Annotated in this window: 58 protein-coding genes (1 of these 58 only partly in view); 26 read left to right on the top strand and 32 right to left on the bottom strand. The window is 56.4% G+C overall.

Annotated elements, in window-relative coordinates; translation table 11 throughout:
• Positions 1 to 145 precede the first annotated feature (145 nt).
• The 3 genes from rplS to rimM all read right to left on the bottom strand — a co-directional run bounded on the left by rplS (position 146) and on the right by rimM (position 2,085).
• The gene (gene rplS, locus ACSQ3H_RS04350; protein WP_436115910.1) at positions 146 to 598 is read right to left on the bottom strand and encodes a 50S ribosomal protein L19; all 453 of its coding nucleotides are present in this window, start codon (positions 596 to 598) and stop codon (positions 146 to 148) included.
• Between the two features lie 198 nt (positions 599 to 796).
• Positions 797 to 1,507, bottom strand: a complete 711-nt coding sequence (gene trmD, locus ACSQ3H_RS04345) for a tRNA (guanosine(37)-N1)-methyltransferase TrmD (protein ID WP_436115909.1) — start codon at positions 1,505 to 1,507, stop codon at positions 797 to 799.
• Positions 1,504 to 2,085 (bottom strand): ribosome maturation factor RimM, encoded by a 582-nt coding sequence (gene rimM, locus ACSQ3H_RS04340; RefSeq protein WP_436115908.1) that lies wholly within the window; start codon positions 2,083 to 2,085, stop codon positions 1,504 to 1,506. The genes trmD and rimM overlap by 4 nt, the downstream gene beginning before the upstream one ends.
• A gap of 123 nt (positions 2,086 to 2,208) precedes the next feature.
• On the opposite strand from rimM, the gene ACSQ3H_RS04335 reads away from it, so the two are divergent.
• The 3 genes from ACSQ3H_RS04335 (at position 2,209) to ACSQ3H_RS04325 (ending at position 4,778) form a co-directional block, all read left to right on the top strand.
• Positions 2,209 to 3,165 (top strand): tyrosine recombinase XerC, encoded by a 957-nt coding sequence (locus ACSQ3H_RS04335; RefSeq protein ID WP_436115907.1) that lies wholly within the window; start codon positions 2,209 to 2,211, stop codon positions 3,163 to 3,165.
• A gap of 63 nt (positions 3,166 to 3,228) precedes the next feature.
• Positions 3,229 to 4,296, top strand: coding sequence for a TraB/GumN family protein (locus tag ACSQ3H_RS04330; RefSeq protein WP_436115906.1), 1,068 nt, complete (start codon positions 3,229 to 3,231; stop codon positions 4,294 to 4,296).
• Positions 4,297 to 4,445: 149 nt separating this feature from the next.
• On the top strand, positions 4,446 to 4,778 hold the full coding sequence (locus ACSQ3H_RS04325) for a hypothetical protein (protein WP_436115905.1): 333 nt from the start codon (positions 4,446 to 4,448) through the stop codon (positions 4,776 to 4,778).
• A 65-nt stretch (positions 4,779 to 4,843) separates the two neighbouring features.
• On the opposite strand, the gene lpdA is transcribed toward ACSQ3H_RS04325, so the two are convergent.
• The 9 genes from lpdA to ACSQ3H_RS04280 form a co-directional block, all read right to left on the bottom strand.
• A complete protein-coding gene (gene lpdA / locus ACSQ3H_RS04320; protein ID WP_436115904.1) occupies positions 4,844 to 6,304 on the bottom strand; it encodes a dihydrolipoyl dehydrogenase in 1,461 nt (486 codons plus the stop codon).
• Complete coding sequence (locus ACSQ3H_RS04315) at positions 6,286 to 6,750, bottom strand: hypothetical protein (protein WP_436115903.1); 465 nt, start codon at positions 6,748 to 6,750, stop codon at positions 6,286 to 6,288. The genes lpdA and ACSQ3H_RS04315 overlap by 19 nt, the downstream gene beginning before the upstream one ends.
• A gap of 257 nt (positions 6,751 to 7,007) precedes the next feature.
• Entirely contained in the window at positions 7,008 to 8,300 is a 1,293-nt protein-coding gene (odhB, locus tag ACSQ3H_RS04310; protein WP_436115902.1) for a 2-oxoglutarate dehydrogenase complex dihydrolipoyllysine-residue succinyltransferase, read from the bottom strand.
• Between the two features lie 34 nt (positions 8,301 to 8,334).
• Positions 8,335 to 11,352, bottom strand: a complete 3,018-nt coding sequence (locus tag ACSQ3H_RS04305; protein WP_436115901.1) for a 2-oxoglutarate dehydrogenase E1 component — start codon at positions 11,350 to 11,352, stop codon at positions 8,335 to 8,337.
• Positions 11,353 to 11,442: 90 nt separating this feature from the next.
• Entirely contained in the window at positions 11,443 to 12,357 is a 915-nt protein-coding gene (gene sucD / locus ACSQ3H_RS04300) for a succinate--CoA ligase subunit alpha (protein ID WP_436115900.1), read from the bottom strand.
• A gap of 3 nt (positions 12,358 to 12,360) precedes the next feature.
• Positions 12,361 to 13,557 carry an ADP-forming succinate--CoA ligase subunit beta gene (gene sucC / locus ACSQ3H_RS04295; protein ID WP_436115899.1) on the bottom strand — a complete coding sequence of 399 codons (1,197 nt, stop codon included), beginning with the start codon at positions 13,555 to 13,557 and terminating at the stop codon, positions 12,361 to 12,363.
• A 72-nt stretch (positions 13,558 to 13,629) separates the two neighbouring features.
• On the bottom strand, positions 13,630 to 14,592 hold the full coding sequence (gene mdh / locus ACSQ3H_RS04290) for a malate dehydrogenase (RefSeq protein WP_436115898.1): 963 nt from the start codon (positions 14,590 to 14,592) through the stop codon (positions 13,630 to 13,632).
• A gap of 301 nt (positions 14,593 to 14,893) precedes the next feature.
• The gene (gene zapE / locus ACSQ3H_RS04285; protein ID WP_436115897.1) at positions 14,894 to 16,081 is read right to left on the bottom strand and encodes a cell division protein ZapE; all 1,188 of its coding nucleotides are present in this window, start codon (positions 16,079 to 16,081) and stop codon (positions 14,894 to 14,896) included.
• Positions 16,082 to 16,127: 46 nt separating this feature from the next.
• On the bottom strand, positions 16,128 to 16,664 hold the full coding sequence (locus ACSQ3H_RS04280; RefSeq protein ID WP_436115896.1) for a protease inhibitor Inh/omp19 family protein: 537 nt from the start codon (positions 16,662 to 16,664) through the stop codon (positions 16,128 to 16,130).
• Positions 16,665 to 16,997: 333 nt separating this feature from the next.
• Between ACSQ3H_RS04280 and ACSQ3H_RS04275 the strand changes: the two genes are divergently transcribed.
• The 6 genes from ACSQ3H_RS04275 (at position 16,998) to ACSQ3H_RS04250 (ending at position 22,751) form a co-directional block, all read left to right on the top strand.
• Positions 16,998 to 17,804, top strand: a complete 807-nt coding sequence (locus ACSQ3H_RS04275) for a siderophore-interacting protein (RefSeq protein WP_436115895.1) — start codon at positions 16,998 to 17,000, stop codon at positions 17,802 to 17,804.
• 131 nt (positions 17,805 to 17,935) lie between these two features.
• The gene (dapF, locus tag ACSQ3H_RS04270) at positions 17,936 to 18,826 is read left to right on the top strand and encodes a diaminopimelate epimerase (protein ID WP_436115894.1); all 891 of its coding nucleotides are present in this window, start codon (positions 17,936 to 17,938) and stop codon (positions 18,824 to 18,826) included.
• Entirely contained in the window at positions 18,826 to 20,100 is a 1,275-nt protein-coding gene (mtaB, locus tag ACSQ3H_RS04265) for a tRNA (N(6)-L-threonylcarbamoyladenosine(37)-C(2))-methylthiotransferase MtaB (protein ID WP_436115893.1), read from the top strand. Before dapF ends, mtaB begins: the two co-directional genes overlap by 1 nt.
• A 23-nt stretch (positions 20,101 to 20,123) precedes the next feature.
• A complete protein-coding gene (ftsY, locus tag ACSQ3H_RS04260) occupies positions 20,124 to 21,536 on the top strand; it encodes a signal recognition particle-docking protein FtsY (RefSeq protein WP_436115892.1) in 1,413 nt (470 codons plus the stop codon).
• Positions 21,536 to 22,222, top strand: a complete 687-nt coding sequence (locus ACSQ3H_RS04255; protein WP_436119345.1) for a septation protein A — start codon at positions 21,536 to 21,538, stop codon at positions 22,220 to 22,222. The genes ftsY and ACSQ3H_RS04255 overlap by 1 nt, the downstream gene beginning before the upstream one ends.
• Positions 22,223 to 22,325: 103 nt before the next feature.
• On the top strand, positions 22,326 to 22,751 hold the full coding sequence (locus tag ACSQ3H_RS04250) for a hypothetical protein (RefSeq protein ID WP_436115891.1): 426 nt from the start codon (positions 22,326 to 22,328) through the stop codon (positions 22,749 to 22,751).
• Positions 22,752 to 22,759: 8 nt separating this feature from the next.
• On the opposite strand, the gene ACSQ3H_RS04245 is transcribed toward ACSQ3H_RS04250, so the two are convergent.
• The 5 genes from ACSQ3H_RS04245 to ccmA are packed head-to-tail and all read right to left on the bottom strand — an operon-like array spanning position 22,760 to position 25,614.
• Positions 22,760 to 23,359, bottom strand: a complete 600-nt coding sequence (locus tag ACSQ3H_RS04245; RefSeq protein ID WP_436115890.1) for a DsbE family thiol:disulfide interchange protein — start codon at positions 23,357 to 23,359, stop codon at positions 22,760 to 22,762.
• Positions 23,356 to 23,529, bottom strand: coding sequence for a heme exporter protein CcmD (gene ccmD / locus ACSQ3H_RS04240; protein WP_436115889.1), 174 nt, complete (start codon positions 23,527 to 23,529; stop codon positions 23,356 to 23,358). The genes ACSQ3H_RS04245 and ccmD overlap by 4 nt, the downstream gene beginning before the upstream one ends.
• A complete protein-coding gene (locus ACSQ3H_RS04235) occupies positions 23,526 to 24,293 on the bottom strand; it encodes a heme ABC transporter permease (RefSeq protein WP_436115888.1) in 768 nt (255 codons plus the stop codon). The genes ccmD and ACSQ3H_RS04235 overlap by 4 nt, the downstream gene beginning before the upstream one ends.
• Positions 24,294 to 24,340: 47 nt before the next feature.
• Complete coding sequence (gene ccmB / locus ACSQ3H_RS04230) at positions 24,341 to 25,006, bottom strand: heme exporter protein CcmB (protein WP_436115887.1); 666 nt, start codon at positions 25,004 to 25,006, stop codon at positions 24,341 to 24,343.
• Positions 25,006 to 25,614 carry a heme ABC exporter ATP-binding protein CcmA gene (ccmA, locus tag ACSQ3H_RS04225; protein WP_436115886.1) on the bottom strand — a complete coding sequence of 203 codons (609 nt, stop codon included), beginning with the start codon at positions 25,612 to 25,614 and terminating at the stop codon, positions 25,006 to 25,008. The genes ccmB and ccmA overlap by 1 nt, the downstream gene beginning before the upstream one ends.
• 290 nt (positions 25,615 to 25,904) lie before the next feature.
• On the opposite strand from ccmA, the gene acnA reads away from it, so the two are divergent.
• The 3 genes from acnA to ACSQ3H_RS04210 all read left to right on the top strand — a co-directional run bounded on the left by acnA (position 25,905) and on the right by ACSQ3H_RS04210 (position 30,305).
• The gene (gene acnA / locus ACSQ3H_RS04220; RefSeq protein WP_436115885.1) at positions 25,905 to 28,592 is read left to right on the top strand and encodes an aconitate hydratase AcnA; all 2,688 of its coding nucleotides are present in this window, start codon (positions 25,905 to 25,907) and stop codon (positions 28,590 to 28,592) included.
• 185 nt (positions 28,593 to 28,777) lie between these two features.
• Complete coding sequence (locus ACSQ3H_RS04215; protein ID WP_436115884.1) at positions 28,778 to 29,551, top strand: DUF1223 domain-containing protein; 774 nt, start codon at positions 28,778 to 28,780, stop codon at positions 29,549 to 29,551.
• Positions 29,552 to 29,933: 382 nt separating this feature from the next.
• Positions 29,934 to 30,305: a DUF2794 domain-containing protein gene (locus ACSQ3H_RS04210; protein ID WP_436115883.1), complete on the top strand. Its 372-nt coding sequence runs from the start codon at positions 29,934 to 29,936 to the stop codon at positions 30,303 to 30,305.
• Here ACSQ3H_RS04210 and ACSQ3H_RS04205 read toward each other — a convergent pair.
• The 4 genes from ACSQ3H_RS04205 to ACSQ3H_RS04190 form a co-directional block, all read right to left on the bottom strand.
• The gene (locus ACSQ3H_RS04205) at positions 30,302 to 30,850 is read right to left on the bottom strand and encodes an N-acetyltransferase family protein (RefSeq protein ID WP_436115882.1); all 549 of its coding nucleotides are present in this window, start codon (positions 30,848 to 30,850) and stop codon (positions 30,302 to 30,304) included. The genes ACSQ3H_RS04210 and ACSQ3H_RS04205 overlap by 4 nt on opposite strands.
• A 164-nt stretch (positions 30,851 to 31,014) precedes the next feature.
• Entirely contained in the window at positions 31,015 to 31,791 is a 777-nt protein-coding gene (locus tag ACSQ3H_RS04200) for a Bax inhibitor-1/YccA family protein (protein WP_436115881.1), read from the bottom strand.
• A 191-nt stretch (positions 31,792 to 31,982) separates the two neighbouring features.
• Positions 31,983 to 34,550 (bottom strand): ABC transporter permease, encoded by a 2,568-nt coding sequence (locus ACSQ3H_RS04195; protein ID WP_436115880.1) that lies wholly within the window; start codon positions 34,548 to 34,550, stop codon positions 31,983 to 31,985.
• The gene (locus tag ACSQ3H_RS04190; RefSeq protein WP_436115879.1) at positions 34,547 to 35,251 is read right to left on the bottom strand and encodes an ABC transporter ATP-binding protein; all 705 of its coding nucleotides are present in this window, start codon (positions 35,249 to 35,251) and stop codon (positions 34,547 to 34,549) included. Before ACSQ3H_RS04190 ends, ACSQ3H_RS04195 begins: the two co-directional genes overlap by 4 nt.
• Positions 35,252 to 35,319: 68 nt before the next feature.
• Between ACSQ3H_RS04190 and ACSQ3H_RS04185 the strand changes: the two genes are divergently transcribed.
• Entirely contained in the window at positions 35,320 to 35,979 is a 660-nt protein-coding gene (locus tag ACSQ3H_RS04185) for an arylesterase (RefSeq protein WP_436115878.1), read from the top strand.
• Between the two features lie 162 nt (positions 35,980 to 36,141).
• The gene (gene thpR / locus ACSQ3H_RS04180) at positions 36,142 to 36,738 is read left to right on the top strand and encodes an RNA 2',3'-cyclic phosphodiesterase (protein WP_436115877.1); all 597 of its coding nucleotides are present in this window, start codon (positions 36,142 to 36,144) and stop codon (positions 36,736 to 36,738) included.
• On the opposite strand, the gene ACSQ3H_RS04175 is transcribed toward thpR, so the two are convergent.
• Entirely contained in the window at positions 36,690 to 37,160 is a 471-nt protein-coding gene (locus ACSQ3H_RS04175; RefSeq protein WP_436115876.1) for a low molecular weight protein-tyrosine-phosphatase, read from the bottom strand. The two genes, thpR and ACSQ3H_RS04175, sit on opposite strands and share 49 nt — an antisense overlap.
• Before the next feature lie 122 nt (positions 37,161 to 37,282).
• On the opposite strand from ACSQ3H_RS04175, the gene ACSQ3H_RS04170 reads away from it, so the two are divergent.
• The 4 genes from ACSQ3H_RS04170 to ACSQ3H_RS04155 all read left to right on the top strand — a co-directional run bounded on the left by ACSQ3H_RS04170 (position 37,283) and on the right by ACSQ3H_RS04155 (position 40,185).
• On the top strand, positions 37,283 to 37,675 hold the full coding sequence (locus tag ACSQ3H_RS04170) for a YkvA family protein (protein ID WP_436115875.1): 393 nt from the start codon (positions 37,283 to 37,285) through the stop codon (positions 37,673 to 37,675).
• Between the two features lie 255 nt (positions 37,676 to 37,930).
• Entirely contained in the window at positions 37,931 to 38,434 is a 504-nt protein-coding gene (locus tag ACSQ3H_RS04165; protein WP_436115874.1) for an invasion associated locus B family protein, read from the top strand.
• Positions 38,435 to 38,557: 123 nt separating this feature from the next.
• On the top strand, positions 38,558 to 39,796 hold the full coding sequence (gene rlmN / locus ACSQ3H_RS04160; RefSeq protein ID WP_436115873.1) for a 23S rRNA (adenine(2503)-C(2))-methyltransferase RlmN: 1,239 nt from the start codon (positions 38,558 to 38,560) through the stop codon (positions 39,794 to 39,796).
• Positions 39,793 to 40,185: a hypothetical protein gene (locus ACSQ3H_RS04155; protein ID WP_436115872.1), complete on the top strand. Its 393-nt coding sequence runs from the start codon at positions 39,793 to 39,795 to the stop codon at positions 40,183 to 40,185. The genes rlmN and ACSQ3H_RS04155 overlap by 4 nt, the downstream gene beginning before the upstream one ends.
• A 45-nt stretch (positions 40,186 to 40,230) precedes the next feature.
• Here ACSQ3H_RS04155 and ACSQ3H_RS04150 read toward each other — a convergent pair whose 3' ends face one another.
• Entirely contained in the window at positions 40,231 to 40,872 is a 642-nt protein-coding gene (locus ACSQ3H_RS04150; protein ID WP_436115871.1) for a LysE family translocator, read from the bottom strand.
• Positions 40,873 to 41,006: 134 nt separating this feature from the next.
• On the opposite strand from ACSQ3H_RS04150, the gene ACSQ3H_RS04145 reads away from it, so the two are divergent.
• The 4 genes from ACSQ3H_RS04145 (at position 41,007) to ACSQ3H_RS04130 (ending at position 45,169) form a co-directional block, all read left to right on the top strand.
• Complete coding sequence (locus ACSQ3H_RS04145) at positions 41,007 to 41,327, top strand: ArnT family glycosyltransferase (protein WP_436115870.1); 321 nt, start codon at positions 41,007 to 41,009, stop codon at positions 41,325 to 41,327.
• 47 nt (positions 41,328 to 41,374) lie between these two features.
• On the top strand, positions 41,375 to 41,638 hold the full coding sequence (locus ACSQ3H_RS04140; protein WP_436115869.1) for a hypothetical protein: 264 nt from the start codon (positions 41,375 to 41,377) through the stop codon (positions 41,636 to 41,638).
• Between the two features lie 109 nt (positions 41,639 to 41,747).
• Complete coding sequence (locus ACSQ3H_RS04135) at positions 41,748 to 42,971, top strand: argininosuccinate synthase (protein WP_436115868.1); 1,224 nt, start codon at positions 41,748 to 41,750, stop codon at positions 42,969 to 42,971.
• A 149-nt stretch (positions 42,972 to 43,120) separates the two neighbouring features.
• The gene (locus ACSQ3H_RS04130; protein WP_436115867.1) at positions 43,121 to 45,169 is read left to right on the top strand and encodes a M3 family metallopeptidase; all 2,049 of its coding nucleotides are present in this window, start codon (positions 43,121 to 43,123) and stop codon (positions 45,167 to 45,169) included.
• Positions 45,170 to 45,175: 6 nt separating this feature from the next.
• On the opposite strand, the gene ACSQ3H_RS04125 is transcribed toward ACSQ3H_RS04130, so the two are convergent.
• Positions 45,176 to 45,997: an alpha/beta fold hydrolase gene (locus ACSQ3H_RS04125; RefSeq protein ID WP_436119344.1), complete on the bottom strand. Its 822-nt coding sequence runs from the start codon at positions 45,995 to 45,997 to the stop codon at positions 45,176 to 45,178.
• A 198-nt stretch (positions 45,998 to 46,195) separates the two neighbouring features.
• Entirely contained in the window at positions 46,196 to 46,618 is a 423-nt protein-coding gene (locus tag ACSQ3H_RS04120) for an organic hydroperoxide resistance protein (protein WP_436115866.1), read from the bottom strand.
• Positions 46,619 to 46,780: 162 nt separating this feature from the next.
• On the opposite strand from ACSQ3H_RS04120, the gene ACSQ3H_RS04115 reads away from it, so the two are divergent.
• Positions 46,781 to 47,242, top strand: a complete 462-nt coding sequence (locus tag ACSQ3H_RS04115) for a MarR family winged helix-turn-helix transcriptional regulator (RefSeq protein ID WP_436119343.1) — start codon at positions 46,781 to 46,783, stop codon at positions 47,240 to 47,242.
• Positions 47,243 to 47,290: 48 nt separating this feature from the next.
• On the opposite strand, the gene ACSQ3H_RS04110 is transcribed toward ACSQ3H_RS04115, so the two are convergent.
• Positions 47,291 to 48,325, bottom strand: coding sequence for an aspartate-semialdehyde dehydrogenase (locus ACSQ3H_RS04110; protein ID WP_436115865.1), 1,035 nt, complete (start codon positions 48,323 to 48,325; stop codon positions 47,291 to 47,293).
• Positions 48,326 to 48,894: 569 nt separating this feature from the next.
• On the opposite strand from ACSQ3H_RS04110, the gene ACSQ3H_RS04105 reads away from it, so the two are divergent.
• Positions 48,895 to 50,781, top strand: coding sequence for an MFS transporter (locus ACSQ3H_RS04105; protein ID WP_436115864.1), 1,887 nt, complete (start codon positions 48,895 to 48,897; stop codon positions 50,779 to 50,781).
• Between the two features lie 64 nt (positions 50,782 to 50,845).
• On the opposite strand, the gene leuB is transcribed toward ACSQ3H_RS04105, so the two are convergent.
• On the bottom strand, positions 50,846 to 51,958 hold the full coding sequence (gene leuB / locus ACSQ3H_RS04100; RefSeq protein ID WP_436115863.1) for a 3-isopropylmalate dehydrogenase: 1,113 nt from the start codon (positions 51,956 to 51,958) through the stop codon (positions 50,846 to 50,848).
• A gap of 72 nt (positions 51,959 to 52,030) precedes the next feature.
• Positions 52,031 to 52,636, bottom strand: coding sequence for a 3-isopropylmalate dehydratase small subunit (leuD, locus tag ACSQ3H_RS04095; RefSeq protein ID WP_436115862.1), 606 nt, complete (start codon positions 52,634 to 52,636; stop codon positions 52,031 to 52,033).
• A 158-nt stretch (positions 52,637 to 52,794) separates the two neighbouring features.
• On the opposite strand from leuD, the gene ACSQ3H_RS04090 reads away from it, so the two are divergent.
• Positions 52,795 to 53,667 (top strand): HpcH/HpaI aldolase/citrate lyase family protein, encoded by an 873-nt coding sequence (locus ACSQ3H_RS04090; RefSeq protein ID WP_436115861.1) that lies wholly within the window; start codon positions 52,795 to 52,797, stop codon positions 53,665 to 53,667.
• Positions 53,668 to 53,709: 42 nt separating this feature from the next.
• Positions 53,710 to 53,916, top strand: a complete 207-nt coding sequence (locus tag ACSQ3H_RS04085; RefSeq protein WP_436115860.1) for a DUF1737 domain-containing protein — start codon at positions 53,710 to 53,712, stop codon at positions 53,914 to 53,916.
• A 14-nt stretch (positions 53,917 to 53,930) separates the two neighbouring features.
• Here the strand turns inward: ACSQ3H_RS04085 and ACSQ3H_RS04080 are convergent, their stop codons facing one another.
• The 4 genes from ACSQ3H_RS04080 to ACSQ3H_RS04065 all read right to left on the bottom strand — a co-directional run.
• On the bottom strand, positions 53,931 to 54,353 hold the full coding sequence (locus tag ACSQ3H_RS04080; protein ID WP_436115859.1) for a metallopeptidase family protein: 423 nt from the start codon (positions 54,351 to 54,353) through the stop codon (positions 53,931 to 53,933).
• Between the two features lie 72 nt (positions 54,354 to 54,425).
• The gene (locus tag ACSQ3H_RS04075) at positions 54,426 to 55,004 is read right to left on the bottom strand and encodes a TetR/AcrR family transcriptional regulator (RefSeq protein WP_436115858.1); all 579 of its coding nucleotides are present in this window, start codon (positions 55,002 to 55,004) and stop codon (positions 54,426 to 54,428) included.
• A gap of 74 nt (positions 55,005 to 55,078) precedes the next feature.
• On the bottom strand, positions 55,079 to 55,273 hold the full coding sequence (locus tag ACSQ3H_RS04070; protein ID WP_436115857.1) for a Trm112 family protein: 195 nt from the start codon (positions 55,271 to 55,273) through the stop codon (positions 55,079 to 55,081).
• A gap of 19 nt (positions 55,274 to 55,292) precedes the next feature.
• Positions 55,293 to 55,609, bottom strand: partial view of an LON peptidase substrate-binding domain-containing protein gene (locus tag ACSQ3H_RS04065; protein WP_436115856.1) — the end only. 346 nt of this gene lie beyond the right edge of the window; only the last 317 of its 663 coding nucleotides appear in the window; its start codon lies beyond the right edge, outside the window; its stop codon occupies positions 55,293 to 55,295.

Below are 55,609 nucleotides of genomic sequence, written 5' to 3'. Positions count from 1 at the left end.
GAAACAGATTTCACCTTGTCACTGGTGCGTCAATCCCCGCAAGCATCTCTGTTCCTCCGATGCCCGTGCAGACAAATGAATTTTGCGCGAACAATAAAAAAGGCGGCCCAAAGACCGCCTTTTTTAAAACTGATGTGAACCGCGCTTATTCAGCGGCAGGTGCCTTGGCAACAGTCGCTTCCGAAACGGTCTCGGCTGCGCCAGTCACAGGAACGGTTGCCTTGTTCTTGCGGTTGTCTTTCTTCTCGACGATACGAGCTGCCTTGCCGGTAAGGCCGCGCAGATAGTACAGCTTCGCACGGCGCACCTTGCCGCGGCGGATAACATCAACGCCTTCGACAAGCGGAGAAATAACCGGGAATACGCGCTCGACGCCTTCACCATAGGAAATCTTGCGAACGGTGAAATTCTCATTGATGCCTGCGCCGTTACGGGCGATGCAAACGCCTTCATAGGCCTGAACGCGGGTACGGGTACCTTCCGTCACGCGGACGTTAACACGAACGGTGTCGCCTGGCCGGAAATCCGGGAGCACGCGCTTGGCTTCGATTTTTGCTCTCTGTTCGAGATCGAGCTGACGAATAATATCGACGGTCATCGTCTTCATCCTTGTTTTTCAAATAGTCAGAGCGCTCGACACTTGGAATGCAGCATCCTGGCAGCATTTCTATGCCTCCGACGAGGCAGGAGCGAATTCACCATTCATTGATTAATGGACCGGGTATTTCCCGAGTTGGCGGGCTGATACACCATAAAAGCCGGTTTGTCACCTACAGAGACGATTCTTTTTGCCTGCTTATTTCTTTAATGAAGCTCTATAGGCTTGCCAAAGATCAGGCCGGCGCTCCTCGGTCAACCGTTCCGCTTCTGCACGCCGCCATTTATCGATAGTGCCGTGATTGCCGGAGAGGAGCACATCCGGAATGCGCCGCCCTTCCCATTCCGGTGGTTTGGTATAGTGCGGATGTTCAAGCAGGCCGGTCTCGAAGCTTTCGGTCTCGCCGGACAGGGCATTGCCCATGACGCCGGGCAACAGCCGGACGATCGCATCCAGGACGACGATTGCAGCGGTTTCACCGCCGGACAGGATATAGTCGCCAATTGACACTTCCTCGAACTGTCGCGCTTCGATCAGCCGTTCGTCCACCCCTTCGAAACGTCCGCAAAGAAAAATCGCACCCGGGCCGGCAGCGAGTTCGCGCACCCGCACCTGACTCAATGGTTTGCCGCGCGGGCTCATGTACAGTTTTGGGCGCCCGTCCGCCACATGATCCACCGCCCGCGCCAAAACGTCAGCTTTCATGACCATGCCCGCGCCACCACCAGCAGGTGTGTCATCGACCATGCGGTGCCTGTCCGTGGCAAAATCGCGAATCTGCACTGTTTCAAGTGACCACGCGCCGTCCTGGAGGGCTTTTCCGGCAAGTGACACCCCGAGTGGCCCTGGAAACATTTCCGGGTAGAGCGTCAGCACAGTGGCGTGAAACCCGCCCTCAGTCGTGGTCATGGCTGCTTTTTCCCGCCGTCTTCACCGCCGAGTTGCCGGCGCCGTTCCTCGTCTTCGTTCTCATCGGGAATGAGGCCGGCCGCGGCGGGATCGATAACAATATGACCGGCTTTGAGGTCCACATGCGGCACCGCCAGCATCGTAAACGGGATCAGCATGGGACGCTTGCCCGGAATGGTAAGCTCAAGCAGATCTCCACCCCCGAAATCGAACATCGCCGATACCTTGCCGTGCTTGTTGCCTTCGGCATCGATGGCCTCAAGCCCGATCAGGTCTGAATGATAATATTCGTCCTCGTCCAGATCCTGCGGCAGTTGCGACCTGTCAATGAACAGGGTCGTGCCGTTGAGCGCCTCGGCCATATTGCGATCGTTCACGCCGCGAAAGCGCACGACGACCACCGTCTTCGCCGGACGGATATCAAGCACTTCGAAAGGCCTGCCGGTCACATCATACAGCGGACCGTAATCCGCCAGTGCCATTGGATCGCCGGTAAAGGTTTTCACCCTGAGCTCGCCCCGCGTTCCATGCGCCGCGCCGATCACTGCCAACTGTACTGGGTCGTTCAACTTCGCCATCAGTTCTTCCAATTTTTCGCATTCAGCCCGAATTAGAGCAAACGCCGAACAAAACCAAGACGAAACGACTCTGTAAGGAGTCCTGTGGCATTGTCCGGGGATAAAAACCTGAGGAGCGATGCCATGGGCGTCCAACCGCAAACCGAGCAGTTTCTCATCTCCGCTCGACCGGATCTGATCGATGCACGCGAAAATTGGATGAAATCGCTGAAGAATACGCGGCGGCTGGCAGCGAACACATTGGAAGCCTATGAGCGCGACACACGCCAGTTCTTTCAGTTTCTGACGGGCCATCTGGGTGAACCTCCGGCACTGAAAGATGTGGCAACGCTGCGGATCGCTGATCTTCGTTCATTTCTGGCACGGCGGCGCAATGACGGTGCTGGCGCACGCACGCTCGGCCGCGGGCTTGCCGGCATACGCTCGCTCCTGCGCTTTCTCGAAAAACAAGGCATGGCCAACGCCGCGGCCTCGATCGCCATGCGTGCCCCGCGCCAGCCGAAATCCCTGCCCAAGCCGCTGACGATGGTGGACGCACGGCGTGTGGTCGAAAAGGGCGAACAGCTCAACGAGGAACCATGGATCGCCGCGCGCAATGCTGCGGTTCTCACCCTGCTCTACGGTTGTGGGTTGCGCATTTCCGAGGCGCTGGGGCTGGATGGCAGTGCGCTGACTGATCCGGACGCGCGCTCGATCCTGATTACCGGCAAGGGCGGAAAAACCCGCATGGTGCCGTTGCTGCCGGTCGTGCACCGGGCCGTTGCTGAATATCGCGCGCTTTGCCCGTACGACCTTGAAGAGGGCAAGCCGCTGTTTCGTGGCGCGCGCGGCGGCGAACTGCATTCGGCAATCATCCAGCGCGATATGCAGAAAATGCGCGGCGCGCTTGGTCTGCCGGATACGGCGACACCGCATGCCTTGCGCCATTCGTTTGCCACGCATTTGCTGGGACGCGGTGGTGACCTGCGCACCATTCAGGAATTGCTCGGTCACGCCAGCCTGTCGACGACACAGGTCTATACGGGCGTCGATACGGAACGATTGATGGAAATTTACGCCAAAGCCCATCCTCGCGCCTGAATACGAACAATTTACCGGCCGAGTTTAACGCTTTCTCCGCAAGCTTACGGATAGATACCAGGCATGAACGACACGGATAATCTCACTTCACTTGATCGTACCGCAGATCGCCTCCTGCGATTGTGCCTGGTGCTGAGCTGGCTGCTGCTGGCTTCACTCTTCGTGGTGGCCTTCGGCGCGACGCGCGCCAGGGCCGAAGAGATCACCTGCGTCGGTCGTGATTTGCTCGCGGAGATGACAAAGACTGATCCAGCAAAGCTTGATGCTTTGCGCAAGGAGGCCGCGGACACCGTAAACGGCAAGGGGTTGCTGTGGAAGATCGAGAAGCCCGGCGTAAAACCATCCTTTCTCTACGGCACCATGCATCTGACCGATCCGCGCGTTCTCAAGCTTTCCGATGCAGCCGAGACGGCCTATCAGGGTGCCGACACGATCGTAATCGAAACCGACGAAGTGCTGGACCCGAAAGCGCCGATCAAAGTCATGGCCGAAACACCGGAACTGATGATGCTCGTGGACGGTACGACGCTGGACAAGCTCATTCCCAGGGACAAGCTCGATACTGTCGAAACTGCGCTTTCAGAGCGTGGTATCTCGCTCGCCGCCGTCAATCGCATGCAGCCGTGGATGCTGACCAGCATGCTCGCCATGCCGGCCTGCGAGTTTGCCCGCAAAAAGGAAGGCGCTGCCTTTCTCGATATCAAGCTGGCCGAAGACGCAAAGGCGCAAGGCAAGCGGGTCGCCGGGCTTGAGACCATCAAGGATCAACTCGGCGCCATGACGTCGCTGCCGGCACAGTTTCACATCGACGGATTGATCGAAACGCTGACCCTGGGGCCGAAATTGCCGGATGTTTTCGAGACTATGACCGTGCTTTATACGCAGGGCGATATCGGTATGATCTTCCCTCTAATGCGCTCGGTCTCGCCGGATGGCTCCAGCGGCGGGAATTATGCTGAGTTCGAGGAAAAAATGGTTAACGCCCGCAACCGGACCATGGCGGAACGCGCCGTGCCGATCATCGACAAGGGCAACGCCTTCATCGCGGTCGGCGCACTGCACCTGCCCGGCGAGCAAGGTCTTGTTTCCCTGCTGAAAAGCAGAGGCTATACAATCACCGCTGAGCAGTAATTTTACCAAGTATTGACGCCTTAAACCGGCATATATCCGGCATTGATCCAAGAGCATCCCCCGTCCATGATCTGACAATTCCGGAACTTTCTGGACAGATAGTCGTTGTTCTCTTCGGAATGGTGCTGAAAAGTCATGGAGGACACGAAATGACATACGATCCAAACCTGCAACAGCGACCGATGGAATCCGATCCAAACAATCCGAGATCAACCATCGTCAAGAGCGGTAGTGGCAGTGGTTTCCTGATCGCCGGTATTATTATTGCCGCATTGGTTATCGGCGGCTATTACTTCCTCAACCGTAGCGACACTGGTATGAGCCCCACCGCTCCGACACCGCCCGCTACGACTGACACGGCGCCAGCACCGGCCACACCTGAGCCGCCAGCAGCGACTGCACCTGCGCCGACAGCTCCGGCTCCTGCCGAACCTGCTCCGGCACCAGCTACGCCGGCCCCGGCTCCAGCTCCCGCTCAATAACTAGCGAGGAGAATACAAAAAAGGCCCGGATTTTCCGGGCCTTTTTGCTAGGGTTTTCAAGGAAATTACATGTGGATTGGCTTGAAGAAAGTCGCCAGCGCGGCCTCGCGCACGGCTTCCGACATGGTCGGGTGGGCGTGCGTCGTGCGCGCCAGATCTTCTGAAGAACCGCCGAATTCCATGAGCACAGTTGCTTCGTGAATCATTTCACCGGCGCCGTAACCGACGATATGGACACCGAGTACACGGTCGCTGGCCTTGTCTGCCAGGATTTTGACGAAGCCGTCCGTGTGCAGCATGGCGCGAGCACGGCCATTGGCAGTGAACGGAAATTTGCCGGCTTTGTAGTCGATACCGGCCGCTTTCAGCTCTTCCTCGGTCTTTCCGACAGAAGCCACTTCCGGCTGCGTATAGACAACGCTCGGAATCGCATCATAATTGACATGACCGACCTGTCCGGCAAGGATTTCGGCAACGGCAATACCCTCGTCTTCGGCCTTGTGCGCGAGCATGGCGCCCTCGACGACGTCGCCGATCGCGTAAATTCCGGGGATATTGGTCTGCCAATGATCATCGATGGCGACACGGCCGCGATCATCCACCGCAACACCAGCTTCCTTTAGTCCCGCGCCGTCCGTATAGGGCCTGCGGCCCGTGGAGATTAGCACCACATCGGCCTCGATCGCCTGCGCTTCGCCGCCCTTGACCGGTTCAAACGTGACCTTGGCGCTCTTGCCGGATTTTTCGACGTCCGTAACCTTGGCGCCCATCTTGAACACGATGCCTTGCTTTTCCAGCATGCGCTGGACTTGCCTGGAAACTTCGCCGTCCATTGGTCCAAGAATCTTGTCGAGATATTCCACGACGGTCACCCTCGAACCGAGGCGGCCCCAGACCGAACCGAGCTCAAGCCCGATGACACCACCGCCGACAACGACGAGGTGTTCCGGCACTTTTTCAAGTTCCAGCGCGCCGGTCGACGATATGATGACCTTCTCGTCGAACTCGACATCGACGCCGGGAATGCCAGCAACATCCGAACCGGTGGCGATGACGACGTTCTTCGTTTCGATTTCCTGAACGGTGCCATCTTCGGCGGTCACGGAAACCTTACCCGCGGCCAGAACCTTGCCCGTGCCCATGAACGTATCGATCTTGTTCTTTTTGAACAGGAAGGCGACACCATTGACGTTGGCTTCGACCGTCGCATCCTTATGGGCGAGCATTGCCGGAAGATTAAGTTTGGGCGTACCAACATCGACACCGAGCGTGGCATGGGAATGGCCGGCCTCATGGAACACTTCCGAAGCATGCAGCATCGCCTTTGACGGAATGCAGCCGATATTCAGGCACGTTCCGCCAAAAGTAGCGCGCTTCTCGATCACCGCAGTCTTGAGGCCAAGCTGCGCGGCCTTGATCGCGCACACATAGCCACCGGGACCTGTTCCGATGACGACGACATCATATGCCATGATTGATTCCTTCTCTTGCGACGTTACCCAATAAATTATTGTTCGGGCACGCATTCTTTAAAGCGGAAGACTTCCCAGGGAAAAGTCTCGATGGGTTTTTCAAGTTTGAAATTGAAGCTGCTCATGGATCTGGAAAAATCCGGCAGCAGCAAAGCCTGCGCTGCTGGTTCCTTGGCTTTCGGCAGGAGGTCGGCGTCGGCTCCCTCGGTCAAGGAATAGATAACACCGCGCCACACGGTGCATGCCTGCAGTTCGTCGCCAGTAACATCGCCACTCGGGCACTTGTACATGATGATGCCGTTGGGCCTTGCAACGCCCTCACTCCACATGACCACACCATCGAGTTTCAGATCGCTGTCGTTCATCTCGATAGAGAATTCATTCGATGTCATCACCGGCTGATCTTCGGGAACATGTCTGAAGGTCAGGGTATAAGCGTCATCCCTATCCGCATAGACGGCACGATCCTGCGTACAGGCGGCAAAAGCGGGTACAGTCAAAATTGTGCTCATTGCCACGAAAGCGGCAATGACAGGTGCTGTGCAAGAAAGGCTGGGCGAATTTATCAAATATTCGGCTCACTCGTTTATTGCAATCGGCATAACCATTGTGCGTGGTTCGACAAGCTCACCATGAGGGAATTTAGTGGCCTGCAATGATAGTTGCCACTGTAGTAGCGTGACAATTCCTGGCTCCTGCAATCAACCTACATCCCTCATGGTGAGCCTGTCGAACCACGCGCCATGAGGTGCTGGCCCTATAGATCAAGGACGAGGCGTTCCGGATCCTCGAGGCTTTCCTTGACGCGGACGAGGAAGGTCACCGCTTCTTTGCCATCGACGAGGCGATGATCATAGCTCAGCGCCAGATACATCATCGGGCGAATGACAATCTGTCCACCAACGACAACCGGGCGATCCTGGATCTTGTGCATGCCAAGAATGCCGGACTGCGGTGCATTGAGAATCGGCGAGGACATCAGAGAACCGTAGACACCGCCATTGGAGATGGTGAACGTACCCCCCTGCATGTCGGCCATGGATAAGGCGCCATCGCGCGCAGCTTTGCCAAGGCGGCTGATTTCCTTTTCGATTTCGGCAATTGACATCGCGTCGGCGTTGCGGACGACGGGAACGACAAGGCCCCTATCCGTGCCGACAGCGACGCCGACATGAGCGAAGTTCTTGTAGATGATGTCGGTGCCGTCGATTTCGGCATTAACCGATGGAACTTCCTTCAGCGCGTGCGTTACGGCCTTGGTGAAAAAGCCCATGAAGCCAAGTTTGACGCCATGCTTCTTCTCGAAGATTTCCTTGTAGCGGTTGCGCAGATCCATGACAGCCGACATGTCCACCTCATTATAGGTGGTCAGCATGGCGGCTGAGTTCTGCGCATCCTTCAGACGGCGCGCAATCGTCTGACGCAGTCGTGTCATCTTCACCCGCTCTTCGCGCGATGCGTCATCGACAGGCGACGCAGGACGAGCCACAACAGGCTTTGGTGCTTCCGTTGCAGCGGGCGCAGTAATGCCCTTGGCAACTGCGTCAAGCACATCACCCTTCAGAACCTGTCCACGTTTGCCCGAACCTTCGACCTGTGAGGCAGAGACGCCCTTTTCGGCCAATATCTTGGACGCAGCGGGCGAAGCCGGCATCTCGCTTGGTTTGCGTTCGATGATAGCCGGCTCACCGGCGACTTCAGCAGTCTTTGTCGACGCTTCGGCGGTCGAAGCTGCAGCAGCGGGACCGGTGGCCTGCGCAGTAGCTTCCGGCTTTGCCTCCGCCTTCTTGGCGGGAGCTGTCGCTGTGCCATCGGCCGAACCGATCATGCCGAGCAAGGCGCCAACCTCGACCGTATCGCCTTCCTTTGCGGTGATCTCGGCGAGCGAGCCCGCAGAAGATGCCGGCACCTCGATCGTCACCTTGTCGGTTTCGAGTTCAACCAAAGGTTCGTCAACGGCAATCGCATCGCCGACATTTTTGAACCATTTGCCAATTGTCGCTTCGGAAACGGATTCGCCCAGCGTTGGGACGCGGATTTCGGTTGCCATGTTCTCGTTCTTCCGTTGATCGTCTAATGTTCAATTACGAACCCAAAGCATCTTCAAGGAATGCTTCAAGCTGTGCAAGGTGTTTGGACATCAGGCCCGTTGCGGTCGATGCGGCGGCAGGACGTCCGGTGTAACGGACGCGCTGATGCTTGGCGTCGATATGTGCGAGGACCCATTCCAGATAGGGATCGATAAAGGCCCAGGCGCCCATATTTTTGGGCTCTTCCTGACACCAGACCATTTCCGCATTGCGGAAGCGGGAGAGTTCAGTGATCAGGGCCTTTGCCGGGAACGGATAGAGCTGCTCGACGCGCAGGAGATAGACATCGTCGATACCACGCTTTTCGCGCTCTTCGTAAAGGTCGTAGTAGACCTTGCCGGAGCAGAGGACCACGCGGCGGATCTTCGAATCCTTCTGCAGCTTGATCGCCTGATCCTTCAGGAGTTGAGCATCGTCCCATAACAGGCGGTGGAACGATGAATCGCCCGTAAAATCGCCGATCGAAGAAACGGCACGCTTGTGGCGCAGCAGAGACTTCGGTGTCATCAGGATCAGCGGCTTGCGGAAGTCGCGCTTCATCTGACGGCGCAGGATGTGGAAGTAGTTAGCCGGCGTCGTGCAATTTGCCACCTGCATATTGTCTTCCGCGCAAAGCTGTAGATAGCGCTCGAGCCGGGCTGAGGAATGTTCCGGCCCCTGGCCTTCATAGCCATGCGGCAGAAGGCAGACAAGGCCCGACATGCGCAGCCATTTACGCTCACCCGAGGAGATGAACTGATCGAAGATGACCTGGGCGCCGTTGGCGAAATCGCCGAACTGCGCTTCCCATAGGGTCAGGGCACGCGGGTCGGACAGCGAATAGCCATATTCGAAACCGAGCACAGCCTCTTCCGAAAGCATCGAATTGATGACTTCGTAGATCGCCTGGCCTTTCTGCAGATTGTTGAGAGGGATATAGCGTTGCTCTGTATCCTGATCATAGAGCACCGAATGACGCTGGCTGAATGTGCCGCGCTCGACATCCTGACCCGACAGGCGGACCGGATGACCTTCTGTGACGAGCGAGCCAAACGCCAGGGCTTCCGCAGTCGCCCAGTCAAAGCCTTCGCCAGTCTCGATCATCTTGGCGCGGTTGTCCTGGAAGCGCTGGATGGTCCGATGAACATTGAGACCAGCCGGAACTTCGGCGAGCTTCTTGCCCATCTCTTTCAAGGTCTTCACCGGCAGTCCGGTCTTGCCGCGACGCTGTTCGTCGGCATTGTCCGCCGTGCGCAAACCGCTCCAGGCACCGTCAAGCCAGTCAGCTTTGTTCGGCTTGTAGGACTGACCTGCCTCGAATTCCTGTTCGAGATTTTCGCGCCATGCGGCACGCATCTTGTCGGCGTCGGCCTCGGTGATGAGGCCTTGCTCGATCAGTTTGGCGGAATAGAGCTGGACCGTCGTTTTCTGACTGCGAATGGTCTTGTACATCAACGGCTGTGTGAATGCTGGTTCGTCACCTTCATTGTGGCCAAACCGGCGATAGCAGAACATGTCGATGACGACCGGCTTGTGGAACGTCATGCGATATTCGGTAGCGATCTTCGACACATACACCACGGCTTCCGGATCGTCGCCATTAACGTGGAAGATCGGCGCTTCGATCATCTTGGCCACATCGGACGGATAGGGCGAGGAACGCGAGAACCGCGGATTGGTGGTGAAACCGATCTGGTTGTTGATGATGAAATGCACGGTGCCGGCGACGCGGTGGCCACGCAGACCTGATAAGCCGAAACATTCCGCAACCACGCCCTGTCCGGCGAAGGCTGCATCGCCATGCAAAAGCAGCGGCATGATCTTTGCACGCTCGGACAGCGGCACAATTTCGTCACGGTCGCGGCCAGCCAGGAGATCCTGCTTGGCACGCGCCTTGCCCATCACTACCGGATTGACGATCTCAAGATGAGACGGATTGGCCGTCAGCGACAGGTGAACTTTATTGCCGTCGAACTCGCGGTCCGACGAGGCACCAAGGTGATACTTCACGTCACCGGAACCTTCGACATCGTCCGGCGTATAGGAACCGCCCTTGAACTCATGGAAAATCGCGCGGTGCGGCTTGCGCATGAACTGGCTGAGCACGTTGAGACGGCCGCGATGCGCCATGCCGAGAACGATTTCCTTAAGGCCCATGGAACCGCCACGCTTGACGATCTGTTCCAGCGCCGGAATGAGCGACTCGGCACCATCAAGACCGAAACGCTTTGTGCCCTTGTACTTGACGTCGATGAACTGCTCGAAGCCTTCAGCCTCGATCAGCTTCGACAGAATGGCCTTCTTGCCTTCCGCTGTGAAAGCAACGCCCTTGTCCGGACCCTCGATGCGTTCCTGAATCCAGGCTTTTTCCACCGGGTCTGAAATATGCATGAACTCGACGCCGATGGTCGAACAGTATGTGCGCTGAAGGATGTCGAGCATCTGCGGGATCGTCGCATATTCGAGACCCAGCACATTGTCGATGAAGATCTTGCGATCGTAGTCTGCCGGCGAGAAGCCGTAGCTCTCCGGCGACAGTTCATTATAGTCTTCCTTGACTTCAGCAAGGCCGAGCGGGTCAAGCTTGGCGTGCAGATGACCGCGCATCCGATAGGCACGAATCATCATGATCGCGCGCACGGAATCGCGGGCGGCGTGAATGATTTCCGAATCCGACGACGGTGCCAGAGGAGCGGTAACGCCATTTGTTGCGGCGGCGCCATTAGCGCCCTTGGCCTTCAGCTTGTCGGTGATGTGTTTTTCGACTTCGCCCCAATTGCCGTCCAGCGCCGAGACGAGTTCGCCATTGCCGGCGATCGGCCAGTTCGGCTTCTCCCAGGAGGCGCCTTTGGCATTGGCTATCACATCAGCCTTGCTGTCATTGAGGTTGGCGAAGAATTCCTGCCATTCGGCATCCACCGATGCCGGGTCTTTCTCATAACTCGCGTGCAGTTCCTCGATATAGTGGGCATTGCCGCCATAGAGAAACGAGGTGAGAGCAAAAAGATCGTTGGCCTGTTCTTGACGTGCCATGTTCGTGACCGGAGCCGCGCTCCGTCTCCTTTGATGGTGGTTTGATCGGGGCGACAACCGCCCCGATTCATTCTTGCTTCAACTACGGTCTCAGCCCTTGAGGACGTCGACCAATGTCTTGCCAAGCTGCGCAGGCGACGGCGAAACGCGGATACCCGCGGCTTCCATCGCTGCGATCTTGTCTTCCGCGCCGCCCTTGCCGCCGGAGATAACCGCGCCGGCATGACCCATCGTGCGTCCGGGAGGGGCCGTACGTCCGGCGATGAAACCAGCCATCGGCTTCTTGCGGCCACGCTTTGCTTCGTCGGCGATGAACTGCGCTGCATCTTCTTCGGCCGAGCCACCGATTTCACCGATCATGATGATTGATTTGGTCGCTTCGTCGGCAAGGAACATTTCCAGGATATCGATGAACTCCGTGCCCTTCACCGGATCGCCGCCGATACCGACAGCAGTCGTCTGGCCGAGGCCTTCATTCGTCGTCTGGAACACTGCTTCATAGGTAAGTGTCCCGGAGCGGGATACAACACCTACCGAACCCTTCTTGAAGATGTTGCCCGGCATGATGCCGATCTTGCATTCCTCCGGCGTCAGGACGCCAGGGCAGTTCGGTCCGATCAGGCGCGATGCGGAGCGATCGAGGCGCGCCTTGACCCGAACCATGTCCATGACCGGAATGCCTTCGGTGATACAGATGATCAGTGGGATTTCCGCGTCGATCGCTTCGATGATGGCTTCAGCGGCGCCTGCCGGCGGAACGTATATCACCGACGCATTGGCACCGGTGCGATCCCTGCCTTCGGCAACCGTCGCGAAAATCGGCAGCTGCGCGCTCGAACCCGTCGGCAGATTGCCTTCCCAGGTCTCGCCACCCTTTTTTGGATGAATGCCGCCGACCATCTTCGTACCGTAATAGGCAAGGGCCTGTTCGGTGTGGAAGGTACCGGTCTTGCCGGTGAGGCCCTGAACGAGAACCTTGGTGTCTTTGTTGACAAGAATAGACATGCCTTAGTTTCCCTTCACAGCCTTGACGATTTTCTGCGCAGCATCATCGAGATCATCTGCAGAAACGACATTGAGACCGCTCTCATTGATGATTTTCTTGCCAAGTTCGGCATTGGTGCCTTCGAGGCGAACGACCAGTGGAACCTTGAGGCCAACTTCCTTGACCGCAGCGATGACACCTTCGGCAATGATATCGCACTTCATGATACCGCCGAAGATGTTGATCAGGATGCCTTTGACCGCAGGATCGGCAGTGATGATCTTGAACGCAGCCGTTACTTTCTCCTTGCTGGCGCCGCCGCCAACATCAAGGAAGTTCGCTGGCTCAGCACCGTAAAGCTTGATGATATCCATCGTTGCCATGGCAAGGCCGGCACCGTTGACCATGCAGCCGATATTGCCGTCGAGCGCGACATAAGCGAGGTCATATTTCGAAGCTTCGATTTCCTTGGCGTCCTCCTCGGAGGTGTCCCGGAGTTCAACCACATCCGGGTGGCGGAACAGGGCATTGCCGTCGAAAGATACCTTGGCGTCGAGAACACGCAGCCGGCCATCCTTCATGACGATCAATGGGTTCACCTCGAGCAGGCTCATGTCCTTTTCGGTAAAGGCCTTGTAGAGGATCGGGAACAGCGTCTCGCCGTCCGTCCTGGCTTGGCCGGTCAGGCCATAAGCATCATTGATCTTCGCTGCATCTTCTGCGGTCACGCCTTTTTCCGGATCGATCGAAACAGTGATGATCTTTTCCGGCGTATCATGGGCAACACCTTCGATATCCATGCCGCCTTCCGTGGAAACCACGAAAGCCGGCCGGCCAACCGCGCGATCGACGAGGATCGACAGATAAAGCTCGCGCTCGATGTCGGCGCCATCTTCGATATAGAGGCGGTTTACCTGCTTGCCGGCCGGACCTGTCTGGTTGGTAACGAGCGTATTGCCGAGCATTTCCTTCGCATTGGCAACGACTTCCTCGACCGACCGCGAAAGGCGGACGCCGCCCTTCGCATCAGGGCCGAGTTCCTTGAACTTGCCCTTGCCTCGCCCACCCGCATGTATCTGGCTCTTCACCACATAGAGCGGTCCGGGTAGCGTCTTCGCCCATTCTTCCGCCTGTTCGACGGAGTAGACGGCGACGCCATTGGCGATCGGTGCACCGAACGAGTGCAGCAGCCGCTTGGCCTGATATTCGTGAATGTTCATATGGTATTTTCCTCTACGAATAATCCGGACGCGACAAGCGCAGGATCGTTTCAGAATGGGTTCGAGGCGAGATTACTTGAGGTTCGGTGCGATATTGATGCAAGCCTCACAAAGACCGGCAACGGAAGCGACCGAAGCTTCGAACTGTTTCTGTTCGGTCTTGTTGAGATCGATTTCGATAACGCGTTCGACACCGCCAGCGCCGATCACGACGGGGACGCCGACATACATGTCCTTGACGCCATACTGGCCGGAAAGATGAGCCGCGACCGGCAAAACCCGCTTCTTGTCCTTGAGGAACGCTTCGGCCATCTGGATCGCGGAAGATGCAGGCGCGTAGAAAGCGGAACCGGTTTTCAGCAAGCCGACGATCTCAGCGCCGCCATCACGGGTGCGCTGGATGATCTGATCGAGCTTTTCCTGGCTGGTCCAGCCCATCTTGACCAGGTCCGGCAGAGGGATACCGGCAACGGTCGAATAACGCGCGAGCGGCACCATGCTGTCGCCGTGCCCGCCGAGAACGAAGGCGGTGACGTCTTCAACCGAAACCTTGAACTCGTCAGCGAGGAAATAGCGAAAGCGCGCGCTGTCCAGAATACCGGCCATGCCGACGACCATGTTCTTCGGCAGACCAGAGAACTTCTGCAGCGCCCAGACCATCGCATCGAGCGGATTGGTGATGCAGATCACGAAAGCACCGGGGGAGTACTTCTTGATGCCCGCGCCGACCTGTTCCATGACCTTGAGGTTGATGCCGAGGAGATCGTCGCGGCTCATGCCCGGCTTGCGCGGCACGCCGGCGGTGACGATCACCACATCCGCACCTTCGATTGCCGAATAGTCATTGGCGCCGACAAGATTGGCGTCGAAATCGTCAACTGGCGACGACTGGGCGATGTCCAGTCCCTTGCCCTGCGGTATGCCTTCTGCGATGTCGAAAAGCACGATATCACCGAGCTCCTTGAGCCCGATCAGATGTGCAAGCGTTCCACCGATCATGCCTGAACCGATGAGGGCGATTTTATTACGTGCCATGCTGGTTACTTCCCTGATCTGAAGTCTTGACGGACGCCAAAGGACACATCGCGATATTCAGGCAGCCCAAGGGCAACCTTTTACCACATGTCTTTGCGCTGGGACGTTCGAATATTCCTCTTTCAAAAATAACTCAACCGAAAATTTTCACCTCAATAAATTCAATCGGTTAGAATTGATGGGATTTACGTAAACGTCAACACAAATCATCCTACCAAAGTCGAAGCCGGTCATTTTTAACACAGGCAACGTATCAAAATGATGAAAGAATGACGAGCCGCATCACGCTCAATTGATGGGGTCAAATCTCTGCAGATCGTGTTTCCCTAGGTGGCTCATCCCTGCCTGCCGCCGCAAGATAGTCTTCGCTCTGCATCTCAAACAAACGCGATGCCGTGCGACCGAATTCAAAGGCCTCGGTCCCTTTTTTAGCTATATAAAGTTTGTCTGGCGAGGCGGCAGCCGAAATCACCACGTGCACATGGTAATCATAGAGAAGGTCGATCAAGATGATGAATCGCTTGGCTTCATTGCGTCTCGGTTGATCGAGCACCGGCACTGCGTCGATGAAGATTGTCTGATAGTGCCGGATGATTGCGGTATAGTCTGCTGCCCCGAGCGGCTTCGAGCAAAGATCGGCAAAGGTAAAACGCGCTACGTGCCGCGCTGCCTGGGGAATGATGACCGTGCGGCCTTTGACCTTGACGCTATCTTGCGCGATAGTCGCGCCATCGGTTGCCGCATGCCAGGCGTCGTCCATCAGCCGGTTCGTTTCGTCGTTCAACGGCGAAAGATAGACCGGCATGTGGTTCAACTTTTCGAGCCGATAGTCTGTACGGGCATCGAGGTTGATGACGTCCACGTGGGTTTTCATAAGATCAATGAACGGCAGGAAAAGCTGGCGGTTGAGACCGTCGCGATAAAGATTGTCCGGTGCAACGTTCGATGTGGCGACGAGCACCACGCCGCGTTCGAAGAGCGCGCGAAACAGCCGCGACAGGATCATGGCATCGGCAATATCGGCCACCGTGAATTCATCGAAACACAGAACCCAGGCTTGCTCCGCCAAGGCATCGGCGACAGGCGGGATAGGATCTTCCTGTTTCGTCTCGCCCTTTTTCAAAGCCTGGCGATGGGCGTTGATGCGTTCGTGCACATCCGCCATGAAATCGATGAAGTGCGCCCGGCGTTTGCGTTTGACCGGCACGAGCTGGTGGAACATGTCCATCAGCATCGTCTTGCCGCGTCCGACTTCTCCGTGGATGTAGAGACCCTTGACGATTTCGTGCCGCGGTGCCTTTCGGCTGAACAGCCAACCCAGCGCGCTGGATTTTATTGCAAGTCGCTTTGTTGCAAGGTCGTGGATCAGGCGATCAAAACGGTCTGCAAGACGCTGTTGCGAGGGATCGGCATCCAAATCTCCAGCCTGCACGAGCGAATCATAGCGCTCGCGTACGGAGGGAAATATCTTCAGATTATCATGCGACATGCGAAATGCAGTCTCCGGGCGCGCCTGTGGCGCGCTCCAAGTTTAGCTAACGCGACAGGCTGAGGTTCTGCCCGCCCGATGTCTGACCGTCGAATTTCGACTGACCCGACGAATAGAGCCGCGCCACCGTACCACCAGCTGCATCATAAAGCGTGAGCTGCTTGCCGCTCACAGCCCACGAAGAGAGGTTGGCAAGCTCGCCTGGGCAGCGGAGCGGACCAGCCCGATAGCCCTGACCGAACTTGGTCTGTGGCGTAGCGATCTTGCAGCTCTGCCCGCCCATCGAGGCGTTCCACACACCGGCTACATTGCTGGCAGTGAGGTCGGGAGCATTTTCCGGCGGCAAGGCGGCAACCTGCGTATTGCCCTGTGTACCTGGCGTATTGGTCGCGGTGGTTGGAGCAGTCGGAAATTGGTTGGAGCCGCCCGGAGGTGGCAACTGGCTCTGGCTTACAGCACCAGATGGCGCCGCCTGAAGCGGAGCGGGCGCGGACGAGACGGGGTCCATTCGCGAACTCTGGCATCCCGCCAGCACCATGCCGACCGCGGCAACGGCCAGCAAATTGACTTTCAAAGTCCCCATAACTTCAATTCTCCATCTGCGCATTTGAATTCAGAATGCGATTCCATTTAGCGCTCGTGACCATGATACAATGGTGATCCTGGCGAAATTTCAACCCGCACTCCGGAAAAACCGATGTTTTTCGGGCCGGGTTGCGCGTCAAAACCATCAAAAAATGGTGGAACTGACAATATCGCCACACTCTCCAAAGCTGCCCGTGATCAATCAAACCGGCGGCATTAACCAATTCAATCATTTCAAAGTGAATAAAGTCTTATGTATTGCATCAGGCTATGACGGAAATGTGTAGCGGAACCCGTTGAACTTACCCGCATCGTAAGATATTTCCTGACTATGACACTCATAAATAAATCTCCCAAAAGAATCCGCCACGAAACCCGCCTCCGCCTCGTTGAGGTCCGGGCCGTCAAACATATCACCCCGTTGATGCTGCGCGTGACCCTTGCAGGCGATCAGCTTGCGGGCTTCAGCAGCCCCGGCTACGCAGATCATATCAAGATATTCTTCCCCTCTGCCGGCAGCGAACCCGTTATGCCGGTGCCAGGGCCTGATGGCCTTGCCTTCCCATCGGATAAGCCCCGCCCGGAAATGCGCGATTACACGCCCCGCGCCTTTCACCCTGAGACCAATACTCTCGACGTTGATTTCGTTTTGCATGGCGACGGCCCTGCCTCAAGCTGGGCGGCACAGGCGAAAGTTGGACAAAAGATCGTGATCGGCGGCCCGCGCGGCTCGATGATCATCCCCGATGCTTTCGACTGGTATTTGCTCGCCGGTGACGAGACAGCCTTACCTGCGATCAGCCGTCGCCTGGAAGAACTACCCTCCTCCACGCGTGCTATTGCTTTGATCGAGGTCGCCAGCAGGGAAGAAGAGCAGTCGCTCGAAACCGAGGCCGGAGCAGAAATCATCTGGGTACATCGCAATGGCGCGGAAGCCGGCAATAATGAGCTACTATTGCGCAGGATCGAGCAGCTCGACCTGCCCGAGGGTGACTGTTACGCCTTCATCGCCGCTGAAAGCAGCATTTCAAAGGCCGTACGCAATCATCTCGTTGACCAGCGCAGTTTTAATACCGAGTGGGTCAAAGCGGCCGGTTATTGGCTGCGCGGCGTCGCCGATGCGCACGAGCCGCACTAAACGCCAGCTGGATAGAGTGCCAGTATCGTTGGAGCGCAGCATTGATGCGCGCTGCCACTGGCATTTCTTCCCCTTTTCCGCCATATAAGCCCTCTATCGACAGAAGACGGCAATTATAGGCTAGCGAAGGCATGGCAGCACACGCGCAATTTGCGAAGATGAACGGGCTCGGCAACGAAATCATCGTTGCCGATATGCGCGGGCGTGCGGACCGGATTACGCCGGAAGCAGCCATTGCGCTCGACCATGATCCCGCAACGAAGTTCGACCAGATCATGGCCATTCACGCGCCGAAGACCAGCGGCACGGAAGCCTATATCGAGATTATCAATTCCGATGGAACACAGGCACAGACCTGCGGCAATGGCATGCGCTGCGTGGTGCAAGCGCTGAGCACCGAAACCGGCAAGCGCGAATTCGCGTTCGAGACGATCGCCGGAATCCTGACGGCGCACGAGCACCCGGACGGGCAGATTTCCGTCGATATGGGCATGCCGCGCTTCGATTGGCAGGATATTCCACTTACCGAACCATTTCACGACACGCGCAGGATCGAACTGCAGATCGGTCCCATCGATGCGCCGGTCCTGCATTCGCCATCGGTTGTCAGCATGGGCAATCCACATGCGATCTTCTGGGTCGATCAGGATGTCTGGACTTACGAGCTGGAGCGGTTTGGCCCGCTGCTCGAAAACCATCCTATCTTTCCGGAACGCGCCAACATCTCCATCGCCCATGTGACCAGCCGTCACGCTATCACCTTGCGTACCTGGGAACGCGGGGCGGGTTTGACCCGCGCATGCGGCTCCGCCGCCTGTGCAGCCGCCGTTTCGGCAGCTCGTACTGGACGTACGGATCGTACTGTGACGGTAACCGTTCCTGGCGGTCCGCTTTTGATCGAATGGCTCGAAAACGATCACGTGATGATGACCGGGCCTGCCGAGTGGGAGTTTTCAGGCTTGCTCGATCCGCAGACCGGTGCGTGGCAACGTGACGAAACGCCATCGCAGGGAGCCGCCTGATGGCTGTTGACGTCGTCACTTTCGGCTGCCGGCTCAACACGTACGAGTCGGAAGTAATGAAGCGCGAGGCCGATGCGGCGGGTCTCGGCGGGCTGGAAAACGGTGCGATCATCTTCAATACCTGCGCTGTCACCAGCGAAGCAGTACGGCAAGCACGGCAGGCCATCCGCAAGGCGCGCCGGGATAACCCGGAAGCGCGTATCATCGTCACCGGTTGCGCCGCACAGACGGGCGCGGATGAATTTGCCGCCATGGACGAAGTCGATCTCGTTCTCGGCAACGAGGAGAAGCTGAAATCCAATTCCTATCGCATGCTGCCAGATTTCGGTGTCAACCAGTTCGAAAAGGTGCGCGTTAACGACATCATGGAGGTGCGCGAAACTGCATCGCATATGGTCGACGCTATCGAGGGTCGTGCCCGCGCCTTTGTACAAGTACAGAATGGCTGTGATCACCGCTGCACCTTCTGCATCATTCCCTATGGCCGGGGTAATTCCCGGTCGGTGCCGATGGGTGGCGTAGTCGAACAGGTCAAGCGCCTCGTTGGCAATGGCTATAACGAGGTGGTACTGACCGGCGTCGACATGACCAGCTACGGACCCGACCTCCCTGGAAATCTTCGCCTCGGCAAGTTGGTCAAAACTGTCCTCAAGGAGGTGCCGGATCTGCAGCGGCTGCGCCTCTCGTCCATCGACTCTATTGAAGCCGATGAAGACTTGATGGAAGCATTGGCGACTGAAAAGCGCATGATGCCGCATCTGCATCTGTCGCTACAGTCCGGCGACAATATGATCCTTAAGCGCATGAAGCGCCGTCATTTGCGTGAGAATTCCATCGAGTTTTGCGAGAATGTCCGCCGAATTCGTCCTGATATCGTCTTTGGTGCGGACATTATTGCCGGTTTCCCAACCGAAACGGACGAGATGTTCGAAAACTCGATCCGGATCGTCGAGGAATGCGGCCTGACACATCTGCATGTTTTTCCGTTCAGCCCGCGCGAAGGCACGCCCGCTGCGCGCATGCCGCAGGTAGATCGCAAGGTGGTCAAGGCTCGCGCGGCAAGATTACGTGCAGCGGGCGATGCATCCTATCGCAACCATCTGCGCCGCCTCGTCGGCACGACGCAGAGAATTCTCATCGAACGCGAAGGCCTTGGCCGGACGGAGGGTTTCACTCTCGTCGGCGTTGACGGCGGTATGCCGGGCCATATCATCGAGCGCACGATCAGCGGCCATGACAGCGACAAGCTGTTGGCCAATGATCGCGCGGCATAAACGTAATCAGCAAAGCAGTTTTCATGGCTCTGGGTTTCATCAAGAAGATATTTTCCTTCGGCAAAAAAGAGGTCGAAGAGGTTCCGGCTGACAAGCCCGTAGCCAAGCTTGAGCAGCCTCAAACAACCGAGCAGCTTTATGAGGATACGGCGGCACAGGAAGCGCTGTCTGAGCCTGGGTCTGCCGAAACTGAACCGGTTTTTGCGGAACAGGCAGTCATCGCCGAAGAGCCGGCGGCAGAGCCTGAAATTCTTCCGGAAGCCGAGCCTGTCATTGTCGAACAGACCGAAATCGAACCGACGCCGGTTGACGAACTCATCGTGTCCGCGGATGAGATTGAATCGCCAATGGGCGAGGCGGCGATCGAGCCGGTGTCTCTCCCCGTCCCCGAGGCTCCTGTCGCCGAGGTCGCGGAAACGCCGGAACCTGCGATTGCACTCAAGCCCTCAAAAGTAACGGTCAGCAAGACGGTCGAGGAAAAGCAGGCCGACGAACCGCTTCCGGTTGAGCCGCAAAAACGGCTTTCCTGGTTCGAGCGTCTGCGCAAAGGACTGTTCCGGTCTTCACAGCAACTCGGCGATTCCATTGGCAGCATCTTCACCCGGCGCAAGCTTGATGAAGATACGCTGCAGGACCTCGAAGATGTGCTGATCCAGGCCGATCTCGGTATGGAAACCGCCATCCGCATCACAGGCGCCTTGAGCGCCACACGCTACGGCAAGGATATCAGCACAGAGGAAGTCCGTGCCATCATGGCATCGGAAATCGAGAAGGTGCTAGGCCCAGTCGCCAAACCACTGGAGCTCGACCTTGCACATAAGCCGCATGTGATCCTGGTCGTCGGCGTCAATGGCACCGGCAAAACCACGACGATCGGCAAGCTTGCTGCCAAGCTTACCGCGGGTGGGCTGAGCGTGATGCTCGCAGCGGGTGACACCTTCCGTGCCGCGGCGATCGAACAATTGCACATCTGGGGCAAGCGCACCGGCGCACCGGTGGTGTCGTCCAAGCTCGGCGCCGATGCGGCGGGTCTCGCCTTCGATGCGTGGAAACAGGCGAAGGAGGCTGGAAGCGATGTACTGATCATCGACACAGCCGGCCGCCTGCAGAACCGGGCCGAACTGATGGACGAACTGGCGAAGATCGTTCGTGTGCTTGGCAAGAACGATCCCGAAGCGCCGCATACGGTATTGCAGACGCTCGATGCGACGACAGGCCAGAATGCGCTCAATCAGGTCGAAATCTTCAAGAATATCGCTGGTGTCAACGGTCTTGTGATGACCAAGCTTGACGGCACGGCGCGCGGCGGCATCCTTGTCGCCATCTCGGCACAACACAAATTGCCGGTCTATTTCATTGGCGTAGGCGAGCAGGTCGAAGACCTCGAACCTTTTGCCGCTGGCGATTTTGCCAAAGCCATCGCAGGAGTTGCATGATGGAAGAATCCATATTCGAACGCGATCCGTCCGATCCGGCGGTTAGAACCGATCCTGCACGCAAGGAAATCAATCCGCTGCTCAAGCTGGCTCTGGAACTGGGTCCGCTCATGGTCTTTTTCTTCGCCAATTCACGCGGCGAATGGCTGATGGAACGTTTTCCTGTGCTGGCCAATATCGGCGAGCCGATTTACATCGCTACCGCCCTGTTCATGGTGGCAACGGCGATTGCGCTTGCCGCATCGTGGATTCTGGTTCGCAGCCTGCCAATCATGCCGCTGGTCTCAGGAGTTTTCGTTCTTGTATTCGGCGGACTTACATTGTGGTTTCATGACGACACATTCATCAAGATAAAGCCCACCATCGTCAACGCGCTTTTCGGTGTCATATTGTTGGGCGGGCTCTGGTTTAGCAAATCGCTACTTAGCTACATATTTGACAGTGCTTTCAAGCTCAGCCCGGAGGGATGGCGCAAGCTGACTATGCGCTGGGGCGTATTCTTCTTGGTTCTGGCGGTTTTGAACGAGGTGGTTTGGCGCAATTTCTCGAATGAGACCTGGGCGGCTTTTAAAGTCTGGGGTACCATGCCTATCACTCTGCTCTTCACGTTCGCGCAGATGCCATTGGTGATGAAATATTCGATCGAACAAGCGGCACCCGAAAAATCAGCACGCAAAGACACGTAATTTTACAAACCGCCACAATTTTCACCGGTTCGAGACGAAATCCCGCCGCGATCCGCGCTCAAGAATTGCAGCATCCGCAACAGTTCTTCAAAAGGCGCAATCCATGAAAACGGTTCTCATCGTGATGACCCTGATGGGTTGCGACTGCGATGCGAAAATCTGCGAGTATATAAAGACCGCAGATGCAGGCTGGACCAGTATCGAGCGCTGCCGAGCAGACCAGGAGAGCCAGATTCGCCAGAATACCAAGGTCGACTATCCGCTGATTACCGCGACCTGTACCGTAAAATCCGCTCCCGGGCCCGTGGTTGCCAGCCGGTCTTTTACGGTTCCAGAGCCTGCTGCAGACCGGCCGATAGAAACGCTTGCCCTTGGCACGCCTATTGTTGCGCCGGTTACGGTCGCAACGAAAACGACGTTCGGTTATCGGATGATCACCGTCCCGCTCACTCACGCCTATGACAGCACTGCAACTGCTGCAACGAGGGCTGCAGGCTGGGTACGGCGCTATGCCATGCTGGAAAACTGAAAGACCTTTTACTGTGCCTTCAGCGCTGCCTCAATGGCAGGCATCAAATCGTCACGGATCGAGTCTTCAGTGAAAGGTCCAACATGCTTGTAGGCGACGATGCCGTCCTTGCCGACAAGAAATGTTTCCGGCACGCCGTAAACGCCCCACTCGATTGCGGCACGGCCGTTCGTGTCGGCTCCGATGGCTGCATAGGGGTTTCCTAGGTCGTCGAGGAAGCCGAGTACGTTCTCGTTTTTATCCTTGTAGTTCAACCCGGTCAGACGAAACCGCTTGTCCTGCGACAATTGCATGAGCAGCGGGTGTTCGACACGGCAGGGCACACACCAGGAACCAAACACATTGATGAGTGTGACTTGCCCCTTGAAGCTTGCTGGATCGAGCCCCGGAACCGGCAGGCCATCCTTCTGCAAGCCACTCACGGCCGGCAACGATACATTGGGTGCAGGCTTGCCAATCAACGCCGACGGAATGACCGATTCATCGCGGCCCGACGCCAGTTGGAATGCGAAAACGGCAGCCAAGGCTGCAAACAGGAGGAGCGGCAGGAAGATAAAAAACAGGCTGCGTTTTCGCGGAGACTTTTCGATTTGTTCCTGACCGGTCACGATTTGCCATCCGTCTTCGTCTCTGACCTGCGCCGTACGCCGCGCGATTCGAGCTCCTGTAGCGCCTGTCGCTGCGTGCGCTGATCGACGAAAATCCACCCGATCAAGGCAGCAAGTACAATGATGGCGGCTCCATAGGAGGCAAGCACGAATCCCATGTGGCTCATCATTGTGCGGTTCCCCGGTCAGCGCTGCGGGCAGCAACGCGGCGCATCGCTGTAACACGGCGACGCCAGATTTCATTGCGCATGGCCATGATATGCAAGGTGAAAAACAGAAGGGTAAAGCCGATAGCCATCACCAGCAGCGGCCAGAGCAATGACGGATCGATGGTTGAGCCACCCATGCGGAAAACCGATGCGGGCTGGTGCAGCGTGTTCCACCAGTCGACCGAAAACTTGATGATCGGAATATTGATGAAGCCGACAAGGGTCAGGATTGCAGTGGCTTTTGCCGATTTTGCCGGATCATCCATGGCGCGGGTCAGCGCGATGATCCCGAGATACATCAGGAACAACACAAAGACGGAGGTGAGGCGTGCATCCCAGACCCACCACGTGCCCCACATTGGCTTGCCCCAGAGTGAGCCGGTGATAAGGGCCAGGGCGGTGAACACGGCCCCGATCGGTGCAGCAGCCTTGGCGGAAACATCGGCCAGCGGATGGCGCCATACGAGTGTTCCAAGCGCCGCAATAGTCATGATCGTGTAGCACATCATCGAGAGCCAGGCGAAGGGCACATGGATGAACATGATCTTGACCGTCGAGCCCTGCTGGTAGTCGTCAGGTGCGTTCATCGACATCCAGAAGCCGATGCCGAGCACAAGCACCGTCAATCCGCCGAGCCATGGCAGAACGGTGCCAGCCAAGCTCAAAAACCGCGTGGGGTTGGCCAGGTCAATCCATCGTCCGGTCTTGGATACTGTGTCGCTCATACTAAACTCTTAGCTTTCTGATGCCCTTTTCGCAATTCACCACTCTGTCAATCGGCCGAAGACTTTAATGCTGCTGCGGCTGCTAGTGGTCCCAGCACTGCAAAAAACAGTGTAATCGCAGCCAGAATAAGGAAAGGTGCCAGAAATGGTGCGGGATCTTCAACTGCGCCATAGGACGCAGACACGCCGAAAATCAGGACCGGTATCGTCAGCGGTAGAATGATCACAGAAACCAAAAGACCTCCACGCGGCAACGAAACCGCAACCGCCGCGCCGACAGCACCGATGAGCGTGATCGCCGGTGTGCCAACCAGAAGGGTCAGGGCGGTCGCACCGATGGCTGCTGGTTCCATGTTCATGAAGAGCCCAAGCAGCGGTGAAGCGATAACCAGCGGCAAGACGCTGACTGTCCAATGAGCCAGACATTTGACGAGTACCGTCAGTGCAAGCATGTGCCGCTCCGACGCCATGATCAGCAGATCGAGCGAGCCATCATCGCGATCCGCCTGGAATAGGCGGTCAAGCCCAAGCAACGTTGCAAGCAGAGCGCCAATCCACAACATGGCCGCACCGATACGGGCAAGCAGCTTCAGGTCAGGACCCACGCCGAAGGGAACGACCGCAATCACCGCCAGAAAAAACAGGATGCCGACCAACGCGCCGCCACCGGCGCGTAATCCTAACCGGACGTCGCGGAGGAATAGTGAGCCCATTATGCGGCCGCTCCCAAAGCCAATTCCTTCGATCCCTCGAGCCCCAGTGGCAGATGGGTCGCGGCGACAATTATCCCGCCGCTTGTCAGATGGTGATGCATCAATCCGGCGAACTGCGTCTCAGACGCTTTGTCCAATCCGGCGGTTGGCTCATCCAGCAGCCACACCGGCCGGTCGCTGATCAGAAGCCGGGCGATGCTCACACGGCGCTTTTGCCCCGTCGAAAGATAGCCGAAAGGCAGGTGACCAATCTCGCCAAGACTGACGCGTTCGAGTGCCTCGGTGATCGAACACTGGCTTGTGCCGTTGAATGACTGCCAGAAACGCAGATTTTCATCGACGCTAAGGATCGGTTTCATGGCATTCAAATGGCCGAGGTAGTGAGTGGCTGCACTGAGCCCTTCAAACGCGGCTGGCGCGTCGTCAAGCCAAAGCCTCCCCTCCGCCTGAGCGAGCAGTCCTGCGATGATTCGCAGCAAGGTCGATTTGCCGGAGCCATTGGGGCCGGTGACCAGCAGCGCTTCACCGGCAGCGACGGCAAAACCGAGCCCGGAAAACAGCAGCTCGCCACCCCGCTCTCCACCCAAGTTTTCGGCAATTAACCGCATGAATGACCCGCTTTTTAACACCTTCGGATACCGCGTGATTATTTCGACGCAGCACGCAATTTTGACCAATTCCGGTCTGGCACAGATCGGCGAAAAACTCTATATAGCTGACAACCATACCAGCGGTCGGTGTGGAAACCATTTTGGCCGATCTCGAATACAGGCGCCGGTTTCGGGCCTGTAGCGGGACGGACAGCGGAAATGACTGCACCCGCACCTTAGCGCGTCCTTGAAACGCGGCAAAGGCGTTCGTCCCGGGTTTAGGCCTCAGCATAAGGACGAACGCAAAAATGTCTCAGATTGACAGTTTCAAATGTCGTAAAACCCTCACTGTGGGGGACAAGGAATACGTCTATTATAGTTTGACCGAAGCCGAAAAGAACGGCCTGGAAGGCATTTCCCGGCTTCCATTCTCGATGAAAGTTCTCCTAGAAAACCTGCTTCGCTTTGAAGATAACCGCTCGGTTTTCAAGAAAGACATAGAGGCTGTGGCCGCATGGCTCGTCGACCGCGGCAGCGCCGGTGCGGAAATCGCCTATCGTCCAGCTCGCGTCCTGATGCAGGACTTTACCGGTGTTCCAGCAGTCGTGGATCTTGCAGCAATGCGCGACGCCATGGTCAATCTCGGTGGCGATCCTGAAAAGATCAATCCGCTCGTGCCGGTCGACCTCGTCATCGATCACTCCGTTATCGTCGATGAGTTCGGCAATCCCCAGGCTTTCAAGCGCAATGTCGATCTCGAATATGAACGCAATGGCGAGCGCTACCGTTTCCTGAAATGGGGTCAGCAGGCGTTCAAGAATTTCCGCGTCGTTCCACCAGGCACCGGCATCTGCCATCAGGTCAATCTCGAATATCTCGCGCAAGGCGTGTGGACCAGGGAAGAGGATGGCGTGACCGTCGCTTATCCGGATACCTGCGTCGGCACCGACTCGCATACGACCATGGTCAATGGCCTCGGCGTTCTCGGCTGGGGTGTGGGCGGTATCGAGGCTGAGGCCTCCATGCTTGGCCAGCCCGTTTCGATGCTTCTGCCGGAAGTCATCGGCTTCCGCCTGACCGGCAAGGTCAAGGAAGGCGTAACGGCAACCGATCTTGTTCTCACTGTCGTGCAGATGCTGCGCAAGAAGGGCGTTGTCGGCAAGTTCGTCGAGTTCTTCGGGCCTGGCCTCGAAAGCATGACGCTGGCTGATCGTGCAACCATCGGCAATATGGGTCCGGAGTATGGCGCAACCTGCGGCTTCTTTCCGATCGATCGCGAAACCATCAATTACATGCACATGTCAGGACGCGACGAAGAGCGTCTGGCTCTCGTCGAAGCCTATTCGAAAGCGCAGGGCATGTGGCGCGAACCGAATTCAGCCGATCCGGTATTTACCGATACGCTGGAACTCGATCTCGGCACTGTTGTTCCTTCGATGGCTGGACCGAAGCGTCCGGAGGGCCGTATCGCACTCGAGGGAATCGCATCCGGTTTCCGCGAATCCCTGGAAAAGGAATACAAGAAGACCGCGCATCTCGACGCCCGCTATGCGGTTGAAGGCGAGAATTATGATCTCGGACACGGCGACGTTGCCATCGCCGCGATCACATCCTGCACCAACACCTCCAACCCGAGCGTACTGATCGCAGCGGGCCTTCTTGCCCGCAACGCGGTTGCCAAGGGCCTGAAGTCCAAGCCATGGGTCAAGACGTCGCTTGCACCGGGGTCCCAGGTCGTTGCTGCCTATCTCGAAAGTGCTGGTCTCCAGAGCGAGCTCGACAAGCTCGGTTTCAATCTGGTCGGTTTCGGTTGCACCACCTGTATCGGTAATTCCGGTCCGCTTCCCGCGCCGATCTCCAAAACCATCAATGACAAGGGTCTGATCGCTGCGGCCGTTCTATCCGGCAACCGCAACTTCGAAGGCCGCGTGTCACCGGACGTGCAGGCAAACTATCTGGCCTCACCACCCCTCGTCGTTGCCTACGCACTCGCTGGTACTGTAACCAAGGACCTGACCACCGAGCCACTGGGCGAGGACAGACAAGGCAATCCGGTATTCCTCAAGGATATCTGGCCGTCTTCACACGAAATTCAGGAATTCATCACCAAGAACGTCACCCGCAAACTGTTTTCAGCCAAATATGCGGATGTATTCAAGGGCGATGAAAACTGGCAGGCGGTAAAAGTTCCGGCTGGCCAGACCTACGCCTGGGACGATCAATCGACCTATGTGCAGAACCCGCCATACTTTGTCGGCATGGGCAAAACACCGGGCAAGGTCAACGACATCAAGGGCGCCCGCATCCTTGGTCTCTTCGGCGACAAGATCACGACTGACCACATTTCTCCGGCCGGTTCGATCAAGGCGGCTTCCCCTGCCGGGCAGTATTTGACCGAGCATGGCGTTGCTCCGCTGGACTTCAACCAGTACGGCACACGTCGCGGCAATCATGAAGTGATGATGCGCGGCACCTTCGCCAATATCCGCATCCGCAACCATATGCTTGGCGAAAATGGCCGTGAGGGTGGCTACACGATCCACTATCCTGCGAAGGAGGAGATGCCGATCTACGATGCGGCCATGCGATACCGTAGCGAGAACGTTCCGCTGGTGGTCTTTGCCGGTGTCGAGTACGGCAACGGCTCGTCGCGCGACTGGGCAGCCAAGGGGACCAGCCTGCTGGGCGTTCGCGCCGTGATTGCCCAGTCTTTCGAGCGTATCCACCGTTCGAACCTGGTTGGCATGGGCATCGTGCCGTTCGTTCTCGAAGACGGCACGAGTTGGCAATCGCTGGCGCTCAAAGGTGACGAAATCGTCTCGATTGAAGGCCTGGCCACGATCCAGCCACGCCAGAAGACATTTGCCACCGTGACCTACGCCGATGGCAGCGTCAAACAGGTGCCGCTGATTTGCCGTATCGATACGATCGACGAACTGGAATATTTGAAGAACGGCGGCATTCTGCAGTACGTTCTACGTGATCTAGCTGCCTGATTGCTCAAAAAATCGTGCAGATGGAAGGTCGCCGGGCAACCGGCGGCCTTTCGACTAAGGGCAAGACGAAACGTGATCGAATTCACCTCAAAGTGACTTCCTGTTGAAACAATCGGCTCCTATCAATCTTCTGGCAATTAATCTGACAGACAAGAACTAAGAACACTCGGGAAGAATTAGAAACATTGTCCCTGCGCACCCTATCCAGACGTATTGTGATCAGCGCACTGTTCGTGGCGGCAATGGCCTACGTGCTGCCCGTCCGCGCCGAGGATTCCGGCGAGAAGCCGGAGGGTGTCGTCGAGCTTTATACGTCTCAAGGATGCGTATCGTGCCCGCCAGCAGATGCAGTGCTGAAGGCGCTTGCGACGGAAGGAAAGGTTGTCGCATTGGCCTTCCACGTGGACTATTGGGACTACCGCGGCTGGACAGATAGCCTTGCTGTGCCCGAAAACACCGACCGTCAGAATGCCTATCGTACCGCTCTGGGCTTGAACGGCGTTTATACGCCTCAGGTGATTCTCAATGGCCGTGAGCATATGAACGGCCAGGATGGACAGAAGATTCGCAGACGTATTGCAGAAACGCGCAACACGCCTGCTGGACTTACCATTCCTGTATCCATCGAAAAGACTGCACGGGACCGGCTGATGATCGATATCGGTTCGGGCCCCGCCGCGACCAATCCGGTTCGGGTTCTGTTGGCCTATTTTAATCGCGAGAGCATCATCACCATTCCCGATGGCGAAAATGTCGGGCGCAAGGTCAGCTACGCCAATAGTGTGCGGGCGATGGAAACGGTCGGCATGTGGGATGGAGCGGCGCAGAAGATCGAAATCCCGCTAAGCGAGATTGCCAGCAAGAAAGCGTCCGGATGCGCAGTGCTGCTGCAGGAGATGCTGGGCGAAGGCAAGCCGGGACCGATTATCGGCGCGTCGATTATGGCTGCGAAACCTTGACCCGCACAGAAAAACAGGCCGGATAAATCCGGCCTGAGGTATTGGGGCATGCTGCCATAGAGAGACTTATTGGTTCAAAACCGAGCAACCCGTTGGGCGGGGGGCTTGGGGTATCGGACTGTCCGGAACGAACCAGTCTCAGGCAACATGCAACCAATGTTGGGTGCCGAATCCGGCGGGAATGCGTGCAGATAATGGCGGGAATGTGTCACGCCATCACCATTGGATTCACAACGTATTGCTTCGTGAGAAAATACACAAAACAGTTCGTAAGCCAGCGATGTTGCGCCTTCTCATCACTCCGGACTTGTAAAATGACGCGGATCAGGCCACCTTTATGTCATCCACGTGTCACACAACAGTTTTCAAAGGCGGTTGATTGATGGACAGCAATGCAGGTGGCGACGAATCGCAACAGCACGCTAAACTTATCTCCCTTATCCGCACCAACGATTTGCCCGTCACCTTCAATAGGCGCGAGCTTGACCAGATTCTGCGAATATATGGTTTCATGGTATCTGCCGGCGAGTGGCGGGACTATGCCATCGATCATTTGATGGACCGTGCCGTCTTCTCGATCTTCCGGCGAACCAGTGAAGTACCGATGTTCCGGATAGAGAAAAACCCCAGGCTCGCGCGCAAACAGGGCGCATACAGCGTCATTGCCGCCAGCGGTCTCATTCTCAAACGCGGCCAGGAACTGGATCGGGTGCTCAGGGTCTTCGACAAGAGCCTGAGCGTCGTACGGAGTTAAGATTTCAGCGGGGGCTTGCCCGGCAAGGTCTCTGAACCGCCATTCATGTCCAGCTGCATCAGCACCGTGTCGAGCCAACGGCCATGCTTGAAGCCCGATGCCTTGATAGTTCCCGAGTGTTTGAAGCCCGAGCTTAAATGCAAGCGTACCGACGCTGATGCATCGTGACCATCGCCGATGACCGCGATGAACTGGCGGAAGCCGAGAGAGGTACAATCCTTGATCAGCTGTTGCAGCAAGGTCTTGCCAAGCCCCTTCCCCTTGGCCTCGGGTGCAATGTAAATCGAATCCTCGACTGACCACCAATAGGCCGGACGCGTCCGGAAGTAGCTGGCATAGGCATAGCCGATCACTACGCTATCGAGTTCCGCAACAACGTAGGGAAACCCGTCTGATGTGATCGCGTGGAAACGCCGCATCATCTCTTCCGTATCGGGCGGGTCGATTTCGTAGGTCGCCGTTCCGTGCAGGACCGCGTCGCGATAGATTTCGGTTATGGCGGCAAGGTCGGCAGGACGTGCCGAACGGATTTGAATCTGGGACATGGTATTTCGCAATGAAGATGATCTTGCACGCTTCATGCACTTCTTTGCGCGGAATTTGAAGGGGCGCAGTTGCGAAAATTGTCACCGCATCGCCAGCGGCAATGGGCAAACGAAAAGGGCAGCGTTTCCGCTGCCCAGATCTTCAACTCTCGTGTTCGCAAGGCCTAGTTGCGGTTACCGAGGAACTGCAGAAGGAACATGAACATATTGATGAAGTCGAGATAGAGCCGGAGAGCACCCATGATCGCCTTGCGGCCATAAGTGTCCGACGTATCGCCTTCGTAGTACATTTCCTTGATGTTCTGCGTGTCATAGGCAGTCAGGCCAGCGAAGACCAGAACGCCGATAGCGGAGATTGCGAACTGCAAAGCGCTCGACTGCAGGAAGATATTGACCAGCGAGGCGAGAACGATGCCGATCACGCCCATGAACAGGAACGATCCCATCGCGGACAGATCACGCTTCGTGCTGTATCCATAGAGCGACAGAGCGCCGAAGGAAGCAGCCGTAATGAAGAACGTCTGAACGATGCTTCCGGACGTAAAGACCAAGAAGATCGAGGACAGCGAAATGCCAACGAGCGCGGCATAGACCCAGAATGTCGTCTGGGCTGCAGATACACTCATTTTCTCGATGCGGAAACTCAGAAAGAACACTGCGGCAAGCGGTGCCAGCATCACGACCCAACGCAGAGGCGAGCCGTAGATCGCAACGCCAAGATTTGTCAGCATCTTGCCGTTCGGCAATTGCGCGGCGGCAAGAGACGGATCATTGGTGGTTGCGAGATAAACAATTGCAAGGGCGGCGAAACCGGTCACTGCAAGACCGATACCCATCAGGTTATACACCTTCAGCATGTAGCTACGTAGACCTTGATCGATCCCCGCGTCCACACGCACTCCGGCCGATGTACGGGCCTGGATGTTGCGATAGTCAGCCATGGTTTTCCTCATTTGCTTCGTCCCGTCGGGTGTCGGGGACTATCCCCAGGCGCCGCTGGCGGGACCCCAGCATGCCTTAGTGGGAATTATGGTGATTTAAACGCCTTATAACAAGACCTGATTTACTCAAGATCGCGTGTTGTGATCCCAAATTACCCTGAATCGGCACAATATTACATCGTTTTAATCATTCAAAGGTTGCGCAATATTGGCGCCGCCTTCTGGCCGAGTATTCGCCAAGTGCCAGCAAGGCCAAACCCTATGGTCAACACCAGCGCGACTATCACGGTCATGACCGCCACTTCAGGTTGGAATGAGGCTGGCAATGTCATGACCCGCACGATCACATACCAGGCAGCCACACCACCGGCGAGCAACGCAAAAATGGCGGTCGAGAAGCCCAGCAGCATATATTCGAGCGTAAAAGCCTTAATCAGCGTGCGTCTGGTCGCCCCGAGCGTCTTTAACACGACCGCATCATGGACGCGTGCGCGGTTTCCCGCCGCGAGAGCACCGCCGAGCACCAGGATCGAAGCTATGAGTGCTACCGACGCTGCCGCGCGAATAGCGACTGCCAATTGTCCAACCAGCTCATTGGCGATGGTGATCGCATCCTTGACCCGAACCGTCGTCACCGCCGGAAAGGCACGAGTCACTTCGCGCATGACCGTGGCTTCTTGCTGCGAGCTGGCTGTGGGGTCGGTCAAGGTCGCCAGCCATGCATGCGGCGCGCCGGTGAAGGTGTTCGGCGAAAACACCATCACAAAGTTGATGGCAAGGGATTCCCATTGCAGCTGACGAAAATTGGCGATCCGCGCGGTGACGTTACGGCCAAGCACGTTGACCGTAACGGTATCGCCAATCTTCAGGCCAAGATTGGCGGCCTCTTCCGCGGAGAACGAGACGAGCGGTTCGCCGGAATAGTCTGCTGGCCACCACATGCCTTTTGTCAGTGTCGAGTTTTCCGGCACGTTCTTCGCATAAGTGATACCGCGGTCACCGCGCAACACCCATGCACCCTCGGGCGGAATGGTCAATTTGGTGATATCGGTGCCATTGAACGCGACGATGCGACCGCGCAGCATCGGCGCGCTGACGATCTTGCCATTCGGCGCCGCATTTTGCAGGAGGCTGGTGAACTGCTCGACCTGCGTGCTCTGAATGTCGACAAAGAAGAAATTCGGCGCCCGTTCGGGCAGGTTACCCGCCAGTTGTTGGCGCAGACTACCGTCGATAAGTGCAAGCGTAACGAGAAGCGTCAATCCCAGACCAAGAGACAGGACTACGGAGGGAGTGAGGGCACCGGGCCGGTGAATATTACCAAAAGCAAGTCGCAGCGCTGTCGATCGCACGCGCGGCGCACGCCGCGCAAGCCACTGAACCAGACCCGAAACAGCGCGCAAAACGACGAATGAGAACGCAACCGCGCCGATAAAGACCAGGGCAATTCGCCGGTCATAGGCGAAAACCACCGCGAGCAGGCAAAGGATGGCGATAAGAGCAATTGCAGCCGCGACGTAGATTGGCTTCGGCCAGCCCCGCTGTTCAAACCCCTGTTCGCGGAACAGCGCCGTTGCCGGAACATCCCTTGCCCGCCCCAAGGGTAATATGGCGAACGCAAGGGTCGTCAAAAGTCCAAACAGGGCGGCCCACAGCAATGCGCCGGGATAGAAGCCACCCTTCGAGGCGATGGGCAGAACGCTTTGCAACGCGTAGCCAGCAACATAAGGAATAGTGGCGGCAACCACGAGGCCGATGAGAATGCCCACCAGCGCTATGATGACGATCTGTATCAGATAGACCGCAATGACAAACCAGCCAGGGGCGCCAAGCGATTTGAACGTCGCAATGACCCCGCGCTTGCCATCAAGATACGATCGCACCGCGTTGGCCACGCCGACACCACCAACGATCAGGGAGGTCAGCCCAACCAATGTCAGGAATTGCGAAAACCGTTCGATATTGGCGCTGAGCGAGGGCGCCGCATTGGTCCGGCTGCGTATAGTCCAGCCGGCCTGTGGAAATTGTTTCTGCGCTTCGTCGCGTATGGCTGTGATCGCCGCTTCCGTCGTGCCCACGGGCAAGGCGATCTTGTAGCTGTGATCGACAAGGCTGCCCGGCTGGGCAAGGCCGGCAGCCCCCAGCCCTTCAAGCGAAACCATAAAACGGGGTGCAAAGCCAAAACCATCGGAGAGCAGATCCGGCTCATTGGTGATGACGGAGCGCAATTCGAACGTTGCAGTACCGAGGAGAACCCGGTCACCAAGCTTCAGATTCAGCCGGTCGAGAAAGATCTGAGCCACGGCTGCGCCAAAAACCCCATCCCTTTCAGCGAACAGTGCCCCATGATCGAGCGCAGGCGCTGTCTCCAGCGCTCCATAGAGCGGATAGGCATCATCCACCGCCTTCACTTCCACCAGCGACTGATCAGACCCATCGCCGAGCCTTGCCATGGATCGCATATTGGCACTGACAGCGACACGGCCCTTACTGTCCAGAAAGGCCCGCTCGTCCGGGTTGACTTCGCGCTGATTGAGCTGGAAACGGATATCCCCGCCAAGGATGCTCTGGCCTTGAGTGGAAATACCCGCCGTAACGGAATTTGCGACCGAGTTGACACCGCCAATGGCAGCAACACCAAGCGCAATACAGGCGAGAAAGATATAGAACCCGGACAGACCGCTCCGCATTTCGCGCAGGGCGAAACGCAAAGCCAGTTTCAACGATGGTGAAGTGCGGGCTGGAGATATCTCACTCATGCGCTTTTCGCCAGCTCCGGCGCATCTTCATCCGCTTCAATCAGGCCGGATCGAACGCGGATTTCCCTGTCGCAGCGCGCGGCGAGCGTCGCGTCATGGGTGACAAGAACCAGCGTGACGCCAAGCTCCTTCTGCTTCTCGAACAGAAGATCAGCGATCTGGCGGCCTGTCGTCGCATCAAGGTTGCCCGTTGGCTCGTCGGCAATAAGGATCTTCGGCGATGGGGCAAGCGCGCGGGCAATCGCAACACGCTGCTGCTCGCCGCCCGACAGTTCGCCTGGATAATGCGTAACGCGGTCGGCAAGACCGACGGCTGCAAGAACCTTTTCCGCAACGCCAAAGGCATCCGGATTTCCCGCGAGCTCAAGCGGCACGGCAACATTTTCCAGTGCCGTCATGTTTGGAATAAGATGAAAGGATTGGAATACGATACCGATATTCCGGCCACGAAAGGCCGCGGTCTGATCCTCGCTCATGGTCTCGAGCTTCTCGCCGGCAATCTGGACCGAACCGGAATCCACGCGCTCAAGACCGGCGAGAACCATCAGCAAGGTTGATTTGCCCGAGCCGGACGGCCCGACAATGCCGACTGATTGGCCGGAGTTTATGTTTAAGGAAATGCCTTTCAGCACATGCACCGAGGAAGCGCCGCTGCCAAGTGTCAACTCAATGTGATCAAGCGCGATAACGGATTTAGTCACGAAGCACTTCCTTTACGGTATGGTCGGCACCAAGTTAACTGAAGCTGGTCTGATATGGGTACCCAAGAATGAGATTCAAACCATTGATACAGTTCTTCGTTTTATCTGGTCTTGTTGCCTCGCCATCCTTGGCCTTGGCCAATCAAAATGCCGTGTCTGACCGCCCGTTGGCGGTCGTGGGTTTCGGCGACAGCCTCATGTCCGGCTTCCAACTGCCGATCCAGGATTCCTTCACTGCTCAGTTGGAAAAAGCCCTCAAGGACAAGGGCATCAACGTGACAATCACCAATGCAGGTGTCGCAGGCGAAACGACCACTGACGGCGTTTCCAGGCTGGATTGGTCAGTGCCCGAAGGAACTGATCTGGTGATCCTCGAATTCGGCGCCAATGACGCGCTTCGAGGCATCTCTCCAGACATCAGCGAGAAGAACCTTTCCGATATCCTTGAGAAACTGAGGCAGCGCAATGTTCAGGTCATTCTCGCAGGCATGCTCGCGCCCCCGAATATGGGCAACGATTATGCGGAAAAATTCAACGCGATCTTTCCACGTCTGGCGGAGAAGTATGATGTGCCTCTCTACCCCTTCTTCCTGGACGGGGTGGCGACAGTAAAATCATTGCAACTCGCAGATGGAGAGCATCCAAACACCGAGGGTGTTGCCAGGATGGTTGAAGGTTTTCTGCCGCTCATGGAAAAGACCATAAGCCAACACACCGCATCACAATAGGCGTTCAACGAGCTCACACGACATACAGCGACCGAGGTCCGCCGTCTTTTGGATGAGCCGTGTCTAATTTGTCGCGCCGGAGGATAATCTGAACTTACGTCTTGCCCACGAGTTCATTCAATGATTCTCTAGAGTTGCAACTCGATTCGGGGAGGATGCCTTATGCCGCGTCTCTTTACTGCCCTCGAAATCCCGAGGGACGCCGCTCTCTCACTGTCGCTCTTGCGCGGTGGCCTGCCAGGTGCCCGATGGATTGATGTCGAAAACTATCACATCACATTGCGCTTTATCGGAGATGTCGAAGGCCATATCGCCGACGAGGTCGCCAATGCGCTCGACCGTATCCGGCGACCAGAATTCACGCTGCAGCTTTCGGGCGTCAATGCTTTCGGCTCCAGGAAACCGCACAGTCTTGTCGCAGGAGTCTCGCCCTCGCCGGACATTCAGGCACTGCATGCAGAGATCGAACGCATCTGCCAGCGGCTTATGCTGACGCCCGATCAACGCAAGTTCACCCCGCATGTGACACTGGCGCGGCTGCGCAATGTCCGTAACGAAGGAGTCGCGCACTATTTGTCCTCACGCGGAAACTTTTCCACCGCGCCGTTCACAATCGGACGGTTCGTGCTGATGTCTTCGCGCGATTCCATTGGTGGCGGTCCTTATATTGTCGAGGAAGCCTGGCCGCTAGAGGCGCCGCGCTCTTCCTATCAGAACCGTGTTGAAAGGCCTTTGGAGGCCGCCAGAATCATTCGGTAGACGCGTTCGAAATCGGCACTCGTGCCGTAGTAGGGATCCGGGATCTGTTTGGCCTCACCGAGTGCAAGCTCGTAGAACATTCCAACTTCGGCGGTAGCATTGCTCGGCCGACGCCCCCGAATGGTCGCGATGTTCTCCCGGTCCATACCGACAATCAGATCGAAGCGGGTGAAATCGTCCGCAATAAGTTGGCGACACCTTTGAGTTGAAATGTCGATGCCGTGGTGGCTGGCGATGGCCATCGAACGTTCGTCAGGCAACTCTCCCGTGTGATAGCCATTGGTGCCGGCGGAATCGACGAGCATGCCATCAACCTTTCCCTCCGCCGCGAGGACCGACCGGAACACGCCTTCCGCCAACGGTGAGCGGCAGATATTACCAAGGCAGACGAAGAGAACGGAATGAATCGGAAGAGATTTCATGGGAGCACTCTGATTAGACGTGAGATGTGCGGTGGCTGGATGCTGCAACAATTTCACCGAAACTCTTGCAGCTCGTTATAGTTCTTCCCATGTTGTCACGGAATAGTTTTGAAGGAAAAGGAATGGACGACGCGAAGATTGGTGAAATTCTTGAGCCCGGGAGCGAGCATCAGCAACGCTCTCGTGAGGAGCGCGTTCGCGCGCGCTTCTGGAAGACGGCGCGCAAAGCTGCGAAGTCCATTCCATTTCTCGACGAAGTGATTGCCGGCTATTTCTGTGCGCTCGATCCTGCTACACCGACCAAGGTACGCGGCATTCTTCTCGGCTCGCTCGCCTATTTCGTATTGCCGCTCGACTTCATTCCCGACTTCATATTTGGCCTCGGTTTCACCGACGATGTCGCCGTTCTCATGGCTGCGTTGAGCGCCATTCGTAATCATATCACACCAGCGCATCGCGCGGCCGCACAAAAGGCGATCGAGAATTTCGATCGTGACCCCTCGCCTGCCAATTGATTCGTTGATCATCACAAGGATGTGAAGTCTCGAAACGTCAAAGTCTCGCCGCTTTTGTTTGGCTGGAGTTCGTAGGTGGGACTTTAACGAGGACGCGATATTCGTAGCTCTGAAAATTTGCTCTATCTTCACCGTTTGGTAACCCAGATTAAGTCAAATTAAGAGAAGCGAACTGGACAATGCGGCATCCGGATAATCTTCCGAGCCATTGCCGGTTCACGAGTTATGAAGTGCCCGAGAAAACTGGTAGGTAAAATGTTTGGAAAATCAATCGTAGCGATCTCTGTGCTCATGTTTGGGCTGACAGGAACAGCGCTTGCCCAGACCCCAAGTCAGATCAGCCAGTTCAACGCGTGGGGTGCTTACAGCTACCAGCAAGGCAATGGTAAAGTCTGCTACGTCCTTTCTGTTCCGATCGACAAGCAGCCTGCCAAGATCGATCATGGCGATAACTTTTTCATGGTGAGCCAGAAGCCGGGTCAGAACGTCAGTTATGAGCCACAGTTCAAGGCCGGCTACGATTTACAGGAAAATTCGAAGGTAGTCGTGAGGATCGACGATCGCTCTTTCTCCATGTTTACCAGTGGCAGCCATGGCTGGATGGAAAACGCCGCTGAGGAGCCCCAACTCGTCGCGGCTTTGCGGGCCGGACATCAGATGTCCATCAACGCGGTCTCGAAGCGCGGGACCAAGACAAGCTATGCTTATTCGTTGAAGGGTGTCTCGGCTGCTCTGAAAGCTATCGCGACCTGCAAGTAACATACCGTAGAAATGTTGTTAAAGAGGGCCGAATGTAATTTTCGGCCCTTTTGCATGTAGAGGTGACGTGCGCGCCGGAACGTGGTATGAGCCCCGCTTCCGACAAGAACGTTAGAAAACTCCATGTCCGTATCGCTTGACCTGACACCTCCTGTTGCCCGGGACAAATCCCGTGACGCTCTTCGCGCCGCGATGGTTGAAAAGCCGTCTCTGATTGGCCTGTCGCGTGCGGAAATGGGTGAGGCGCTGGTTGCCATCGGCGTGCCGGAACGTCAGATAAAGATGCGCGTCGCCCAGCTTTGGCATTGGCTCTATGTGCGCGGCGTTTCCGATTTCGCCGATATGCTGAACATTTCCCGGGACATGCGTGATTTGCTGGACCGGCATTTCAATATTGCGCGTCCGGAAATCGTCGAAGAGCAAATCTCCAACGATGGGACACGTAAGTGGTTGTTCCGGTTCCCGCCACGCGGTGCCGGACGTCCTGTCGAGATCGAAACCGTCTATATTCCGGAAGAAGGCCGTGGCACGCTGTGCATTTCCAGCCAGGTTGGTTGCACCCTCACCTGCTCCTTCTGCCACACGGGCACGCAGAAACTCGTCCGCAATTTGACCGCCGAAGAAATTCTGGCTCAGCTGCTGATCGCCCGCGACCGTCTCGGCGATTTTCCCGATCGCAATACGCCGGATGGCGCCATTGTTCCGGCTGAGGGCCGCAAGGTTTCCAACATCGTCATGATGGGAATGGGAGAGCCGCTGTATAATTTCGAGAACGTCAAGAAAGCTCTGCTGATCGCCTCCGACGGCGATGGCTTGTCGTTGTCCAAGCGCCGGATAACATTGTCAACGTCCGGCGTCGTACCCGAGATTTATCGCGCAGGCGAAGAGATCGGCGTCATGCTGGCAATCTCGTTGCATGCGGTGAACGATGATCTGCGCGACATGCTCGTGCCGATCAACAAGAAATATCCGTTGAGGGAATTGCTCGACGCGTGCCGGGCCTATCCAAGCCTGTCCAATTCCAAGCGCATCACCTTTGAATATGTGATGCTCAAGGGCGTCAATGACTCGCTCGACGATGCCAAGCAGCTCGTAAAGCTGCTCAAGGGCATTCCGGCGAAGATCAATCTGATCCCGTTTAATCCTTGGCCCGGGGTGAATTACCAGTGTTCCGACTGGGAACAAATCGAAAAATTCGCCGATTACGTCAACAATGCCGGCTATGCCTCGCCGATCCGCACCCCGCGCGGACGTGATATTCTGGCAGCCTGCGGTCAGTTGAAATCAGAATCGGAACGCATGAAGAAGACCGACCGTCTGGCGTTTGAGGCGGCCATGATCGCCGGGCATGGCGAAGATTGAGCCACGTCCTGTTTTATCTGTTGCGATTTGCCCTGATTACATTCGGGTTCATCTGTGCGATTTTCTCCGCATCGCTATTCCTTAACCTGCTGCTGCTCGGCAGTTCCGAATTGATCGGGTCTGAGGGGCCATTTCTCTATCTGACCGTTCCGGCTTTCGCAGTGGTGATTGGCTACAGCATTTTCTTTCCGGCGGCGATTCTTATTCTTTATGCCGAGCTGACGGCCTGGCGCGATTGGCTGTTCTATGCGCTCGGCGGGGCTGGCATTGCCATTGTCATCATTGTCTGGAAATGGCGGCCGCAGACGGAAGACATCAGCACCTTCGCTGCAATCCTTGCCACCGGCGTCGTCGGGGGGGGTCGTCTACTGGCTGATCTCAGGACGTAGTGCGGGCTTGATCGCACAGCTTCCGAAGGATCTGTAGGCGAAGCGTTACTTCGCCTGCGCCATCAGGATCTTCGCTGCGAAGGCGGAGAATACGCCCGCAAACAGCCAATCGGTAATCCGCGTGACAGTCGGGTTTTTCTTGAGCAATCTTGAGAACCTGTCCGCCGCGATGATCATTGGCGCCACTACAGGCAGGGCGAGCGGGATGAACAGCACGCCCAGAAAGAACAGTTTCCCTGGTGCATGTGGATCTGAAGCCGAAACGAACTGCGGCAGGAAGGTCATGAAGAACAGGATGATCTTCGGATTGAGCAGATTGATTCCGAAGCCCGTCAACCAGTTTTGGAACAGTGTGTGAGATTGGCCGACCTGTTTTTCCGGCGAGAACGCCGATCCGTGGCGTATTGCCTGATAGGCAAGCCAAACAAGATAGCCCGCGCCGACAATCTTGAGCGCAAAGAACGCGCTTGGTGATGCAACAATCAACGCCGAAAGCCCTATAGCCACCATCGTCGTATGCACGACAATGCCGCTACTGGCACCTGCCAGACAGGCAAATCCGGCAGCCTTGCCTTCCGACAAAGCACGCCCGACGAAAAGTGTCATGTCAGGTCCGGGGGTGATGGACAAGACGAAAGTCGCAACTGCAAACTGCAGAATGATCGGCCATTCAGGAATGAAGTTCATTATAGGCTCCGCCGGAAAACTGGCGGAAACTACCGCGTAAAATAAGTTTTTGCTATCCGTTTCTCATGCCAAAAACTGGCTGCATGCAAATATCCCGTCTAACCTTCTGATCCCCGCATATACAATTGGAGGGTGTGGCCCTGACGACATTTCAGTTTACCCGTATTCTTACGGGTGATGATCGCACGGCGCTTCTTTCCTCGGCGATGCTGGCCAGCAATTTTGTTTTCCTGAGAGCAAGCATAAACGCTATTCCGGACATGCCGCTGACATTTTTCATGCTTGTCGGTTTCATCGGCTTTGCCGGCCTCCTCTTCCGTGAGGACCGGCAGAAGCTTTACGCCCTGCCGGCTTACTGCGGAACCGGGCTCGCGGTGCTCACCAAAGGCCTGTTGTCGCTTGCCATGGCGGCCTATGTCATCGCCTTTCTGCCAAAGCGAAGCCATCCCATCTGACGAGAAAACAAATCCTGTTTATCGGGTCGTCTCTGGATGCAGCGAAAGTGCGGCTGCATATGGATCGCGATCGATCCTTCATGCAAATGCACGACTACCCGCAAACAGGGATCGCACCGCAGGTCAAGATGGTGCTGACGAATGAGAAATCTGCGACCGACAGGATCCGCGCACAGGGATTCTCTACTGAAGAGGTTGTGGACGGCTGGCGCGACGTACAATTGCCACCGCTTATTGCGGCGCTCGAATCCAGCCAACTGATCGAGACGCGCAACAAATATGGCCATCGTGGCTGGGTCGCCTCACGGTAACAATGAAGACTTCGACGTTCTTACGCCAAAGCTGACCTTGCCAACATCGCGGCACCTGATAAAAGACCCGCAACGCGCCGCGACGGCGATCGAGCTTCAGGGAAATACAATGAACAAGTGGAAAGATGTCAAGAAAGTCGTGCTTGCCTATTCTGGCGGCCTCGACACATCCATCATCCTTAAGTGGCTGCAGACGGAACTCGGCGCTGAAGTCGTTACCTTTACGGCCGATCTGGGCCAGGGAGAAGAGCTTGAGCCGGCGCGCAAGAAGGCAGAGATGCTCGGCATCAAGGAAATCTATATCGAGGACGTCCGCGAGGAATTCGTTCGCGATTTCGTCTTCCCGATGTTCCGCGCCAATGCCGTCTATGAAGGCGTCTACCTTCTCGGCACCTCGATTGCCCGCCCGCTGATTTCGAAACATCTCGTCGAGATCGCAGCTCGCACGGGCGCTGATGCCATCGCACACGGCGCTACTGGCAAAGGCAACGACCAGGTGCGTTTCGAGCTTTCCGCCTATGCGCTCAATCCGGATATCAAGGTGATTGCGCCATGGCGCGACTGGACCTTCAAGTCGCGCACGGATCTCCTGGAGTTTGCACGCGAACACCAGATCCCTATCGCCAAGGACAAGCTTGGCGAAGCGCCGTTCTCCGTGGATGCGAACCTTTTGCACTCGTCATCGGAAGGCAAAGTGCTTGAGGATCCATGGGTGGAGGCGCCGGAGTATGTGCACCAGCGCACAATCTCGCCGATGGAAGCACCGGACAAGGTAACCGAAATCGAGATCGCCTTTGAAAAAGGCGATGCAGTCGCTATCGACGGCAAGCCGCTCTCGCCTGCAACGCTCTTGAAAGCGCTCAACGACCTTGGCCGCGACAATGGTATTGGACGTCTTGATCTAGTCGAAAACCGTTTCGTCGGCATGAAATCGCGCGGCGTTTATGAAACGCCCGGTGGCACCATTCTTCTTGCTGCGCACCGCGCCATGGAATCGATCACACTGGATCGCGGTGCGGCCCATCTTAAAGACGAGTTCATGCCGCGCTACGCCGAGCTCATCTACAATGGCTTCTGGTTCTCGCCAGAGCGCGAAATGCTGCAAGCGATGATCGACAAGAGCCAGGATGATGTCGAGGGCAGCGTTCGTCTGAAACTCTACAAGGGCAATGTCATGGTTTCCGGCCGGAAATCGAAGAAATCGCTCTATTCGGACGCCCTCGTGACTTTCGAGGACGACCGTGGCGCCTACGACCAGAAGGACGCTGCCGGATTTATCCGCCTCAACGCGTTGCGCCTGCGTACTCTGGCTGCGCGCAAGCGCAGCAGCTGATATTTCTGAACGTGAAACGAAGCGGGGCCCTGCCCCGCTTTTTTGTTTCGCGCCGGGGCCATACTTTATCGCCTATTCGGCTTGTGGCATTCGCTTCTCCGTCCTAGATGTTAGAACCATAGTGTTCCTGCCCCATGACGGAGTGCCCCATGTCCTCAACGAAACCGGCTATCAACCCCGCACTGACTGAATGGACCGGGCCTCTAGGGCTGCCGGACTTTACCGCTTTCAACGACGATGATTTCGCTGCCGCCTTTGATGCCGCGCTCGCGGGTGATCTCGCGGATATAGAGGCGATCGTCAACCACCATGACGTTCCGACAATCGACAACACACTGAAGCAGCTGCAACTCTCTGGCAAGGATCTCGATCGCGTGTCCGCGATCTTCTACCTGCGGGCCGGTGCCCACACCAATGACACGATCCAGGCACTTGAGCGGGTGATCGCACCGAAAATGTCCCGCCACTCTTCATCGATCATGATGAACCCATTGCTCTTCGCACGTATCGACTCGCTTTATGAGCAGCGCGATCTGCTCGGTCTTGATCCCGAAACCGATCGCGTTCTGGAAAAAACCTGGAAAGGTTTTGTGCGCAGCGGCGCCCGGCTCGACGAACAGGGCAAGGCGCGACTTGCAGACATCAACGAGACGCTCGCCAGCCTCGGCGCGCAATTCGGCCAGAACGTTCAGAAAGACGAAGCGAACTGGGCACTTTTCATCACCAATGAAGTGGAACTGGCTGGCCTTCCTGACTTCGTCCGCGACGCCATGCGCGGTGCCGCCGAGGAGCGTGATCGTCCCGATGCCTGGGCAGTCACATTATCCCGGTCCATTATCGAACCGTTCCTGTCCTTCTCCGAAAACCGCACCCTTCGTGAAAAGGCATTCCGTGCTTGGGCAGCGCGTGGCGAAAATGGCGGGGAGACCGACAATACAGGCATCGTCGCCGAAATGGTTCTGTTGCGCGCCGAGAAAGCCAAGCTGCTCGGCTACCAGAGCTTTGCTGCCTACAAGCTCGACAACACGATGGCCAAGACACCGAAAGCGGTCATGGACTTGCTGGAGCCGGTCTGGGACAAGGCCAAGGCGCGGGCTGCAGAAGAGGAAATCGATCTCCAGCGGCTGATCACCGGCGAAGGTCGTAATCACAAGGTTGAGCCTTGGGATTGGCGCTATTACGCCGAAAAGTTACGTAACGAGCGCTTCGCTTTCGATGAAACCGAGCTGAAACCCTATCTGCAACTAGAGAAAATCATCGAGGCCTGTTTCGATGTCGCGACCCGCCTGTTCGGTATTCGCTTCGAAGAGAAAACGGGTATCCCGACCTGGCATCCGGATGTACGCATCTGGGAGGTCATCAATCCCGATGGCAGCAAACGCGGTCTGTTCCTTGGCGATTATTTCAATCGTCAATCGAAACGCTCTGGTGCATGGATGAGCGCGCTGCAGTCACAGCACAAGCTTGATGGCGAACACAAGCCGATCATCTACAATGTCATGAATTTCGCCAAGCCGCCAAAAGGAGAAGTGGCCCTGCTGTCGCTCGACGGCGCACGCACACTCTTCCACGAATTTGGTCACGCTTTGCACGGACTTTTGTCAGATGTCACGTGGCCGGCGGTTTCCGGCACATCCGTGTCGCGGGACTTTGTTGAACTACCTTCGCAGCTTTACGAGCACTGGCTGACCGTACCGGCGATTCTCGAAAAATATGCCATCCACTACAAAACCGGCGAAGCGATGCCGAAGGCCTTGCTCGACAAAGTGCTGGCAGCAAATACCTTTAATGCCGGTTTCAACACCGTGGAATTCACCTCATCCGCGCTGGTGGATATGGCATTTCACGCCGATGGCATGCCGCCGACAGACCCGATCAAGTTCGAAGCCGATACGCTGAAACAATTGGAAATGCCCGACGCCATTATCATGCGTCACCGGACACCGCACTTTACCCATGTGTTTTCGGGAGATGGCTATTCGGCCGGCTATTATTCCTACATGTGGTCGGAGGTGCTGGATGCCGATGCGTTCAAGGCGTTCGAGGAGACCGGCGATGTGTTCAACGCCGATCTCGCCGCGAAACTGAAACAGTATATCTATTCGGCGGGGGGAAGTCGTGACCCTGAAGACCTTTACAAGGCCTTCCGGGGCAAGATGCCCACGCCCGATGCGATGATCGAAAAGCGTGGGCTTTGAACCTGATCAGGCCTTGGCGAATTCAAGGAGATCCTTGTTGAGCTGATCCTTGTGCGTCGTGGCAAGACCGTGAGGCGCGCCCGGATAGACTTTCAGCGTGGCATTCTTCACGAGTTTCACAGCTTTGCGAGCCGCGTCATCAATCGGCACGATCTGATCATCATCGCCATGGATGAACAGTGTCGGCACATCGAACTTCTTGAGGTCCTCAGTAAAGTCGGTCTCGGAAAAAGCCTTGATGCAGAAATAGGAGGCTGGCATGCCAGCCATCATACCCTGCAGCCAAAAGAACTCCCTGACCCCTTCGGAAACCTTTGCGCCGGTGCGGTTGTAACTATAGAACGGCAGCGACAAATCCTTGAAGAACTGCGAGCGATCGGCGGCAACACCATCCCGAATGCCGTTGAAGACATCAATGGGCAGGCCTTCGGGATTGGCGTCCGTCTTCAGCATCAGCGGCGGCACAGCGCCGACCAGAACGGCCTTGGCAACGCGTTTTGTGCCATGGCGACCGATATAGCGCGCGACTTCACCACCGCCGGTTGAATGGCCGATCATGATTGCGTCCTTCAGATCGAGCCTCTCGAACAACTCCGCCAGATCGTCTGCATATTGGTCCATATCATTGCCGTTCCATGGTTGACCGGACCGGCCATGACCGCGACGATCATGCGCTATGACGCGATAACCATTGGAAGCTAGAAAGAACATCTGGTCTTCCCAAGCGTCCGAGGTGAGCGGCCAGCCATGGCTGAAGACAACCGGCTGTCCTTTGCCCCAGTCCTTGTAATAGATCTCCGTTCCGTCCTTTGTCTTGATCGTGGTCATGGCGCTATGTCCTTTCGCTGGTTGGCTGGATTTTGGCTTCTTAGACGTGGTTACGGCTGTGGCGTCTCCAGCCGGGAGACTGGCGGCGGCTACAAGGCCAGCTCCGGCAGTCAGGAAAGCCCGGCGGGATGCCCGGTGAGATGGGGTATCACTCATTTATAGCTCTCGTTCATGACCCTAGTGCAACAACTTAGGGTGTCAATTAATTGAAATACGTACGTTAAGATTGCTGCGCGTCGCCTCGGAATAGGGGCAGACAATGTGGGCGGCATCCACGATCTCGCGAGCCTGCGCAGCTTCGACACCGGGCAATGTCACGGCGAGCGCAACGTCAAGACCGAAACCCTTGCCATCGTCGCGCGGTCCAATACCGACGGTTGCAGTCACAGCGCTCTCGTCAGAAAGTTTCACCTTCTTTTGGGAAGCCACATATTTGATCGCGCCGAGGAAGCAGGCGGAATAGCCGGCCCCGAAGAGCTGTTCCGGGTTGGTGCCTTCACCGCCATTGCCGCCAAGTTCCTTCGGCGTTGAAAGTGTGACGGCCAGACGGCCATCTTCGCTGGCCGCGCGGCCATCACGGCCGCCGGTTGCTGTCGCCTTCGTTGTGTAGAGAATGCTCATGGCTTTTTCCTTCAGGTTGGAATGTTCGACACCTATTAACTGCACACAATTAAATTGTGCACAATAGATATTTCTTATAAATGATGAAAAATTAAATGATGCGCAATTCAATTGGCTTTGCTATTTTGCGCTGTCCTGAAAGGGTGACGAACAATGAACGCAATATCGGGAAAGGCACCGGACTCGCTCCTCAAACTGGAGAACTTCCTGTGTTTCGCCATCTACTCCACCGCCAACGCTGTCACGCGCGCTTACCAGCCGCGACTGGCGGCGCTTGGCCTGACCTACCCGCAGTACTTGGTGATGGTCGTGCTTTGGGAGCAGGAAAATCAAACGGTCAAGTCGATCGGCGACAAACTCAGCCTCGACTCTGGCACGCTGACCCCACTTCTAAAGCGTCTGGAAATAGCCGGGTTGATCACACGCCGCCGCGATACGGTCGATGAGCGCCAGGTTCTGATCGGACTTACGGATATAGGCCGCGCCATGCGCGAACGTGCAGAAGCGGTGCCGGTTGCCATGGGAGAGGCATTCGGCTGCACCATGGACGAGGCAAAGGGGCTGCGTGCTGAGTTGATCACCATGCGCGATAATCTCGTCGCGAGCATCGACGACACAAAATAGAAAGGGCGCAGTTTCCCGCGCCCTTTCACAATCAATGCGGCCAAACGATCAGGCGGCGATTTTCTTCGGCTGGATCAGCCCCCGCGCAACCAGAAGCTCGGCAATCTGGATCGCATTGAGCGCAGCGCCTTTGCGCAGATTGTCGGAAACGATCCAGATAGACAGACCGTTTTCCACCGTGATGTCTTCGCGAATGCGTGAAATATAAGTCGCATCCTCACCCGCAGCTTCGTAAGGCGTGATATAGCCGCCGTCTTCATGGCGATCGATCACCAGACAGCCGGGCGCATCGCTCAGGATTTCGCGGGCTTCCTCGGCACTCATCGGGCTTTCGAATTCGATATTCACGGCTTCCGAATGACCGATGAATACCGGAACACGCACACATGTCGCCGTGAGCTTGATCTTCGGATCGAGCATCTTCTTTGTCTCAGCAACCATCTTCCACTCTTCCTTGGTGGAGCCATCTTCCATGAAGACGTCGATATGGGGAATGACGTTGAAGGCGATACGCTTGGTGAACTTCTTGGCTTCCACGGGATCGGCAACAAATACCGCCCGCGATTGCTGAAACAGTTCATCCATGCCGTCCTTGCCGGCGCCCGACACGGATTGATAGGTCGCGATGACCAGACGCTTGATCCTGGCCTTGTCATGCAATGGCTTCAGGGCAACGACGAGCTGGGCTGTCGAGCAATTCGGATTGGCAATGATATTCTTCTTGGTAAAACCGGAAATCGCATCGGGATTCACTTCCGGCACGATCAGCGGCACGTTTGAATCGTAACGCCATGCGGAAGAGTTATCGATGACAACGCAACCCTGCGCGCCGATCTTTGGCGACCATTCCTTCGAGACATTGCCGCCAGCCGACATCAGGCAGATGTCCGTATCGGAAAAGTCGTAGGTGTCCAGCGCTTTGACCTTCAGTGTCCGGTCGCCATAGGAAACCTCGGTTCCCTGCGAACGGCGTGAGGCAAGCGCCACGACTTCGCTGACGGGGAAGCCACGCTCCTCCAGTATTGTAAGCATTTCGCGGCCCACATTGCCTGTGGCACCAACAACCGCAACCTTGAAACTCATCTGTAATATCTCCTGTCCCTCTCTGCTGTACAAACCCGCTGGCCACCGCGGGTCTTCTCCCCCGGGCCGGACCCGGGAGGGGGCGAGCAGGCCAAGGGAAATCAGACCGTTTTGGTGGTCGTTTTCGCAGTCTGTTTGGCCGAAATTTTGAGGATAGAAGCAGGCGCATCTACGCAGCCGGCGATCCTGCCGGATCCGTTCGTCAAAAACAGCAGTGTTGATTCGCTACCCACGCGGGCGGTCTCCTTGTCCGCTTGTGCTTGTACGCGGTTTCCGAAAAGAGTCAATTGTCTCGTCGAATGGCAAGAATATGTCGTGTTACGCACAATTTTAGACAATTGACGTAAGATGCAGGCTTTGCTTTGATCAATATATAGTGAACACTTCGTCCGTGCATCGGGTGCATGGCCTTGGGGGAGAAGATTCCGGGGGACATTCGCCAGCGTCTGATCAGTAGAAGCCAAATGTCTCGGCGAAATGACCATGCGCGGTGTCGACAGTGGAGGGCATGACTAGGGGATAACTGATCATGTTCTCGGCTCAACTGCTGTTTTCTGGGAGGAATTGAAATGGCAATCACTTCTGTGGCTGACGAATCTAGTCGGGGTATGACGAGGGAAGAGAAGAAGGTTATCTTCGCTTCTTCGCTCGGAACTGTGTTCGAATGGTACGATTTTTATCTCTATGGTTCCTTGGCCGCCTTCATCGGAACGGCCTTCTTCAGTGAATATCCGGAAGCCACGCGCAATATCTTTGCGCTGCTCGCCTTTGCGGCAGGCTTTCTTGTACGGCCCTTCGGTGCTCTCGTCTTCGGACGTATCGGCGATCTGGTCGGCCGCAAATACACATTCCTCGTCACCATTATGATCATGGGTCTGTCGACCTTCCTTGTCGGTATCCTTCCGGGTTCAGCCAGTTGGGGTATTGCCGCACCAATCATCCTGATTGCCCTGCGCATGCTGCAGGGACTTGCTCTTGGCGGTGAATATGGTGGTGCAGCGACGTATGTCGCCGAACACGCTCCAAACAACAGACGCGGCTATTACACTTCCTGGATCCAGACGACAGCGACACTCGGTCTCTTTTTGTCACTGATCATCATCCTGATTGTCCAGAATTGGCTCGGTAAGGAAGCCTTTGCTGCCTGGGGCTGGCGTATTCCTTTCATCCTGTCCTTCATATTGCTCGGGATATCCGTCTGGATTCGCCTGTCCTTGAACGAATCGCCGGCGTTCCAGAGGATGAAGGACGAGGGCAAGGGCTCCAAGGCACCGCTTTCTGAGGCTTTCGGACAGTGGAAAAACGCCAAGATCGCTCTTCTCGCTCTGTTCGGCCTCACCGCCGGCCAGGCTGTTGTCTGGTACTGCGGCCAGTTCTATGCATTGTTCTTTTTGCAGAACGTGCTCAAGGTCGACGGCCAGTCGGTCAATATCATGATCGCCATCGCGCTCCTGCTCGGCACCGGTTTTTTCGTATTCTTCGGTTGGCTCTCGGACAAGATCGGGCGCAAGCCGATCATCATGGCCGGACTGGCGCTCGCCATCATCACGTACTTCCCGCTGTTCAAGGCGCTGACCTGGGCTGCAAACCCAGCACTCGCCACGGCGCAGGAAAATGTTCGCGCGACCGTCACGGCTGCACCGGGCGACTGCAAATTCCAGTTCAACCCGACCGGCACGGCCAAGTTCACCACCTCGTGCGACATCGCGACATCTTACCTGACCCGCAACTCGGTTCCCTATGACATCGTGACCACTGCAGCGCCAGGCACTGCAGCGACAGTCAAGATCAGCGCGGAAACGGTCGAATCTTACGACGCCGTTGCTGCCGGAGCCGACGCAAAGGCAAAGGAGGCTGCTTTTGCGAAAGGCGTCAATATCGCACTTCAGGACGGCGGCTATCCGCTCGTCCGAGATCCGGTGAAGGTTGTCGACTCCAAGCTCGACGCTCTGATCGCCGCCAATCCGAAGCTGGCGCTCGACGCGGCCGCGATCCGGGCTGGAGCGAAGACGGTGGTTCCTGTTGATCAGGCCATAAAGGACAAGCTTTTGACCGCAGAAGAAGCGGCCGGCGCGACCGAAGTGCCTGTCTACACTGTTCCGGGCGCAGGCGCCTTCAAGATGGTTGCCGATCCGGCCGCCGTCAACTGGACAAAGGTCATCGCGATCTTGTTCGTGCTCGTGCTCTACGTGACGATGGTCTACGGCCCGATTGCCGCTATCCTCGTCGAGATGTTCCCGACCCGCATCCGCTACACCGGCATGTCCCTGCCCTATCACATCGGCAATGGCTGGTTCGGTGGTCTGCTTCCGGCAACCGTCTTCGCAATGAGCGCGTTTAAGGGCGATATCTATTATGGCCTGTGGTATCCGATCGTCATTGCGGCGATGACCCTGATAATCGGTCTTATCTTTGTCCGTGATACAAGGGGTACTGACCTTCACGATATAAAGTGACCAACACATAGAAAAGCCCGGCACGAGAGATCGCGCCGGGCTTTTATTTGTCCTGATTTCCGGATCAGGCAGTCAACACCTTGAATCTGGCCAGAATAGCATCGCCCATTTCGGTGGTGCCGATCTTCGTCTTGCCTTCAGACATGATGTCGGCTGTGCGAAGGCCATCATCGAGAACACCTGCGACAGCTGCTTCCAGCCTGTCGGCCTCAGTGACCATGTTGAAGGAATAACGCAGACACATGGCGAACGACGCGATCATCGCGATCGGATTGGCCGCCCCCGTTCCAGCAATGTCAGGGGCCGAGCCGTGCACCGGCTCGTAAAGCGCTTTGCGGCTGCCGGTCTTGGCATCAGGCGCACCGAGCGAAGCCGAGGGCAACATGCCGAGCGAACCCGTGAGCATTGCGGCGATATCGGAAAGCATGTCGCCGAACAGATTGTCGGTAACGATGACGTCGAACTGCTTAGGCCAGCGGACCAGCTGCATGCCGCCCGCATCCGCCAACATATGCTCAAGTTTCACATCTGAATATTTCGCCTTGTGGGTGGCGGTAACCACTTCATTCCATAAAACGCCCGACTTCATAACGTTGCGTTTCTCCATCGATGTCACCTTGTTGCCGCGCGTGCGTGCCAGCTCGAAGGCAACACCCGAAATCCGTTCGATTTCGTATGTGTCATAGACTTGCGTGTCGATGCCGCGCTTCTGGCCGTTGCCAAGGTCGCGAATTTCCTTCGGCTCTCCAAAGTAGACGCCGCCCGTCAGTTCGCGCACGATCAGAATGTCGAGACCTTCAACGATTTCCTTCTTCAGGGATGATGAATCCGCCAGTGCCGGATAGCAGATTGCCGGACGAAGATTTGCGAAGAGTTCCATGTCCTTGCGCAGGCGCAAGAGGCCCGCCTCGGGGCGCACATCGTAGGGGACGCTATCCCACTTCGGTCCACCAACCGCGCCAAACAAAACCGCATCCGCGGCCAGGGCTTTTGCCATATCGGCTTCGGAGATCGCCTTGCCATGCGCGTCATAGGCGCAGCCGCCAACCAGCCCCTCATCCAGCTCGAAGCTGCTCTTCAACTCGGAATTCATAAAGGCGATGATCTTGCGGACTTCGGCCATTGCTTCGGGGCCGATACCATCTCCGGGAAGGAGGAGAAGCTTTTTCGATGCCATTCTAGAACCTCACTTGAGAAATAACGCAGAAAAAAGCCCGGAAGACCGGGCTTTCAGATTCAGAAATTGAGTTCAGGCCCAAGGACGCTTTTCAGCGTTCGACGCTTCAAAATTGTCTATCTTCTTCGCCTTTTCCATCGTCAGGCCGATATCGTCAAGACCATTGAGCATGCAGTAACGGCGGAACTCATCGAGCTCAAACGTGATCGTGCCGCCATCCGGCCCCTTGATCGTCATTTCTTCGAGATCGATGGAGATTGTCGCATTGGCACCGCGCTGCGCGTCATCCATCAATTTGTCAAGATCTTCCTGGCTGACTCGTATCGGCAAGATGCCGTTCTTGAAGCAATTATTGTAGAAGATGTCGGCAAAGCTCGTGGAGATCACACAGCGGATACCGAAATCCAGAAGCGCCCATGGCGCATGCTCACGGCTTGAACCGCAGCCGAAATTGTCGCCGGCGACAAGAATCTGTGCCTTGCGATAGGCTGGCCTGTTGAGGACAAAATCCGGATTCTCGGTACCGTCATCATTGTAGCGCATCTCGGCAAAGAGCCCGGTACCAAGGCCGGTGCGCTTGATCGTCTTCAGGTAGTCCTTCGGGATGATCATGTCGGTGTCGACATTGATGATTGGCAGTGGAGCGGCGACGCCTGTGAGCTTGGTGAATTTATCCATGATATCTGCCTGTAGATATTTGGTAATGACTTTGCGCTTCGCTTTACACCAGCTTTGCGGTGAATCAAAGCTTTTCACCTGTGGCACTTTAGGCCGAAGCTCCTCAATCCCTCGTGATTGGACTTGTCTTGACTGACCGATCAAGGCAAAACATTCGAATGATCAGACCCCTCCGCCCTCGCCGATCTGTGCTGTATGTTCCCGCCTCGAACACCCGAGCAATGGCCAAAACCGCATCGCTGAATGCTGACGCAATCATCTTCGATCTGGAGGACGCCGTCGCACCCGATGTGAAGGAAGACGCGCGCGAGGCGTTGCGGAACTACTTTCACGCCCATCAGCACTGCACGGCCGAACGGATTATCCGCATCAATTGCCTTTCAAGCGAATGGGGAGCAGAAGACTTGCTCGCCGCCCGTGCCTGCAGACCGGAAGCGATTCTTCTCCCGAAGGTGGAGACGCCTCAGGATATCACCGGCGTTGCCGAGATCCTTGAGGAGACCGATGCCTCCGAGGGTATTCGTCTTTGGGCAATGATCGAAACCCCGCGGGGGATTCTCAACGCCGATGAGATTGCTGAACTGGGCTTGCGCTCAACGGCGCGGCTCGATTGCTTTGTCGTCGGGAGCAATGACATTTCAAAGGAAACCGGCACAAAGGGACGCGCGCTTCTTGCGACATGGCTCATGCAAGTTCTGCTGTGCGCCAAGGCAGGCAAGCTTGATATTATAGACGGCGTATACAACAATTTCGCCGACCTCGACGGCTTTGCTGCCGAATGCGACGAGGCTGCGCAGATGGGTTTTGATGGCAAGACGCTGATTCATCCTTCGCAGATCGAAATAGCAAACACTGTTTTCCTCCCCGATCCGGAATCGGTCGCAGAAGCCAGGTTTATCGTTCAGGCATTCTCCGATAGGGAGAACTTGAATAAGGGCGTCATTTCGCTGAATGGCAAGATGGTGGAACGCCTGCATCTCGAAGCGGCAAAAAAGCTACTGGCAAAACTCGATGCAATCGGCGAAAAATGAAACGGGATTGGCCGATCTCGGCGTAGTTTGGGAAAGAACATCATGAAATTATACCGGATTTTGACGGGCCCTGATGATGCAAGCTTCTGTCACAAGGTGACGGCAGCCATAAATAAAGGCTGGCACATTTACGGTTCGCCCACCTATGCGTTCAATTCGGCGACAGGCGTGATGCAATGCGGTCAGGCTGTGGTCAAAGATGTCGATGGCGTCGAATATGAACCCGGTATCAAGTTGAGCGATTACTGAGCATAGCGGAGGCTCTAGTCAACGCTTGCCTCGATACGTTCCATATCCTCATCCGATAGGCCAAAATGATGGCCGATTTCGTGGATGAGAATGTGAGTGACAATGTCGCCAAGCGCCTCCTCATATTCAGCCCAATAGTCCAGAACGGCACGGCGATAGATCGTGATCCGGTTTGGCTGTTCGCCAGTTTGCAGGGAAAACCGCTCGCCAATGCCAGTCCCTTCAAAGAGGCCAAGCAAGTCGAAGGGTGATTCGAGCCCCATATCCTCGATAATTTGATCTTCGGGAAATTCGGATACTTGAATGGTAATATCGCCGCACAGCGCACGGAACGTTTCAGGAAGATGTGCATAGGCCTCGATTGTCAACGATTCGATCTCGCCAAGCGATGGTGACAGGCGATTGGCCCAGTCAGCGGTTTGATTACTTCTGGCCATCACAACTCCTGCAGAGCTTTTCTGGCTTCATATAGTGCCTTTACTGCATAGATGCGAGTGGCGTTATCGCCATCAGGAACGAGCCGGCACCACGATCAGCAATCGCTCTATTCGCCGGAAACTCTCCGCCAGAACAGTCGGGTCCTTCAAACCATGGGCGAGCATGATACCGCCTTGCCATTCGGTTACCGCATTGCGCGCTATGCCCAAAGCGCTAGAGGGGCGAATCCCGGAACGGCCGAGTTCCCTGCCTATGAATCCAATGAGTAAGCTGAATGCTTCGGCTGCGCGGTTGGCCGCTTCGGGCGATTCATTCCTGAAGTCACGAATCCCCAATGCAATTGGGCATCCATGGTCCACCCGGCTTTTCAATGAGTGAGCGAGTTTCTCGATAAGAAGCTTTAAACGCACGCGTGGATTCTGATCGGCTTCGGTGATTTCCCTGAGCATATCTTCGGTTTCAGCGACGAAGATATCGGCGACACCGCGCGCCAGATCGGCCTTACTCTTGAAGTAATAATAGATGTTGCCAAGTGGTATGCCGGAATTCGTTGCAATATTGGCGAGACTTGTCACCGCATAACCCTGGTGCCAGAACAATACGGCGGCCGTAGCAATCAGAATGTCGCGTTTTTCATTATGCTTTGCCATGTTTGCAAGCCGTCAGTTATACAACTGACTCCGACTATGCCGGATGCAACCAAGGAAGAAAAGCATCGTGTGCGTCAGTCCTCGACTGCGCGCGCTTCCGACGGCAGCATAATCGGAATACCGTCCCTCACCGGGTAGGCCAGATGCGCCGATTTGGAAATCAGTTCTGACCTTTGCTGATCGTAAATGAGCGGACCCTTGGTCAGGGGACAGACCAGCAGTTCAAGCAGCTTGCGATCGATCGCGGTTTCGCGTTTCTCTTCTGTCATGTCCCAGTCCTGAAATGCCTCACTGGAGACTTCCCTCATAATCGTCCTGATCCTTGGCCAGTGCAATCTCGGTAATGGCGATCAGCGTTTCAGCTCTCGTCTTCAAATCCGCAGCTTCCAGGAGTGCCTGTTTTTCAGCAGCACCAAAGGGCGACATCATCGCCAGCGCGTTGACGAGCGTCTCATTGCCGGCCCGTGAGATACCGTCCCAATCCGCTTCAAGGCTGTTGGCATCGAGATAAGCGCGAAAGACGCGCAGCAATGCGAGCCTGTCCACTTCCGAATCATCCGCCTCATCAAGATCGGCACGCAGTGGTGCGATCTTGCATTGGCGAA

The sequence above is a fragment of the Phyllobacterium sp. LjRoot231 genome (assembly GCF_964253365.1).
Classification (GTDB): domain Bacteria; phylum Pseudomonadota; class Alphaproteobacteria; order Rhizobiales; family Rhizobiaceae; genus Phyllobacterium.
This window is presented reverse-complemented; position numbering and strand designations above follow the sequence as displayed.

What these genes read in the sequence shown, in the direction of transcription:
- zapE (WP_436115897.1), bottom strand. Translation starts at nt 16,081, where the DNA reads ATGTCGCATGATAATCTGAAGATATTTCCCTCCGTACGCGAGCGCTAT.
- ACSQ3H_RS04075 (WP_436115858.1), bottom strand. Translation starts at nt 55,004, where the DNA reads ATGGCAAAGCATAATGAAAAACGCGACATTCTGATTGCTACGGCCGCC.
- ACSQ3H_RS04085 (WP_436115860.1), top strand. Translation starts at nt 53,710, where the DNA reads ATGAAATTATACCGGATTTTGACGGGCCCTGATGATGCAAGCTTCTGT.
- ccmD (WP_436115889.1), bottom strand. Translation starts at nt 23,529, where the DNA reads ATGATGAGCCACATGGGATTCGTGCTTGCCTCCTATGGAGCCGCCATC.
- rlmN (WP_436115873.1), top strand. Translation starts at nt 38,558, where the DNA reads ATGTCCGTATCGCTTGACCTGACACCTCCTGTTGCCCGGGACAAATCC.
- mdh (WP_436115898.1), bottom strand. Translation starts at nt 14,592, where the DNA reads ATGGCACGTAATAAAATCGCCCTCATCGGTTCAGGCATGATCGGTGGA.
- ACSQ3H_RS04235 (WP_436115888.1), bottom strand. Translation starts at nt 24,293, where the DNA reads ATGAGCGACACAGTATCCAAGACCGGACGATGGATTGACCTGGCCAAC.
- ACSQ3H_RS04335 (WP_436115907.1), top strand. Translation starts at nt 2,209, where the DNA reads ATGGGCGTCCAACCGCAAACCGAGCAGTTTCTCATCTCCGCTCGACCG.
- leuD (WP_436115862.1), bottom strand. Translation starts at nt 52,636, where the DNA reads ATGGATAAATTCACCAAGCTCACAGGCGTCGCCGCTCCACTGCCAATC.
- ACSQ3H_RS04080 (WP_436115859.1), bottom strand. Translation starts at nt 54,353, where the DNA reads ATGGCCAGAAGTAATCAAACCGCTGACTGGGCCAATCGCCTGTCACCA.
- mtaB (WP_436115893.1), top strand. Translation starts at nt 18,826, where the DNA reads ATGGCTGTTGACGTCGTCACTTTCGGCTGCCGGCTCAACACGTACGAG.
- rimM (WP_436115908.1), bottom strand. Translation starts at nt 2,085, where the DNA reads ATGGCGAAGTTGAACGACCCAGTACAGTTGGCAGTGATCGGCGCGGCG.
- ACSQ3H_RS04325 (WP_436115905.1), top strand. Translation starts at nt 4,446, where the DNA reads ATGACATACGATCCAAACCTGCAACAGCGACCGATGGAATCCGATCCA.
- rplS (WP_436115910.1), bottom strand. Translation starts at nt 598, where the DNA reads ATGACCGTCGATATTATTCGTCAGCTCGATCTCGAACAGAGAGCAAAA.
- ACSQ3H_RS04110 (WP_436115865.1), bottom strand. Translation starts at nt 48,325, where the DNA reads ATGAGTTTCAAGGTTGCGGTTGTTGGTGCCACAGGCAATGTGGGCCGC.
- ACSQ3H_RS04125 (WP_436119344.1), bottom strand. Translation starts at nt 45,997, where the DNA reads ATGACCACGATCAAGACAAAGGACGGAACGGAGATCTATTACAAGGAC.
- ACSQ3H_RS04205 (WP_436115882.1), bottom strand. Translation starts at nt 30,850, where the DNA reads ATGTCCCAGATTCAAATCCGTTCGGCACGTCCTGCCGACCTTGCCGCC.
- ACSQ3H_RS04200 (WP_436115881.1), bottom strand. Translation starts at nt 31,791, where the DNA reads ATGGCTGACTATCGCAACATCCAGGCCCGTACATCGGCCGGAGTGCGT.
- acnA (WP_436115885.1), top strand. Translation starts at nt 25,905, where the DNA reads ATGTCTCAGATTGACAGTTTCAAATGTCGTAAAACCCTCACTGTGGGG.
- sucD (WP_436115900.1), bottom strand. Translation starts at nt 12,357, where the DNA reads ATGTCTATTCTTGTCAACAAAGACACCAAGGTTCTCGTTCAGGGCCTC.
- ccmA (WP_436115886.1), bottom strand. Translation starts at nt 25,614, where the DNA reads ATGCGGTTAATTGCCGAAAACTTGGGTGGAGAGCGGGGTGGCGAGCTG.
- trmD (WP_436115909.1), bottom strand. Translation starts at nt 1,507, where the DNA reads ATGACCACGACTGAGGGCGGGTTTCACGCCACTGTGCTGACGCTCTAC.
- odhB (WP_436115902.1), bottom strand. Translation starts at nt 8,300, where the DNA reads ATGGCAACCGAAATCCGCGTCCCAACGCTGGGCGAATCCGTTTCCGAA.
- ACSQ3H_RS04120 (WP_436115866.1), bottom strand. Translation starts at nt 46,618, where the DNA reads ATGAGCATTCTCTACACAACGAAGGCGACAGCAACCGGCGGCCGTGAT.
- ACSQ3H_RS04130 (WP_436115867.1), top strand. Translation starts at nt 43,121, where the DNA reads ATGTCCTCAACGAAACCGGCTATCAACCCCGCACTGACTGAATGGACC.
- ccmB (WP_436115887.1), bottom strand. Translation starts at nt 25,006, where the DNA reads ATGGGCTCACTATTCCTCCGCGACGTCCGGTTAGGATTACGCGCCGGT.
- thpR (WP_436115877.1), top strand. Translation starts at nt 36,142, where the DNA reads ATGCCGCGTCTCTTTACTGCCCTCGAAATCCCGAGGGACGCCGCTCTC.
- ACSQ3H_RS04170 (WP_436115875.1), top strand. Translation starts at nt 37,283, where the DNA reads ATGGACGACGCGAAGATTGGTGAAATTCTTGAGCCCGGGAGCGAGCAT.
- ACSQ3H_RS04255 (WP_436119345.1), top strand. Translation starts at nt 21,536, where the DNA reads ATGGAAGAATCCATATTCGAACGCGATCCGTCCGATCCGGCGGTTAGA.
- ACSQ3H_RS04275 (WP_436115895.1), top strand. Translation starts at nt 16,998, where the DNA reads ATGACACTCATAAATAAATCTCCCAAAAGAATCCGCCACGAAACCCGC.
- lpdA (WP_436115904.1), bottom strand. Translation starts at nt 6,304, where the DNA reads ATGCGTGCCCGAACAATAATTTATTGGGTAACGTCGCAAGAGAAGGAA.
- ACSQ3H_RS04210 (WP_436115883.1), top strand. Translation starts at nt 29,934, where the DNA reads ATGGACAGCAATGCAGGTGGCGACGAATCGCAACAGCACGCTAAACTT.
- ACSQ3H_RS04330 (WP_436115906.1), top strand. Translation starts at nt 3,229, where the DNA reads ATGAACGACACGGATAATCTCACTTCACTTGATCGTACCGCAGATCGC.
- ACSQ3H_RS04280 (WP_436115896.1), bottom strand. Translation starts at nt 16,664, where the DNA reads ATGGGGACTTTGAAAGTCAATTTGCTGGCCGTTGCCGCGGTCGGCATG.
- dapF (WP_436115894.1), top strand. Translation starts at nt 17,936, where the DNA reads ATGGCAGCACACGCGCAATTTGCGAAGATGAACGGGCTCGGCAACGAA.
- ACSQ3H_RS04135 (WP_436115868.1), top strand. Translation starts at nt 41,748, where the DNA reads ATGAACAAGTGGAAAGATGTCAAGAAAGTCGTGCTTGCCTATTCTGGC.
- leuB (WP_436115863.1), bottom strand. Translation starts at nt 51,958, where the DNA reads ATGGCATCGAAAAAGCTTCTCCTCCTTCCCGGAGATGGTATCGGCCCC.
- sucC (WP_436115899.1), bottom strand. Translation starts at nt 13,557, where the DNA reads ATGAACATTCACGAATATCAGGCCAAGCGGCTGCTGCACTCGTTCGGT.
- ftsY (WP_436115892.1), top strand. Translation starts at nt 20,124, where the DNA reads ATGGCTCTGGGTTTCATCAAGAAGATATTTTCCTTCGGCAAAAAAGAG.
- ACSQ3H_RS04250 (WP_436115891.1), top strand. Translation starts at nt 22,326, where the DNA reads ATGAAAACGGTTCTCATCGTGATGACCCTGATGGGTTGCGACTGCGAT.
- ACSQ3H_RS04090 (WP_436115861.1), top strand. Translation starts at nt 52,795, where the DNA reads ATGATCAGACCCCTCCGCCCTCGCCGATCTGTGCTGTATGTTCCCGCC.
- ACSQ3H_RS04185 (WP_436115878.1), top strand. Translation starts at nt 35,320, where the DNA reads ATGAGATTCAAACCATTGATACAGTTCTTCGTTTTATCTGGTCTTGTT.
- ACSQ3H_RS04175 (WP_436115876.1), bottom strand. Translation starts at nt 37,160, where the DNA reads ATGAAATCTCTTCCGATTCATTCCGTTCTCTTCGTCTGCCTTGGTAAT.
- ACSQ3H_RS04070 (WP_436115857.1), bottom strand. Translation starts at nt 55,273, where the DNA reads ATGACAGAAGAGAAACGCGAAACCGCGATCGATCGCAAGCTGCTTGAA.
- ACSQ3H_RS04165 (WP_436115874.1), top strand. Translation starts at nt 37,931, where the DNA reads ATGTTTGGAAAATCAATCGTAGCGATCTCTGTGCTCATGTTTGGGCTG.
- ACSQ3H_RS04150 (WP_436115871.1), bottom strand. Translation starts at nt 40,872, where the DNA reads ATGAACTTCATTCCTGAATGGCCGATCATTCTGCAGTTTGCAGTTGCG.
- ACSQ3H_RS04195 (WP_436115880.1), bottom strand. Translation starts at nt 34,550, where the DNA reads ATGAGTGAGATATCTCCAGCCCGCACTTCACCATCGTTGAAACTGGCT.
- ACSQ3H_RS04305 (WP_436115901.1), bottom strand. Translation starts at nt 11,352, where the DNA reads ATGGCACGTCAAGAACAGGCCAACGATCTTTTTGCTCTCACCTCGTTT.
- ACSQ3H_RS04105 (WP_436115864.1), top strand. Translation starts at nt 48,895, where the DNA reads ATGGCAATCACTTCTGTGGCTGACGAATCTAGTCGGGGTATGACGAGG.